Source organism: Bradyrhizobium sp. 197 (assembly GCF_023073375.1).
Classification (GTDB): domain Bacteria; phylum Pseudomonadota; class Alphaproteobacteria; order Rhizobiales; family Xanthobacteraceae; genus Bradyrhizobium.
Map to the genome: position 1 here is coordinate 57,316 of NZ_JADPJJ010000119.1, position 55,052 is coordinate 112,367.

At 58.8% G+C, this 55,052-nt stretch carries 34 protein-coding genes and 11 pseudogenes (1 of these 45 running past the window's edge); 15 read left to right on the forward strand and 30 right to left on the reverse strand.

Going from position 1 to position 55,052, the window contains the following annotated elements; translation table 11 throughout:
• The 5 genes and pseudogenes from cybH to IVB27_RS27375 all read right to left on the reverse strand — a co-directional run.
• Positions 1–239 carry the 5' portion of a Ni/Fe-hydrogenase, b-type cytochrome subunit gene (cybH, locus tag IVB27_RS27355; protein WP_247350405.1) on the reverse strand. It extends 505 nt beyond the left edge of the window, so only the first 239 of its 744 coding nucleotides appear in the window; the start codon lies at positions 237–239; its stop codon lies off the left edge, out of view.
• A 16-nt stretch (positions 240–255) separates the two neighbouring features.
• Positions 256–2,046: a nickel-dependent hydrogenase large subunit gene (locus IVB27_RS27360; protein WP_247350403.1), complete on the reverse strand. Its 1,791-nt coding sequence runs from the start codon at positions 2,044–2,046 to the stop codon at positions 256–258.
• 30 nt (positions 2,047–2,076) lie between these two features.
• The gene (locus IVB27_RS27365) at positions 2,077–3,168 is read right to left on the reverse strand and encodes a hydrogenase small subunit (protein ID WP_247350400.1); all 1,092 of its coding nucleotides are present in this window, start codon (positions 3,166–3,168) and stop codon (positions 2,077–2,079) included.
• A 354-nt stretch (positions 3,169–3,522) separates the two neighbouring features.
• A pseudogene (locus IVB27_RS27370) lies at positions 3,523–4,018 on the reverse strand (nickel-dependent hydrogenase large subunit); the annotation flags it as partial.
• Positions 4,015–4,187, reverse strand: a pseudogene (locus IVB27_RS27375) (NADH-quinone oxidoreductase subunit B family protein); the annotation flags it as partial. The pseudogenes IVB27_RS27375 and IVB27_RS27370, both read right to left, overlap by 4 nt.
• 2,165 nt (positions 4,188–6,352) lie before the next feature.
• Between IVB27_RS27375 and IVB27_RS27380 the strand changes: the two are divergent.
• A complete protein-coding gene (locus tag IVB27_RS27380; RefSeq protein ID WP_247446158.1) occupies positions 6,353–7,414 on the forward strand; it encodes a pyridoxal-phosphate dependent enzyme in 1,062 nt (353 codons plus the stop codon).
• A gap of 69 nt (positions 7,415–7,483) precedes the next feature.
• Here IVB27_RS27380 and IVB27_RS27385 read toward each other — a convergent pair whose 3' ends face one another.
• From IVB27_RS27385 to IVB27_RS27415, 7 genes are all read right to left on the reverse strand, one after another.
• A complete protein-coding gene (locus IVB27_RS27385; protein WP_247446160.1) occupies positions 7,484–7,999 on the reverse strand; it encodes a hypothetical protein in 516 nt (171 codons plus the stop codon).
• Between the two features lie 776 nt (positions 8,000–8,775).
• On the reverse strand, positions 8,776–10,113 hold the full coding sequence (locus IVB27_RS27390; protein ID WP_247350392.1) for a glutamine synthetase family protein: 1,338 nt from the start codon (positions 10,111–10,113) through the stop codon (positions 8,776–8,778).
• Positions 10,113–11,399 carry an ATP-grasp domain-containing protein gene (locus IVB27_RS27395; RefSeq protein WP_247446161.1) on the reverse strand — a complete coding sequence of 429 codons (1,287 nt, stop codon included), beginning with the start codon at positions 11,397–11,399 and terminating at the stop codon, positions 10,113–10,115. The genes IVB27_RS27390 and IVB27_RS27395 overlap by 1 nt, the downstream gene beginning before the upstream one ends.
• Entirely contained in the window at positions 11,396–12,358 is a 963-nt protein-coding gene (locus IVB27_RS27400) for an EamA family transporter (protein WP_247446162.1), read from the reverse strand. Before IVB27_RS27400 ends, IVB27_RS27395 begins: the two co-directional genes overlap by 4 nt.
• Entirely contained in the window at positions 12,355–13,146 is a 792-nt protein-coding gene (locus IVB27_RS27405) for a gamma-glutamyl-gamma-aminobutyrate hydrolase family protein (RefSeq protein ID WP_247350385.1), read from the reverse strand. The genes IVB27_RS27400 and IVB27_RS27405 overlap by 4 nt, the downstream gene beginning before the upstream one ends.
• Before the next feature lie 38 nt (positions 13,147–13,184).
• Positions 13,185–14,243 carry a dhydrorhizobitoxine desaturase gene (gene rtxC, locus IVB27_RS27410; RefSeq protein WP_247406600.1) on the reverse strand — a complete coding sequence of 353 codons (1,059 nt, stop codon included), beginning with the start codon at positions 14,241–14,243 and terminating at the stop codon, positions 13,185–13,187.
• 32 nt (positions 14,244–14,275) lie between these two features.
• Positions 14,276–16,687: a 2-aminoethylphosphonate--pyruvate transaminase gene (locus IVB27_RS27415; RefSeq protein ID WP_247446163.1), complete on the reverse strand. Its 2,412-nt coding sequence runs from the start codon at positions 16,685–16,687 to the stop codon at positions 14,276–14,278.
• A gap of 1,965 nt (positions 16,688–18,652) precedes the next feature.
• Between IVB27_RS27415 and IVB27_RS27420 the strand changes: the two genes are divergently transcribed.
• Positions 18,653–18,967, forward strand: coding sequence for a co-chaperone GroES (locus tag IVB27_RS27420; protein WP_247446164.1), 315 nt, complete (start codon positions 18,653–18,655; stop codon positions 18,965–18,967).
• A gap of 85 nt (positions 18,968–19,052) precedes the next feature.
• Positions 19,053–20,702, forward strand: a complete 1,650-nt coding sequence (groL, locus tag IVB27_RS27425; RefSeq protein ID WP_247446165.1) for a chaperonin GroEL — start codon at positions 19,053–19,055, stop codon at positions 20,700–20,702.
• Between the two features lie 317 nt (positions 20,703–21,019).
• Here groL and IVB27_RS27430 read toward each other — a convergent pair.
• The 8 genes and pseudogenes from IVB27_RS27430 to IVB27_RS27465 all read right to left on the reverse strand — a co-directional run.
• Positions 21,020–21,445 (reverse strand): annotated as a pseudogene (locus tag IVB27_RS27430) (hypothetical protein); the annotation flags it as partial.
• A 226-nt stretch (positions 21,446–21,671) separates the two neighbouring features.
• Positions 21,672–22,415 carry an IS21-like element helper ATPase IstB gene (gene istB, locus IVB27_RS27435; protein WP_247446167.1) on the reverse strand — a complete coding sequence of 248 codons (744 nt, stop codon included), beginning with the start codon at positions 22,413–22,415 and terminating at the stop codon, positions 21,672–21,674.
• 13 nt (positions 22,416–22,428) lie between these two features.
• Positions 22,429–23,966: pseudogene (gene istA, locus IVB27_RS27440) on the reverse strand (IS21 family transposase).
• Positions 23,967–24,153: 187 nt separating this feature from the next.
• Positions 24,154–25,152 (reverse strand): annotated as a pseudogene (locus IVB27_RS27445) (IS5 family transposase); the annotation flags it as partial.
• A gap of 261 nt (positions 25,153–25,413) precedes the next feature.
• Positions 25,414–25,791, reverse strand: a complete 378-nt coding sequence (locus IVB27_RS27450; RefSeq protein ID WP_247406612.1) for a hypothetical protein — start codon at positions 25,789–25,791, stop codon at positions 25,414–25,416.
• A 523-nt stretch (positions 25,792–26,314) separates the two neighbouring features.
• Positions 26,315–27,235, reverse strand: coding sequence for a prolyl oligopeptidase family serine peptidase (locus tag IVB27_RS27455; protein WP_247446170.1), 921 nt, complete (start codon positions 27,233–27,235; stop codon positions 26,315–26,317).
• Entirely contained in the window at positions 27,141–27,674 is a 534-nt protein-coding gene (locus IVB27_RS27460) for a hypothetical protein (RefSeq protein ID WP_247350367.1), read from the reverse strand. The genes IVB27_RS27455 and IVB27_RS27460 overlap by 95 nt, the downstream gene beginning before the upstream one ends.
• 713 nt (positions 27,675–28,387) lie before the next feature.
• Positions 28,388–28,993: a hypothetical protein gene (locus IVB27_RS27465; RefSeq protein ID WP_247446171.1), complete on the reverse strand. Its 606-nt coding sequence runs from the start codon at positions 28,991–28,993 to the stop codon at positions 28,388–28,390.
• 246 nt (positions 28,994–29,239) lie between these two features.
• Between IVB27_RS27465 and IVB27_RS27470 the strand changes: the two genes are divergently transcribed.
• The 5 genes from IVB27_RS27470 to IVB27_RS27490 all read left to right on the forward strand — a co-directional run bounded on the left by IVB27_RS27470 (position 29,240) and on the right by IVB27_RS27490 (position 38,497).
• Entirely contained in the window at positions 29,240–30,700 is a 1,461-nt protein-coding gene (locus tag IVB27_RS27470; protein WP_247350363.1) for an acetyl-CoA carboxylase biotin carboxylase subunit, read from the forward strand.
• Position 30,701: 1 nt separating this feature from the next.
• Positions 30,702–31,208, forward strand: coding sequence for a biotin/lipoyl-containing protein (locus tag IVB27_RS43370; RefSeq protein ID WP_247350361.1), 507 nt, complete (start codon positions 30,702–30,704; stop codon positions 31,206–31,208).
• A gap of 1 nt (position 31,209) precedes the next feature.
• Complete coding sequence (locus tag IVB27_RS27480; RefSeq protein WP_247446173.1) at positions 31,210–32,817, forward strand: acyl-CoA carboxylase subunit beta; 1,608 nt, start codon at positions 31,210–31,212, stop codon at positions 32,815–32,817.
• Positions 32,818–34,153: 1,336 nt separating this feature from the next.
• Complete coding sequence (gene trpD, locus IVB27_RS27485) at positions 34,154–35,167, forward strand: anthranilate phosphoribosyltransferase (RefSeq protein ID WP_247406624.1); 1,014 nt, start codon at positions 34,154–34,156, stop codon at positions 35,165–35,167.
• A 1,797-nt stretch (positions 35,168–36,964) separates the two neighbouring features.
• Positions 36,965–38,497: a class I adenylate-forming enzyme family protein gene (locus tag IVB27_RS27490; RefSeq protein WP_247406626.1), complete on the forward strand. Its 1,533-nt coding sequence runs from the start codon at positions 36,965–36,967 to the stop codon at positions 38,495–38,497.
• Positions 38,498–39,429: 932 nt separating this feature from the next.
• Here the strand turns inward: IVB27_RS27490 and IVB27_RS27495 are convergent.
• From IVB27_RS27495 to IVB27_RS27535, 9 genes and pseudogenes are all read right to left on the reverse strand, one after another.
• The gene (locus IVB27_RS27495; RefSeq protein ID WP_247406628.1) at positions 39,430–39,906 is read right to left on the reverse strand and encodes an Lrp/AsnC family transcriptional regulator; all 477 of its coding nucleotides are present in this window, start codon (positions 39,904–39,906) and stop codon (positions 39,430–39,432) included.
• Positions 39,907–40,513: 607 nt separating this feature from the next.
• Positions 40,514–40,804, reverse strand: coding sequence for a hypothetical protein (locus tag IVB27_RS27500; RefSeq protein WP_247446174.1), 291 nt, complete (start codon positions 40,802–40,804; stop codon positions 40,514–40,516).
• A gap of 1,665 nt (positions 40,805–42,469) precedes the next feature.
• Positions 42,470–42,676 (reverse strand): hypothetical protein, encoded by a 207-nt coding sequence (locus IVB27_RS27505; protein WP_247446175.1) that lies wholly within the window; start codon positions 42,674–42,676, stop codon positions 42,470–42,472.
• 557 nt (positions 42,677–43,233) lie between these two features.
• Positions 43,234–43,503: a DUF6129 family protein gene (locus tag IVB27_RS27510; RefSeq protein WP_247406633.1), complete on the reverse strand. Its 270-nt coding sequence runs from the start codon at positions 43,501–43,503 to the stop codon at positions 43,234–43,236.
• 31 nt (positions 43,504–43,534) lie between these two features.
• A complete protein-coding gene (locus IVB27_RS27515; RefSeq protein ID WP_247406635.1) occupies positions 43,535–43,876 on the reverse strand; it encodes a DUF3024 domain-containing protein in 342 nt (113 codons plus the stop codon).
• A gap of 15 nt (positions 43,877–43,891) precedes the next feature.
• A complete protein-coding gene (locus IVB27_RS27520) occupies positions 43,892–44,131 on the reverse strand; it encodes a nitrogen fixation protein NifZ (protein WP_247446176.1) in 240 nt (79 codons plus the stop codon).
• Positions 44,128–44,442 carry a nitrogen fixation protein NifZ gene (locus IVB27_RS27525; protein ID WP_247406637.1) on the reverse strand — a complete coding sequence of 105 codons (315 nt, stop codon included), beginning with the start codon at positions 44,440–44,442 and terminating at the stop codon, positions 44,128–44,130. The genes IVB27_RS27520 and IVB27_RS27525 overlap by 4 nt, the downstream gene beginning before the upstream one ends.
• 928 nt (positions 44,443–45,370) lie before the next feature.
• Positions 45,371–45,613 carry a 4Fe-4S dicluster domain-containing protein gene (locus tag IVB27_RS27530; RefSeq protein WP_247282157.1) on the reverse strand — a complete coding sequence of 81 codons (243 nt, stop codon included), beginning with the start codon at positions 45,611–45,613 and terminating at the stop codon, positions 45,371–45,373.
• Positions 45,614–45,687: 74 nt separating this feature from the next.
• Positions 45,688–46,131 (reverse strand): annotated as a pseudogene (locus IVB27_RS27535) (nitrogenase cofactor biosynthesis protein NifB); the annotation flags it as partial.
• Between the two features lie 1,656 nt (positions 46,132–47,787).
• Here IVB27_RS27535 and groEL point away from each other — a divergent pair.
• From groEL to IVB27_RS43785, 3 pseudogenes are all read left to right on the forward strand, one after another.
• Positions 47,788–48,023, forward strand: a pseudogene (gene groEL, locus IVB27_RS43775) (chaperonin GroEL); the annotation flags it as partial.
• A gap of 1,275 nt (positions 48,024–49,298) precedes the next feature.
• Positions 49,299–50,230: pseudogene (locus IVB27_RS43780) on the forward strand (aldehyde dehydrogenase family protein); the annotation flags it as partial.
• 8 nt (positions 50,231–50,238) lie between these two features.
• Positions 50,239–50,998 (forward strand): annotated as a pseudogene (locus tag IVB27_RS43785) (MFS transporter); the annotation flags it as partial.
• Between the two features lie 224 nt (positions 50,999–51,222).
• Here the strand turns inward: IVB27_RS43785 and ald are convergent.
• The gene (gene ald / locus IVB27_RS27565; RefSeq protein WP_247338333.1) at positions 51,223–52,335 is read right to left on the reverse strand and encodes an alanine dehydrogenase; all 1,113 of its coding nucleotides are present in this window, start codon (positions 52,333–52,335) and stop codon (positions 51,223–51,225) included.
• Positions 52,336–52,933: 598 nt separating this feature from the next.
• Here ald and IVB27_RS27570 point away from each other — a divergent pair.
• The 4 genes and pseudogenes from IVB27_RS27570 to IVB27_RS43385 all read left to right on the forward strand — a co-directional run bounded on the left by IVB27_RS27570 (position 52,934) and on the right by IVB27_RS43385 (position 54,614).
• On the forward strand, positions 52,934–53,401 hold the full coding sequence (locus tag IVB27_RS27570) for a helix-turn-helix transcriptional regulator (RefSeq protein ID WP_247406640.1): 468 nt from the start codon (positions 52,934–52,936) through the stop codon (positions 53,399–53,401).
• 76 nt (positions 53,402–53,477) lie between these two features.
• Positions 53,478–54,103, forward strand: a pseudogene (locus IVB27_RS27575) (acyl-homoserine-lactone synthase).
• Between the two features lie 184 nt (positions 54,104–54,287).
• Positions 54,288–54,344: pseudogene (locus IVB27_RS43380) on the forward strand (hypothetical protein); the annotation flags it as partial.
• Positions 54,345–54,614 (forward strand): LysR family transcriptional regulator, encoded by a 270-nt coding sequence (locus tag IVB27_RS43385; RefSeq protein ID WP_345946929.1) that lies wholly within the window; start codon positions 54,345–54,347, stop codon positions 54,612–54,614. It begins immediately after the preceding pseudogene.
• Positions 54,615–55,052 lie beyond the last annotated feature (438 nt).

The window sequence follows — 55,052 nt, forward strand, 5'->3', positions numbered from 1 at the left end:
TAGCCCATCACGAAGTTCGCCGAGGCCTCACCCTCGACCGAGGGCAATGGCGTTCCTATCAGATAACCAGTCACCATCAGCATGATGATCGTGAACGCGTTCACCCAGTGGCAGATCCGCACCGGCGCTTCGTAGACATAGACGGCGGGACGGCCGACCGCATGTTCGCCGGCCGCCTCGGCCGCTATCGCGGAGAGGTCCGGCTCGGCTTCCGCCGGACGTGCAGCTACATCCATCATGGCGTTTCCCCCTGCTTCACCTGATCTTGACGCTGGCCATTTCCTGGCCGTCCGGACTCATGACATGCGTGGAGCAGGCCAGGCACGGATCGAAGGAATGGATCGTCCGCAGGATCTCTAAGGGCTGCTCGGGATTGACCATCGGGGTGTTCATCAGCGAGGCCTCGAATGCACCGATGTTCCCTTGCGGATCGCGCGGTGAGCCGTTCCAGGTGGTCGGCACCACGCACTGGTAGTTGTCGATCTTGGCTTCCTTGATCCTTATCCAGTGCCCCAGCGCGCCGCGCGGCGCCTCGGTGAAGCCAAAACCCTTGGCCTCCTTCGGCCAGCTCTCCGGCTTCCACTTGTCGACGTTCGCGGTCGAGCTGTCGCCGGCCTTGATGTTGGCGACGAGCTTGTCCTGGAAGTAGCGCATTTGTCGTCCGGCCCAGACCGACTCCAGCGCGCGCGCCGCCGTGCGACCGAGCGTCGAGAATAGCGCCGACAGCGGAAGGTCCATATCCTTCAGGAACTTGTCGACAGGATCCTTGAACTCGGCCTTGTTCTGCGCATAGCCCACCACCCAACGCGCCAGCGGGCCGACCTCCATGGCGTGACCCCGCCAGCGCGGCGCCTTGATCCATGAATATTTTCCGCCCTCATCGAGCTGCTCGATCGCGGTCTTGGTGCCTTTCGCATTGGGTCCCAGCACGTAGTTCGGCTCGGTCAGGCCGTCCCAGGGATGCAGTCCCTTGGTTTCGTCGGGATATTTGTACCAGGAGTGAACCACGAACTCCTGGATCTCATCGGGGTTGGCATGATCTACGGGAAGCACCTCCGAAAGATTGCCGTTTATGATGGCGCCCCGCGGCAGCTTCAGGCTTTTGGAGGAGTAGTCGTTGGCGTGTTCCGGCACGTCGCCATAAGAGAGTACGCTCTTGCCGGAAAGACCGCCGCCGTAGAGCCAGTCCTTGTAGAACGAACCGATCGCCGCCACGTCGGCCAGGTAGACCTGCTCGTTGAACTCGATCAGGCGATCGATGATCGACGAGATCAGGTTCAGGCGCTCGATGTTGATGGCACCGACCGCGCCCGTGCCGTCGACGTTGATCGGACAGGGCGCGCCGCCCACGAGCCAGTTCGGATGCGGATTCTTGCCGCCGAAGATGGTGTGGATCTTGACGATCTCCTTCTGGAAATCGAGCGCCTCCAGATAGTGCGCAACCGCCATCAAATTGGCCTCAGGCGGCAGCTTGTACGCCTTGCTGCCCCAATAGCCGTTCTTGAAGGGCCCCAACTGCCCCGACTCGAAGAACTTCTTGAGACGGGTTTGCAGGTCCTTGAAGTAACCCGGCGACGACAGCGGCCAGCTCGAGATCGACTGCGCGAGGGTCGAGGTTGCCCGCGGGTCGGCCGAAAGCGCGGAGACCAAATCGACCCAATCCAGCGCGTGCAGGTGATAGAAGTGAACGACGTGGTCGTGCACCTGCAAGGCAAGCTGCATCAGATTGCGGATCGAATTGGCGTTCTCCGGAATGGTGATCCCGAGCGCGTTCTCGACCGCGCGCACCGAGGTCAGCGCGTGCGTGCCGGTGCAGACGCCGCAGATCCGTTCCGTGAACGCCCAGGCGTCGCGGGGATCGCGGTTCTTCAGGATCACCTCGATCCCGCGCCACATCGTGCCGGTGGAGACTGCGTTTCGGATGACGTTGTCGGCGTCGACATTGACCTCGACCCGCATGTGACCTTCGATACGGGTCACCGGATCGACCACGATGCGCTTGCCGGAATTGTCGAGATTGAAGCCGTTGGGAGTCTGGATACCCATGATCTTCTTACCCTTGGATCTCTTTGGCGCTTAGCTGGTGCGGTGCGCGTCTTTGCGCTTGCCAGCCAACCGCTTCACCGCGGTCACCGCTGCATGCGCGGCGACTGCCGCACCGACGGCTCCGGCCGCCACCATGCCGATCTGGTCGGCGTTCTTCTCGATGCCGAACTGCTTGATGTTAGTGAGACGGTCGTAGAACGAACCCTTGTCCCAGAATCCGTCTTCCGAGCAGCCGATGCAGCCATGGCCCGACTGAATCGGGAAGGAGACGCCGCCATTCCAGCGCACAGTCGAGCAGGCGTTGTAGGTCGTCGGGCCCTTGCAGCCCATCTTGTAGAGACAATAGCCCTTGCGCGCCGCCTCGTCGTCCCACTCCTCGACGAACTGGCCGGCGTCGAAATGCGACCGCCGGTAGCACTTGTCGTGGATGCGCTGCGAGTAAAACATCTTCGGCCGGCCCTGACGGTCGAGCTCGGGCAATTTGCCGAAAGTGGTGATGAAGGTGACAGTGCCAGTCATCACTTCGGCGATCGGGGGGCATCCCGGCACTTTGATAATCGGCTTGTTGGGGATGACCTTGTCGATGGGCGTCGCCTGCGTCGGGTTGGGCTTGGCCGCCTGCACGCACCCCCACGAGGCGCAAGCGCCCCAGGCGATGATTGCCATCGCATCCTCCGCCATCATCTTCAGCTTCTCGACGAACGGCTTGCCGCCGTCGATGCAGAACATGCCGCCTTCGTTCAGCGGCGGATTGCCTTCCACTGCGAGAATATATTGCCCTTTGTGCTTGGCGCGGGTCTCTTCGAGGATCGCCTCCGCCTGGTGGCCTGCGGCCGCCATGATGGTGTCGTCATAGTCGAGCGAGATCATCGAGAGCACGGCATCCTTCACCAGCGGGTGCGCGGAACGAATGAAGCTCTCGGAACAGCAGGTGCATTCGAGGCCGTGCATCCAGATCACCGGCACGCGCGGCTTGGTCTCGAGCGCGTTCGCGATGCGGCTCGCCGCCAGCGGACCGAGGCCGAGACTCGTCGCGGTCAGGCTGCAAAATTTGTGAAAGCTCCGACGGGTGATACCTTGTCGCCTGATCACACTGTAAAACGTTTCCGTCGCCGCGCCCATGAATCCTCTCGCCTCGGCTTTGACTTGTCTATGACGCCAAGGACAGCAAGAAGCAGGCCAAGCACTGGAAGAGGTAAGGAAAGTAGAGTAGAGTGATACCAAATTGTCGCAGATTTGAAATGCTCGAATTGCGGTGCGCGCGCGTGCCGCGACCGAGAAAAGCGGAAACAATTCGATTTCAGGCGACAACGAACTTTCCGCCCCCGCGCGAGAGACCACTCAATGCGCGGTGCACACGATCCAGGGATCGAACGAGCGCGCGACGTGCTGGATGGCAACCGAGCGTGCGCCGGCGTGGCCGAGATCGGTGCCGATCAGCGCCTGCTCCAGCGGGCCGCCGTCATCGGCCGGCTAGAAGGCCAGACTATGCAGCCACTTCCCGGCGAAGATACCCATGGGTTCGGGCAGCTGCGCCCGCGCCGGCAAGACATCGCGTGCCGCAGTGCCGCGCGTCGCTGCGAAACGGTCCCGTGTCTCGTCATGCATGCGCGGCACAGGGCTCGCGAGCGAAATGCGGCATGAAGAAGATGTAGAAGTGTGTGAGATGATCGGCGGCATTCTCCGCCGCATGCGCGAGATTGGTGGCGAGAATCCCGTTCGGCGCGACCTCGGCCGCCATCGCATCGCGAGGAGCGGCAGCCGCGGCGACCGACTGCGAGACCGAGCAGATGCCGCGGATCCGCGGCGCCAGCGCCAGCGCCTCGGGGGCGGACGCCCCTCGATGATGTGCTCGAAGTCGCGATACAGCGGCGCCGTCACCTCCGCGCGCATGCCCCGCCCACTCTCCACATCGAGGCCAACTTCGAGATCGCCCTCGATGCGTTGAGCGACCGATCGTGTTGCGCGTCATGGCATGCGCTTGGCCGTCGGGTGGCCGGGCGGCACGACCACGTGGTCCGCGGTCGACTCAGCCACACCCCTCGCGGCGTCGCCCACTTCGATAGGGCCGCGAGCGCCACGAACCAGGTCTTGGGCATGTCGGTCGGAAGTCCGACGGCAATGCCGGTAAGCTTTGCGGATGTCTCTCTCCACAGTGAAACGCGAAGCGACTTGCTCCTGCGCGAGCTCCCTCGGTACATCTGGCGCGTATGCGCGATGTTGGAAAGACAACCAATCTTACGGATGTGAAAGGTGGCAGTCGGACGGGGGAGCCCGCAACGCGCGAATTGATAAATTTGAACTTGAAGGTCGGGCTTTCTGGCCTCACAGTAGCACGGTTGGCGATAGGCTTTTTGCTGACGTGATGGAGATTCGTTCACGATGTCATGGCGTCCGCGTGACTCAATAGCGGCCACCCACGCCGAAGCCAAACTTATCGCATATAAAATAAGACAGAACTTCCTTCGCTCTGTAAACCGCCACTGCCTCGGCTTCGGAATGTCGTTTTCGCGACACACGAGCGTGCATTGAAACACGGCCGCGTCGGAATCGAACACAACACACATTTTCCGAATACAGAGTGCACATGCAGGGAGGACCAGACCTTGATGATGGAAACGATCGCCTCGATTACGCAGGCGAAGGAGCCTAAGTACTGTTCGCTCGAAACGTCGGCTGGTTCTGCGACGTGATATCCGCGAACAGGAGCAGCATCCCGCAGATGGGCGCTCGCGTCGGGCTGCGTCGCGAGGGCCATCGCCGCAATCCTTCAGTCGAGCTTCGCTGGGATCGCTCCAACCGCGGGCGTATTGTCATCAGCACTAAAGCTGTGATGCCGTGCGACATCCGCGTCGAAGGACTAGCCTTGCATCTCACGTCTCGTCAGGTCGTAGAAACTTACGAGAGACGGCGCTTCACCGCGGATGCCAGACCCACGGTGCGCCTAAATGCCAGGACTGGAGGTAGTGAACTGCAACCAAAGCAAGAGCGAAGACAAAGTGGCGGGCTGGAAAGCCCTCGTTCTCGGCTCCAGACGATGATCCATATTGTGATTGGAACAGATCGCAAGCGCGCAGGCGCTGAGATTTATCAAGCGGGAGAATTACAAGACGTTGCAGACGTTTGACGGAGCGGCATTCGAGCGGGAGCGGGACGCGCTGGCCTCGATTTACGATTGATCAGACATTATATCTTATATTAGCCGGCGTGGCGGCTATCTCTACAATCTCTGGAAGTGCACCAGCAATCCGCGGGGCCTCTGGCGACGAACCACTCTGGAAGAATTCGAGCGCCGCGTTGTGGGAAATTCTGCTCGACATCGGCCAGCTCGGTATCAGCGAGGGCGAAGACTGGCTTCTGAATGCGACGGCCTCGCTGCCCGGGGCTCATGGACGCACGAAACTGAGCCTGCCGGCGCGCCAGCGATGCTGTCACCTTGCGTGAGTTCAACATCGACGCGAAAGCGTTCGCTCGCGATAGCTTCGTGTTGCCGGAAGCCAAGCGACGCTGAATGGGTTGATCTCGATACGGTGGTGCTGTCGAGCTCTTTTGGGCGGGACATGGCGACGACATCTGGCTATGCGCGCACGGTGCGGCTGTGGTGGCGCGGCACGGGGGCAGATCAAGCTCCGGTGATCTTTGACATTGCAGCCGATCTCATGGCAGAGCCCATCGCAATGTCGACCATACCGTTGCGCGAGCGCGGATGTGGTTCGTCGATCAGGTCAGCGCGCGTGCGGAGAGCTTTGCTCTACCGAGCTACACCACCACCGGCGACACGACGTTGCGCCATATCGGGGACGCGTGATTTGGTCACGCGAGATCGGGATGTACCCCGCGTTGTCGCGATTGCTTGTATTGCGGTTGTGGCTCACCAAGCGTCCCACGTTGTTGAGGTTAACGCATTTGTCTTCAGCGCATATAGCTCACAGGTTCAGGCAGACGTGACGAGCACCTCATGCAGCTGTGAGTGTGATGGATCCAACAGGCTCGGATTGTGAAGTCCGAGGCAAGGTCCCGACAGGACAGTACAGCAAGATCGCGATACTTGCGGAAAGAGGGCACGTGCTGCTCACAAACTTCTTACGGCTCCCAGAGACTTCCTGCCGATAAAACTCTCAGATCATTGCGCAGATGCGCAATTTAAGGCGTAGGCGGACTCGAGCGCGAAAGGGGCCTCCGCGAAAAGCGCGCGATCGAAGTCGTCGAGGGTGGTGCTCGCAAATACAGCTGATATGATCGACGGAAACAGTTGCTGTGCAACGGTCCAGCAGCAGCCGTCACCTGTAGCGGGCAAGATCAATCCATGAACAGCACCTCCTCTTCACCAGTCAATTCGATCGCAGCCGAGCTTGGCCGCCTCGATCCCGCATACGCGCCGACACCCCTCCTGAACCTTCCGGCGCTTGCGGAGCGGCTCGGAGTGGCGCAGGTGCTAGCGAAAGACGAGGGCCGCCGCATGCTCGGCAGTTTCAAGTCGCTTGGTGGCACCTATGCAGGGCTGCGCGCGCTCGCCCGGGCCTCGCGCATGCAGTTAGCCGACCTTCTCGCGGCCCGACCTAAGGGGCAGCCGACCCTGGTCTGCGCCAGTGACGGCAATCACGGGCTCGCGGTAGCTGCCGCCGCGCGCTTTGCCGGGGCGCCTGCCCGCGTGTTCCTGCACGAGGGCGTGCCGAACGCGCGCGCGCGCCGCATCGAGAATCAGGGTGCCGAGATCGTATGGGTGCCGGGCACCTACGACAATGCAGTTGATGCGGCCGCAGCCGCGGCCTGCCAAGGCGCCGGCATTCTTGTCGCCGACACGACCGACGATCCGAACGACCCCATCGTTTGCGACGTCATGGCGGGATACGGCGTCACGGCGGCGGAAATCCGCGATGAGGTGGATTTCGCCGGCCTTCGGCGTCCGACACACGTCTTTATACAAGCTGGGGTCGGCGGACTCGCCGCTGCCATCGCCGAGGGCCTCTCGGGCTGGCTGGCATCTCCGGGCTGCATCGTGACGGTCGCGCCGGAAACCGCCGCGTGTCTTGCGCCCGCGCTCGCTGCCGGTCGCCCGATTCGGGTGATGGGCGATCTCCGAACATCCGCGGAGATGCTCTCCTGCGGCCAGGCGAGTGCGGCCGCCGTTGCGGTGCTCAGGCGTCACGGCGCTCGAGCCATCACCGTGCCCGAGGCGGAATTAGTGGATGCTGTCCGCGTACTCTCCGCCCATGATGGCCTTGCCACCACGCCGTCCGGTGCAGCGGGCCTGGCGGGTGCCATGGCTGCCCTCGCAGACCCGAGCCATAGAAGGGATCTCGGACTCGACCGGTTGAGCCGCATTCTCGTCCTCCTCACCGAACGCGCCTGGGAGGACCGAACGTGAGCACCGCAATCTTCGCTCCTAGTTCGAATTGCATCCTCATGTCTGGCACGCTCGACGCTCATCATTGGATCATCGGCGGTCCGTCTCCGGCTCGGGGACCAGCGGCGCGCCCCCGACGGAAACGGGCCCTTCTGCTTTAGGCGGGCGAGTGGCTCTTGTAGTCGGCTTTGAAGCGGCCTGGGCTGCTGGCGGACGAATATCCGCAGAAAGAGGCGCAGCAATGTTCTGCAGAGACTCAACTCTTGAGGCCAGGGCTGCGATTTGATCTAACATCCGTTTCAAATCGGCTTGCTGCGCATCGATGTTGCGGTTGAGCGCTGAAAGCTCCTCGCTCACCTCCTGTTGCCCCGACCGAATCTCCGAAAGGGCCGCCTTGTCTTCAGGTGACAACGCCGGCATTGGGACGACTTCACGTGCCACTAACGCCTCGATCATTCGGTCGATATGGGGCCAGTAAAATGGAACCCCAACGCATAGCCCGATGAAGATGGCGACAAATCCAAAAACCCACGGAAGGCGTCTTGATGACTTCTGCAGGACGGGCGGCAACTCCGAACCGTTCGCTTGATCAATCACATCCATCATTCTTTCTCTCGATCTATATTGGCTCTCGTTGCCGCGGTAGTAGCGATGACGGTCAAGAGCGTCCATGCGAAACTAATTGGCCATGCGCACAAAGATATCGGGAAAGATCATGCCGCTTCAGCGTCCAACACGACTCTGCTCGTGCAACGGATCGATGTTTTTCAGCCCCAACAGGCACTCGGCGCATTAACGCTGCACGCGCAACGAAAAAACGCACGAAACGATCGCGTCCATAGCTCTAAGTACACTCGCGATCGCGCGGGCTCCTCCGCACTGGCGGCAATCTGCCGGGAGCCCGGTGTGGGCAGCACGCGGCGGGCACCAAGATGGCTTTGTGCCGCGGCTGACCGCGTCGATGCCGCCAGTCAACGTACGCTAGTCTTATGATCGCGGTCGAGTAGCTCGGCATTTGGCTTTGCCCTCACAGACCCAGGCAGCCGGCTTTCCCGGCTCTTCCCGGGAGTAACCCGCGCCATTCATTGGATAGATAAAAATGACCTGGGCAGGCAATACCGCGCTCGGCCAAATCGGTTCTGTTTTGTGATCAGCCGCTTTTTCACCCTTGTGGATCCCTGGCGCGACGCGCGCCTCTTTCAAAGCACGCGACCCGGGCATCCGGCCAAAGTGGGTCAAGCGCCATCATAGTGATGGCGACGCTCGAATGCTTCGAACCCTCGCTAGCTTGCGTTTGATTCAACCACAATGCCAGCCTCACTCGCGTCTCACGTGATAGCCCCAACATCAACCGCGGTTCGGACGAACGACCGGCATACCTGCTAAATCGCTTCGAAGTACCGCTGGCGTTCACAGTCGGAGACTCGATGTTGAACGGCTTCCCACTCCCATCGCCGGGAACGGGAGAACGCTTCAACAAACCTTTCGCCAAAAACGTCCATCGCCTTTGGAGATTGTTCAAACCGGGATGTGGCCTCAGATAAGTCTTGGGGAAGCCGTTCGAACGGAGGATGTTTTTCCTCGCTTGCATCACCCACAGTTGGAGCTGCCAACCCAGCATTCTCTTCAATCCCCAGAATACCGGAGCCGATAGCACATGCGAGAGCGAGATAGGGGTTCACATCTGCGCCACTCAATCTGTACTCGAGGCGGTGTGCAGACTTGTCTCCCGGAATGACCCGCACCGCACACGAACGATTGTCAACTCCCCAGCTAGGACAGGTTGGAGCCCAGTAGCCTGGCCGCAGCCTCTTATAGCTGTTCACGTTGGGCGCAGCGAGTACACAAAAGTCGTTCATATATTTCAGCTGTCCGGCGAGGAATTGGCTCATAGTTCTTGAGATGTTGCGGCTTGCCTCGCTTTCGTAAAATGCATTTTGACCATTTGACGACATTGAAATGTGAATATGTCCCGACTGTCCCGGCCAATTCTCGGAAACCTTCGCCATAAACGTTGCCATCATACCCCGCTTCTGAGCCCAGGATTTCAACATCGACTTGAATACGACTGCTCGATCCGAAGCCTCCAGGGCATCACAATGACGAAGCGATGCCTCAATCGCCCCAGGGCCGGTTTCAAAGTGGAGCCCGCTGAGCGGCAATCTAGCATTCTCACAAAGCGCCAGAATTTCTTCGAATAGCTCATTACTGGCAAGTGTGCGCGCTACTGAATAGCCAAAAGGGCCTCTCGTCAGGGGGACCCATTGATTATAAGGCTTTTTCTCAATTGTCTCGGCGCTCTCATTAAACAGCATAAACTCGAACTCAAATCCAGCAGCGCAACTGTATCCGTGGTCAGCAGCTCTTCGTAAGACCTTCCGCAAAACACCACGCGGGCAGATGCTCTCATGGCCACCTGCAAACTCTGCGAGGTAAAGATACCGATCATGACGATTAGACACCGGACGCGCTGTGCCTGACAGAACACGCAGGTTGGCGTCTCCGAAGATCGATGGCGCCTCGTGCCCGAAATTCGCAGGTATCACTCGGTCCGAACAATCCCAGCCGAGCACGGCTTCGGAGAACTTGATTGTCCGGCCTTCGTCCGAGATATCGTCAGCAAATACGTGCTTGCCGCGAAGAATGCCGTCAAAGTCGCATACTCCAATCAATGCCTTACGCGCCTCGTCCGCGCCAGCCACCTGTATTTCGCTTGCCATCACTCCTGACCCTGCGCCGTCAATCCGAATACCTCGTCCATACGCATTGCTCGCAGCTTTCGATAATCCTCATAAAGCTCAGTCAAGTTGTTGCTCACGAGATACACAATACCCGGCGTCGAAGCTAAGTCGGTCGTCGGGACCAGATTTTGACCTATCGGAACAAACGCTATCGAATCTGCGAAGCTGGGCAGCTTGCGGATTGCGTCCAGTCCGGGATAACCGCCAACAACACCGTCGATATCGGAGATGAGTGAGACGCACAATGCGTGCGCAAGGCGCGTGTAAGGCCCGCGTCGTCTCATATGAGCAGTAAAACCGATAGGATCTGCGTAGCGCCACGCCGTCAGTGTTATATGATTGTGACCCAAAGCCATGGTCCGGGCTTTTGCCGACATTGTCCCCTGAAGCCTCGCTCCAAGATCCACCAGAACCGGCCCCTTATGATCGATGATAATTTCGGCATGAGCAGGTCCGTTGACCATCTCAAGCGCCCTTAGCGCCGGCACCAAGTAATCGGACAGCTCTTGAACAACTTCTTCGTCACCTCCCAGCAACTGCTCGAGCGCGCAGACCGATGCCGCGCCCTTGATGGCAACGGTGTCATAAGTCCACACCTCCGTAACGAAGATTTCTCCGTCGATCGAGACAGCGTTTACGGTGTATTGTTTGCCGTTTATCTTCTCCTGACCAAGAACAAAACGATTTATCGCTCCGAGGCAATTGGCCTTGCCGACAATAACATGCACAGCTCTGCGAACATCAGCCTCGGTCGCGCAAAAGAACACGTCCTCCGTACCTGCGCTGTTCAAGGGCTTGATCACGATTTCGTCGTAGCGCTGTTGACGCATCCAACTTATGACGTCCTCCGCATCCTCGGAAACAACTTGTCTGATCGATCGCACTCCTGCAGAGCTCAAAGCGTCAGCCAAGCGCGATTTGTCACGTCTTGCAGCGGACAACGCGGTTCCATTTGAAGGTAGTCCGAGCCGCTCGGACAAGGAATCGGCCACTTCAACTCCTGACTCACAACCCGCTATGATGAATTCCAACTCCCTACCTCGGAGAGCCTTAAAATGAAATTCAACGACCTCCTCCTCAGGCATTCGCTCGTCTGGCTGGATGATTTCATCATAGATGTCGACGTTAAAGTGCGATTGGAAGATTGGTGGGATTCGTGCATTCGACATCGCATGCACGGTCCTAATTCCGTAGCGCTTGAACTCTTCCGGCAGATATCGGCCTGTCGAGTATGCGTCGACAATTACACAATTCCGTTCCTTCATGCCGATCTCCGATACTGCAAGTAGAGGTTAGCCACGGCGACAGCCGTAATGAGAACGTTTCCAACAAACGTATATAAAGAAGGCACGATACGAGTATCGAAATACTGGAAAAGAAACGTAATGACAGGTGCCGTGGACAAGACCATGTTTGCCGTAAATGGCTCTACGCGGCGAATGCCCTCCTGCACAAGGAGCAAGGGAACAATGATCGTCGAGAGTGCAATCACTATGATCGCAAGCCAATGCTGTGAGATCTCTCGTAAGATGGAGGAAGGATCGCTGAGTGCTAGCAGCAAGAGGATTGCTCCATAGAAGCGATGGGCCAGCACTTGTCGACCAGATAATCCACGGTCGAACAGCAGTTTCACAAGGATACTGGTAAGCGAAAGGGACAGCCCAGCTGCGATCGCCAGGAAGATACCAAAGGATGAGCGAGATCCCCATTCGATCCCAGCGTTGCCGCTTGCCGCGATCCAGACCATGTAAACACCAATGGCCGCAATCAGAACGCTCACGGCGATATCTGACTTCGGAGGACGCCCCTGTCTCCTGATCAGTGCGTTCAACCATGCTGTCGCTGTAGGTCCCAATGCGACCATGAACGTGACGACTATAGCTGGCTCGGCGTACCTCAGTCCAATAAACAAACCGACCCAGCTTATCGCGGTAACGCAATTGAGCGACACAAAAGCTAGCATCGACGACTTCGTGACCTTCGCTCCAATGCCTTCGCGGCGAGCCAAAATGTTGAACGTCATACTTACGATACCAAAGGAGAACAGGAGAGTGACCCACACGTTCGCTTGCTGAAAATATGACGCCGCAAAGACTTCACCTGCCGCGCTAACGACAACGTAGAGGGCAATAAAGAGCACTCCTGCGGCGAATTGTCTGCTCGGCCTGTCGAGAGGCTCTTCTTCTTTCAATCCCAAAGGGCCCCATTTCGATCGAAACTTCACGCTACGCCCCTATCACTTCTTAGGCGATACGTGACACACGCCTCTCCAAATGCATTGAAAAGCTGCTTGCTCAGGGAATCAGTTTCGACGTGCCATTCGGGGTGCCACTGCACGCCGATCTGCAGCGTCGGTGCGCCTATTACGGAAGCCGCTTCGATCAGACCGTCGGACGCCCAGGCCTCCGGTTTCAGCGCAGCCCCAAGCCGTTCTATGCCTTGATTGTGCAAGGAGTTAACGTGCGCTTCGATCGCGCCCGCGATAGCAAGGAGAACGCCGTCAGGACATAATTTCACGCTGTGCGCTATATCGTACTGGCGATCCCTCGGCAGCCCCGCCTTCTCAGCGTGCATCTGTCCGCTTTCCAGCCTCCATTCGGACAACGACGGGTGAAGCGTGCCGCCAAAATAGAGGTTAAGCTCCTGAAGCCCACGGCAGATGCCAAGTATCGGCATCCCAAGGGCAACCGCCTTCTCGATTGCGCCCGCGGACAGCCTGTCACGAGGACGGTCCCTCACGCCAGCTTCAACGTCCGCCTGGCCTGTCAGTTTCGGTCTGCGCGAAGCGGACCAACTGAAGATGGCAGGATCGATATTCGATTCATCACCTGTCAAAATCAGACCGTCGAGCCTGCCCATGATCGACAGATCACTGTCGCCTTCCGCATCGTCAGCATCGATCGTTGGCAATATCACGCAAGCCACGCCCGCATAGCGAACGAGGGCTTGAACATATTTCCGCCGCAACCAGTCGCGGTGTACGCCATCGGCCAAAAGGCGGTTTGAGGTCACGCCCACCACGGCCCGGACCGACTCTGTTAGCCGCGATATCAAGCCAACTGCTCCTTCGCCACGGGACTGGCCAGAGACTGCTCATACAAGCATCGATTTCGCTCCTTCAACTGGGCAATTACGCTGGGTTGACCTTGAGGGCCCTTGACGAAGAGCCCTCCCCAGGTTGCGGCAACACTTGCGTAATGAGGATCCTGCATTCGAATTTTCTGAGCTTTGCGCAGGAGCCAGAAAGGAATGCCGGGCGATAGATGGTGCTCAAGGTGGTATTCATCCAGATTCTGACCGACAATTGCTCGCTCGATAAAATTCCCCTTTCTATTCCGGGTCAGGTAGACATTCGTTGTCTCGGTCTCGCACATAGGTGAGTGCTCGGCGAGCTCGATAAACCAGCCGAGAGCTTGAAACGTGGTGAGATAGGGCACGATCCAAAACAGGACTACGACGTGGAGCAGTCCAAGAAGGTATGACCCACCGAATATGAGCGTCCAAAAGAGATAGAAGCCATACTTGTCGATGAGGATTCCCGACCGGCTCTGGTCCTCGACATCCGTGATCGAAAACCGATTGGTCCAAAGGTACTTCAGATACGCGACTGTCGCGCCACCCAGTATCGGCTTCCAGATGATGTTGAAGGCGTACTGCTTAGGCGGCACAACATCGTAAACGCCGCTGGCCAAGAAGAACTTCAAGTCGGGATCCTTCTCCGGATCGCCGAGATTCGGGTGATGCAGGTAGACGTGTGAAATCCGATATGCCCAGTGGCGCTGGAACAAAGGATAGGACGCGAACAAAATGCCCAGCATATAATTCCAGGTCGTGTTGCTCGCGAGGGTGCGGTGAGCCGCATCGTGAGCGATTGTCGTCAATCCACGCTGGTAGGCGCCAATTAACAGAACTGCGAGGGGATATAACCACCATGACACATGAACCGTCGCCAGCACGCAAGCTGCGATCACAGCGTAGTCTTTCGCGATGTAAGCAGCTCCCGTCACGTTGTCAGGCCTCAGCGCGGAGAGCTGCTGGTTGATCTCGCGGCCAAATTGAACCGCCTCAAAACGTGACGACCTCAATTTCCAAGTATCTGCGTGTTTCATGAGAACCCCTTGCTCGATCGGCTTTCAGGTTGTCAGATTGCGGAAAGCGCTTTTTCCAAGTCCTTGATGATGTCGCTAACATCTTCAATGCCGACGCAAAGCCGGATGGAGCCACCAAATATGCCGGCTGCTTCGCGCTTTTCCCGTGGGACGGTGGTGTGGGTCGTAGAGACAGGATGGGTTACCAGCGTGCGGGCGTCCCCCACATTCGACACGTGATACATCAGCTCGACGTTCTGGATGAACTTGCGTCCGGCTTGCTCGTTCTCCACCTCAAACATGATCATCCCCCCGTGCCCATACCCGGTATTAAGTGTCTGATCGATGATTTCTCGGTCAGCTCCCTCAAAGAGGCTCGGGTAGAAGACACGGCACACTTTCGGATGTTCCTTCAGAACGTTGGCTACAATCCTGGCGTTTTCACAGTGCTGCCTCATGCGAAGAGGCAGCGTTTCAAGTCCCTGAATGAGTTGAAAGCTCGCAAAGGGGGCGATGGCCGCGCCAGTATCGCGCAACCACGTCATACGGGCCTTGAGAAGATATTCGCTCTTTCCGAGGTCCTCGAGCTCCGCCAAGGCGTTACGCCAGATGATCCCGCCGTGCGCATCATCCGGACTATTGAACAGTGGGAAGCGAGATCTTCCCTGGTAGTCGAACCCACAGTTGTCGACGATCAGTCCGCCGAGCGTCGTCCCATGACCGCAAATGTATTTCGTGGCAGAGTACGTCGTAATCGCGGCGCCGAGAGCTGACGGCTGGCAAACCAGGGGGGTTGTCGTATTGTCCACAACCAAGGGGACGCCGTGCCTCCTGCCGATCTCCGCCAGCTGCTGGACAGGAAGCGGAATCAGACAGGGATTGGAGATGACCTCCCCGAACAGACATATCGTGCGATCATCAATGGCGCGTTCGAAGGTCTCGGGGTTTCGAGGGTCTGCCGTCCTTACGTTGATACCAAGACGCTTCAACGTGTTGTGGAGCAGATTCCAGGTATTGCCGTATAGATACGGAGAAGCGACGACGTTATCTCCCACCTCACCGCTTGATAAGTTTACGATCGCAAGAAACGTCGCCGCTTGACCTGATGCAACGGCCAGCGAGTCGCTTCCCATGTCGACGGCGGCGTACCTTTTTTCCAGCGCCCGGGTCGTCGGATTGATGATGCGAGTGTATGTGAAACCATCAGCCTTCACGTTATAGACGTCAGCAATATGGCTCAAATTACCGTCGAGCTCATAGGCCGTATTCTGGTAGATCGGCACTGCCACAGCTTTCGTCACCGGATCACGACGGTATCCTGCGTGCAGAACAGCAGTTTCGATCGAATATGAATGCCGCGCGATGCTCGCCATTGGGCGCGATATCTCTGTAGGGCTCTCGCGTGTTTCCTGGGCTGACACTGGTCCCACGGTCAGAGTCTCACCGGAGCGGAAGTATGTGCGAAAGGCACAGCCCAACTGCTCAATCCAATTGGATTGAATCTCGCCAATACAGCCGATCCGAAAACTGCGGGTAGGAAGATGCAGTTTAGAGTAGACGTAGAGGTTATGGGCTGCCAGGTGCCGATATAGGCAGTCAAACGCTACCTGGTCGGAGATGTCAGCTGGCGCGGTGAACGCCACGCAAACCGGCGACTGGAGGTTCGCTGGAAGCAGTGGGGACGCCACTCCTTCCAGCTCTTTTATGACGCTGCCTCTTATCTTCTCATACCTGCGGCGCCTGGCATCAATGCCTTCGATGCTCAGGACCTCCAATGCCTTTGTGACTGCCTGCACGATATGCGTTGGTGGGGTCGATCGCCATTCACCAGTGCGCTCAAGCGAGCGCCATTGATCTCTCACGTCGAGCACAAACGATCTTGGCTCTTGAACTGCATTCTCAAGAAGCTCGCGAGAGGCAATAACGAAAGCCAGCCCTGGCGGACCTTCGACGCACTTGTTGCTCGACGTAACCAAGACGTCTGGCCCGCCTCGGCCTAGGTCGATGTCGACGCCGCCGAAAGAACTCATTGCGTCGACGATAGTCTTTACACCACGCTGCCTTGCTCCTTCTATGATCGCTTCGAGCGGATTCACAATCCCGGTCGTAGTCTCGCAGTGGACCAAGCATACGTGCGTGATACCTGGATCTCGGTTCAAACGCTCGATGACTTCCTCGGGGTCCAACGGTTCGGTGGCTCCCTTGATAAGATTCACCGCTTGGACGCCCCACAGCCGCAGAATTTTGAGAATGCGCTCGCCATAAATGCCGTTTATGCAAACAAGCGGCCGGTCGGTCTGGGCGACAAATGAAGAGAGAGCAGCTTCCATTCCAAAGGAGCCGCCACCCTGGATAGGAACGACCGAATAGCATTCCGCATTGCCCGACACATTGAGCATCAGCTGCCTCATGCGAGCGGTCACTTTCTTGAACTCGCAATCGCGCGATGCGAGGTCGAGTTGCATCTCGGCCTTCACTGCCGACGATAACGACATTGGCCCAGGCGTCAGCAAAGCACGTTGTGTTGTCACACTACCTCCGGTTAGTTGTCTCGTCACACGATCCCCTTATGTAGTGCCCATCGCAGTTCGACAGAGTCACACGATGTGTTTCGCGTGAAGACGACCGAAACCCGAATGAACGAGACCCTTGAGCCTAGTCGCGGATTCCGGAACGATCTGCGTAAAGCCCGCAGATGTCCGGTACCGCACCACGTAGCCGTTCGCAGTTGCCACGAAGCATCAGCTTCCTTCTGGCATTGAGATGCAGGCTTGAGGGCCACCATCTTGCGTCGCTCACAGGCAAGTCAGCCGCTCTACTTACGTGCGAGCGGCGTCTTACGATCCGACGGTGAGCCAAGCGCATCTGTCAGACGCGCGTTGCTATGACCCAGAGACAGGGGAGCTTCACGACAGTCGTCGATGACCGGGCTCGCCTTCCGTGAGCCTAGGATTGGGACATTCGCACTCTATGTTACTCGTTGGGACGGCTTCGGGTGCTGAAGTCTGTCACCGCCCATTTCGACAGGTTACATCTTGACGTAAGGTGCGATTCAAGCCCCTCCGATAGCTTATCGTGCGAAACTTTTCGGACGATGCGGCTGTGTCGCATGTAATCCGAGGCGCCACAGTATGTGCACGATGTCCAAGATGAATCCCATCAAGCTCCAAACTTAAAGACGCGCTCGACGCACAAGGCAGGCAAATGACCGCTGGGGCTTCTTGAAGGAGAGCGCTTGTCGTGACCGCAGGTATAAGAGCCGCCCGACTGCGTCGTTAGGGCCCGCAATATCATATCCACTTCACGCCGACTAAATCCGCAGACCAGACGGCTCTGCCACAAGGCCTGGCGGACCTGGGGCGAACTTAGATCACCTGACTAGTTTCGGAGTCCGTATCCCTCCGGCGGCGCCGGCGGCGGCCGTGTTGTGTAGTTTGAGAGGCGGCCGAGTATTTGATCTTAAGTCTAGCTTTGAGGTCACGTAGCGATAGGGCGCCGAACGTCGGTGGCGACGGAGCTGCGACGAGCAGGTTCGCCATTTGCAGGCTGACGAGACGGTCTGCGGCCTCGCGCGCCGGTACGCGGTGGCTTACAGCCTGCTGTTCACCAGGCCGACAAGCGCACCAGGGGCGACCGGGCGGAGATTTTGTGCCAGCTCTTGTTCCTGTCGAGATCACACCTACGCTGGCTCCGGTATTGATCAGCACGCCGCCACCGGCGTCTTCACAGCTCGCCCATCGCTTCAGGATTTAGTTGAACGCGTCGGCCAGGCCATGGTCGCGGGACAGTTCGGCGAGCTGTTCGCGCATATAGAGCTGTCGCGATGCGGGCAGAGGTCCTTTCGCGCAAACCGGGACATCGGCGCGCTCGCTGTCTGGAGCACGGGCGATCCGTCCAGCAGCCTTCGCCGCGCAAAGGTGATCTGAAACTGGACCAGGTGCCGAACGATCTGAGCACATTTCTGCGCTAGCTCTCGCAGCCGGCGTTGCCTCGCCTCGAGTTGCTGAGTATCGGATCATCGATCAAGCGGAGCGATACCCCCCAATTCGCGACCTCTGCGTCAGGTTCTAAACGCATCCCAATCTTAGAACGAAGTCAGCCGACGATCCGCACTTGAACCGGCACCAGATCGGCGGGCCTTTACCAGCTCGAATTTAGGGCAGAGGAATTGAACTGTTAGGCTACATCGGGCTGAGAGACAGAGCCGTACGACTCAATCAGAAGAAGGTCGGGTGCTCGGCGGCAAGCGGACAAAGTGATCTGGGGCAGCCCCCACAGAGATCCCGCGCGCCCACCGGATTTTTCCTGCTACAAACACTTGTTCCCCAAAAAATCGGTCCTATTTCAGCTGCGCCTGCATTGGCACTCGCCGGCCACGATTGCTAGCAATCGGGAAATCTTCAACTGAAGTAAATGCTTAGGAGATCTGCATGGAATTCCGTCCGCTTCGCGACCGCGTCGTGGTCAAGCGCATTGACGCAGAAGAAAAGACCGCTGGCGGCATCATCATTCCGGACACTGCCAAGGAAAAGCCTTCGCAAGGTGAAGTCATCGCCGTCGGCCCCGGCGGCCGCGACGAGAGCGGCAAGCTGATCCCGATCGACGTCCTGGTCGGCGACCGCGTCCTGTTCGGCAAGTGGTCAGGCACCGAGGTCAAGATCGACGGCCAGGAGCTGTTGATCATGAAAGAGAGCGACATCCTGGGCGTTCTCACCGACGTGTCCGCCAAGAAGAAGGCCGCCTAAACCATCGCTCGCACCGCTCATCCTGAGGAGCGCCTGCTGGGCGTCGCCAAGGGTGAGACCAAGTAAAACATTCAGGAAAACTCACATGTCAGCTAAAGAAGTCAAATTCGGCGTCGATGCACGCGACAAGATGCTGCGCGGCGTCGACATCCTCGCCAACGCGGTGAAGGTCACGCTCGGCCCGAAGGGCCGCAACGTTGTGCTCGACAAGTCGTTCGGCGCACCCCGCATCACCAAGGACGGCGTCACCGTCGCCAAGGAGATCGAGCTCGAGGACAAGTTCGAGAACATGGGCGCGCAGATGGTGCGCGAAGTCGCCTCCAAGTCCGCCGATGCGGCCGGCGACGGCACCACCACCGCAACCGTTCTCGCGGCTGCGATCGTTCGTGAGGGCGCCAAATCGGTTGCCGCCGGCATGAACCCGATGGATCTGAAGCGCGGTATCGACCTCGCGGTCGAAGCCGTCGTTGCGGACCTCGTCAAGAACTCGAAGAAGGTCACCTCGAACGACGAGATCGCCCAGGTCGGCACCATCTCGGCCAACGGTGACGCGGAGATCGGCAAGTTCCTCGCCGACGCCATGAAGAAGGTCGGCAACGAGGGTGTCATCACCGTCGAGGAAGCCAAGTCGCTCGAGACCGAGCTCGACGTCGTCGAGGGCATGCAGTTCGACCGCGGCTACATCTCGCCCTACTTCGTCACCAACGCCGACAAGATGCGCGTTGAGATGGACGACGCCTACATCCTCATCAACGAGAAGAAGCTCTCCTCGCTGAACGAGCTGCTGCCGCTGCTCGAGGCCGTGGTGCAGACCGGCAAGCCGCTGGTCATCGTCGCCGAGGACGTCGAAGGTGAAGCGCTTGCGACGCTGGTCGTGAACCGTCTCCGTGGCGGCCTGAAGGTTGCGGCCGTCAAGGCTCCGGGCTTCGGTGATCGCCGCAAGGCCATGCTGCAGGACATCGCGATCCTGACCGGCGGCCAGGCGATCTCGGAAGATCTCGGCATCAAGCTCGAGAACGTTACGCTCAACATGCTCGGTCGCGCCAAGAAGGTGATGATCGACAAGGAGAACACCACGATCGTCAACGGCGCCGGCAAGAAGGCCGACATCGAGGCGCGCGTGTCCCAGATAAAGGCGCAGATCGAGGAGACCACCTCGGACTACGACCGTGAGAAGCTCCAGGAGCGTCTTGCCAAGCTCGCAGGCGGCGTCGCGGTGATCCGCGTCGGCGGCGCGACCGAGGTCGAGGTGAAGGAGCGCAAGGATCGCGTTGATGACGCGATGCATGCGACCCGCGCCGCGGTCGAGGAAGGCATCGTCCCGGGCGGCGGCGTCGCCCTGCTCCGTGCCTCCGAGCAGCTCAAGGGTCTGCGCACCAAGAACGACGACCAGAAGACCGGCGTCGAGATCGTCCGCAAGGCGCTCTCCGCGCCCGCTCGCCAGATCGCGATCAACGCCGGTGAAGACGGCTCGGTCATCGTCGGCAAGATCCTGGAGAAGGAGCAATACGCCTACGGCTTCGACTCGCAGACCGGCGAGTACGGCAACCTGATCTCCAAGGGCATCATCGACCCGACCAAGGTGGTCCGCACCGCGATTCAGAACGCTGCCTCCGTGGCGGCCCTGCTGATCACCACGGAAGCCATGGTCGCCGAGCTGCCCAAGAAGGGCGGCTCCGGTCCGGCGATGCCGCCGGGCGGCGGCATGGGCGGCATGGGCGGCATGGACTTCTGATCCAACTCTCTCAAAAATGCGATCCCCGGCAGAAAAATGCCGGGGTCATTTCTTGCTCGCGTCTTTTTCAGTTCGTTGTTCTGATCTCGCGCTATGCGCTGCGGAAATGACGATCAGCAGTTGCTAGACGTTCCGCTTGGGGTTTTGCGAGTCTGCTGGTAGGCATGTCACCGGCAGGACGAGCGGGTGATCGTCGTTCTGCACAGTCTTTCCCTGCGGCCTCAACGTCGGCGGCCGGTCAAGGCGAACACCTGAGAACGCCGGTCGCGGTAGCCACCCATTGGCGCTACTGACTTAAATAGCATCGGTTCCGGCGCCTATCCATCGCTGTAAACGGATGCGCGAGCTAGGTGGCCGTCCGTTAAGAAGCCGAATTGAGCGGGGCCCGACAGGGCGCGCGTGCGCCAGAGCTGAATCAGGAACAGGCACAAGAGTTCTCTGAGCCAGGCGAGGATGCGGCGGAAGTTGTGGCCGACGGCTGAGAGGATGACGTTGGCCGCATCGCCGGCGCGGCCTTTGAGGTAGCAGCGGCCGAGGTGGCCATCGGTCTTCAGGTGTCCGATGGCGGAGCGGCGGCGCGGCTCGCGCTTGATGACACCGAAGACGCCGCGCTTCTGGCCAGAGATGAAGATTCGGCGGGGACTTTGTGCGTCGTGGCAGCGGTATCCCTTGTCGACATAGGCCCGCTCGATCGCACAGCCGGTGTGCGCATTCCAGGGATGGTGATCAGGCGTTCCAGACGATGGTGATCACGGATTCCAGATGATGGCGATCACTGGAGACGAACACGACTGACGAGTTTATGTGTGCTGGAAACGGCCTCCTCGTCAAGGCTGGCGGGCTGGTTCGAAGATTGTTCCGGCGGTCCATGGGAGGGCCCCGTGCGCGGCGCGGAGTGCCCCCACGAGCGACGCAGCGACGCGCGCGGGAGGGACCTGTGGGCCGGCGGGACGATCGTGCGCGAGGTGCTCACGGCCTTTTCTTTTCGCCGGCTTGGCGCCGCAGACTGTCGCCCTTGAGTTCGATGCGGTGGGCATTGTGAATGATGCGATCCAAAATCGCATCGCCGAGGGTGGGATCGGCAATGACATCGTGCCATTGCGACACGGGCACCTGACTCGTGATCAACAGCGATCCCTTGTCGTAGCGATCGTCGACGATCTCGAGCAGATCACGGCGCTGCTCGGCGGTGAGCGGTTCGGGTCCCCAGTCATCAAGAATGAGGAGATTGACGCGCTCGAGGGCTGCGATCAGGCGCGCCAGACGGCCTTCGCCGCGCGCCTGCGCGAGATCTGCGAACAGGCGGGGTGCCCGCTTGTAGAGGACGGAAAAGCCATCGCGGCAGGCCTTGTTGCCGAGTGCACAGGCAAGCCAGGACTTGCCGGTGCCGGTTGGGCCGACGATGACCAGGTGGTTGGCATCGCGGATCCATTGGCAGGTGCCGAGGTTCTGGAAGAGCGAACGGTCAAGGCCGCGAGCGGTGCGATAGTCGACGTTCTCGATGGCGGCGGCTTGACGGAGCTTGGCGCTGGTCAAGCGACGCGTGATGCGACGGTTGTCGCGGGCGATGGCCTCGCGATCGACGAGGAGGCCGAGCCAATCGGCATGCGGCATTCCGGCAGCCTCGGGATTATTCTGCAGTTCAGTGAGGCCATCGGCCATGGCGGTGAGGCCGAGGGCGCGCAAGCGATCGACGGTAGGGTGAATGAGCATGCTGATCTCCTGATCAATTGTAGTAACTGCGGCCGCGGATGTTGGCGTGGAAGAGGATGGGTGTCTCGTCGGCGGGCGGAGCGGTCCTGTCGGTGCCGTTCTTGAGGATGGCGGCGACCGATTTGTACGAACGGGCGTTGAGCAGCAGGGCACGGGCGCAGGCGGCGTCGACGCGCTCCTGGCCATAGCGCTTGACTAGCCCGAGAATGCCGATGGCGGAGCGGAAGCCCTGTTCCGGGTGCGGTCGCGACCGCAGGATGACGTCGACCAGGGTGTCGACGTCGGGGCCTACCTTGGCGACTTCGGAACGAATACGCTCATGGGTCCAGTCGCGATAACGACGATGCGAGCTCGGCATATGCTCGGCAATCGTCGTCGGGCGATGCTGCAAGGTGCTGCGTAGATGCGACGCCACCCGCTTGCCGCGCAGGAAAATCTCGACGGTCTTTTGGGTGACGCGGGTCTCGACCTCTTGACGCACGAGGTTGTGAGGGACGCTGTAATAATGCTTGGCGATCTCGATGTGATAATCGAGGTTGACCCGGCAGCGCTTCCACTCGGCATACTGGTACGGTTCATCCGGCAAGGGAGTGAGCGCCGGACGATCGAGTTCTTCGAACAGGTCGCGCCGACTTCGTCCCCAACTCCGGAGAGGTCGGTCGTTCAGCTCGACCAGGAGTGCGTGGATCGCCTCGTTGAGGGCGGCGAGGGAGAAGAATCGGCGGTTGCGCAGACGCGCGAGAATCCATCGTCCGACGATTTGGACCCCGACTTCGACCTTGGCTTTGTCGCGTGGACAATACGGTCGCGCCGGGACGATGACGGTGCGGTAATGGCGGGCGAGATCTGCATACGTCCGGTTGACCATCGGTTCGTGAAAGCAAGCCCGGGTGATGCCGGCCTTGAGATTGTCGCTCACCGTCTGCCGCGCCACGCCGCCGAAATAGGCAAAGGCCCGAGCGTGCGAGGCGATCCAGTCCGGCAAGCTCTGGCTGAAGCTGGCTTCGGCATAGGTGTAGTTCGAGGCGCCGAGCACGGCGACGAAGATCTGCATGCTGCGCACCTCGCCGCTGAGCCCGTCAACCACCTCCATGGTATGGCCGGAATAGTCGACGAACAGCTTCTCGCCGGCGACATGGACCTGGCGCAGGGTCGGCTTGAGGCGGCCGGTCCACTCCTTGTAGCGTTCGCAGAACCACGCATAGCTGAAGCTGTCGGAGTTTGCGTCGCAATACTCCTCCCACAACAGCATCAGCGTGACGTTCGGGCGCCGCAGCTCGCGATGCAGAGCGCCCAGTCTGGATGCGGACGCTCGTCGCTGGGCTGATCAGAAGGCGGCGGAAACAGGCGGTTGTCGAGCTGGACGTCGTCGTCCAGCTCCGGCGGCAGCGGCCAGGTCAGACCGGCGCGGCGGGGTCGGTTGAGGTACTTGCTGACCGTGCCCTGGGCCAAGCCCAGGCTGCGGGCAACGGCGCGTTGCGACACGCCGACGCTGTAGTGCAGGCGTAGAACTTCACGGATGTGGCGCATGGACAGTCTCTCGGTCGGCATCTCGATCCTCTGCGGTTAGGCAAAAGACCAAGCTACCCGGGTTGCAGACTGTCAGCCGCGCGCGCCTCCTGCCCCGATCGCGATCGCTGGAAATAGCGATCACGATCCGCTGGAAACGGTGATCACGATGCTCTGGAATGGGTGATCACGATGGCCTGGAATCCGTGATCACGATCGGCTGGAACACGCAGCCGGTGAGCGTCTCGGTGCGGTCGATGACAGCCCGCAAGGTGTGACCGTCGTACGGGTTATCGGGCAGCGCCCTGGCGTGCAGCATGAACAGGCCACCGGGAGCACGGCGGTTGTTGGTGACGATAGAGGCTTTGACACCGAACTCGTAAGGGCGGCTGCTTTGCCCTTGCCGATGCACTCCACCTCCGGGGCGTGGAAGGGATAGAGCTACCAGCCGCGCTGGCGCTGCTGCTGCGAGCGGATCTGCAAGGCCCGGCCAAGCGGGAGGGCGAAGGCGTTCTCGAGCACGGTCTGACCTTCGAGCTTGCGGCGGATATCGCGGATGATCCGGCCCAGCCGGCTGCGCAGAATGCGCAACTGCCGCTGATGCCGCTTGAATTGCTTGGCATGGGCGTAGCGCCCCGCCATCATTGCCGCGGTCTTGGCAATGCGAAGATAGGACTGCCGCAGCCTGACCGCGTGCTTCCTCGCCAGTCGGTTGAGCCCCTTGATGGCCGCGTGCAGCAGCTTGGCATCGGTCGGGAAGGTGATGGCCTTCGGCTGCACGGTGGTATCGACCGTGACCCGCTTGAGGTCCTGGCTGCGTAACGCACCGGCCTCGTGCGCCACCCGCAAGCTCTCGGCCAGCAACGGCTCCAGCTGTCGCCCAGCCGCTTGCGCCAATAGCTCAGGTCCGAGCGCTCGTGCGGGAACGCGTGCTGAAAGAACTCTTCGCTGGTGAAGTACTGGAAATACGGGTCGTGGACCCAACGCTCGCACCCCCCCCTCATCGGCAGCCCGTAAGTGTGCTTGAGCAGGAGTAGCCCGATCATGAAGCGGGTCGCGATTCCCGGCCGGCCGTTCTCGCTATAGAGCGGCGCGATCTCGCCGTCGATCCACTCCCAATCGACCTTGCCGGCAAGCTGAACCAGCTCGTGCTTCATATTAATGAGTGGTCCAGCCTGGCCCGGAACAGATCGCCCGATCCCGTCGTCCTGTGCTTCTTCGGTCGCATCGCCACCTCCGATGCGACGACGGAATCATGACTGGCCATTCGACGGAATCCTGAAAATGAAATTGCAAGGTCCCGATGCCCCAAGCATCAAAACCCTGCAATCGCAAAGCAGTCCACAAAGACAAATGCGATTCTGGCTCAATCCCTTAGCCGCTCTTCACGGACGAGTAGGTGGTGGTCCCCGGCAAGAGCGATCCTCATCTCTCCTAATTTGGGCCGATCTGTTGCACCGTTCACAATCAGAAGAAGAACATCGCCAACTCAATCGAGACGGAAAATCTTTCGCCCAACCGCTACAATTTCCCGGTCGGTCGGAGGATTACTTGTCTCGACGTGCAGAGTGAGATCCGGCCTGTTCACTCTCAGGAAGTTCATCAGCTCGGTCTTCTCGGTTCCCGGTCCGATGATCAGCAGATCAGTGCAGCTACTCAGGGCCCGACCTACCCTGACGACAAACGTCGGATCATCATTCACGTCGGCAGAGCCAGTATGCGCTTTGCAATCAAGACGCTGGGGCGCCAAATGCGCGCGTACGGCCGTCGCGCTGACGCCCGTTAAACCTATGGAGAATATCTTAGCAATGAGGTGGTCGATCCACACGACCGCGTGCGAATGAATCTGAGTTGTCATGTTGCTCATGAATGGATTCCATTGCATTTCGTAATTCACCTCTCCGTCGGAGCGCAAGCCCGCAGGCAACTTTCCTGCGGCTGACGATGCCAATCATGGCTCAAGTGATCAGCGTAAACCGACTCGCTACGTTGATGTAACCGAGAACAGATCGCGTTAATTGAGCGCTGTGCAGCTGGAAAGTGTCCACAACTTCATGCCGCGCGCCGCCTTCTTGACGATCGAAGGCTTGTGCATTCTCCGCTGCATGTCGCCCACTGCTCCGAGATGGATTTAACGCACCATTACGAATGCTCGAGCGCAACGAAGGAGAGCTCTTGTGGCTGTGAGAGTTCTAGATATTCAGGTTTGCGAAGCCGAAGCCACCCCGCCGGACGTGGGGATGGCTGGAGTGAAGCCATAGAGCACAACGACATCCCGCAGTGGTGGGTCATGACATACACGGATGCGGCCTGGTCACTGATCTCTCCGACCAAACGCGCTGATGCTGACAGGCCGCCATTTGCACTGGCGACCTTAGCGAACTCACTCGTCAACCGCACTCAATCCACAAGCCGCCTGGATGCATAGGTGTATTCGAGTGCAGCCGGCACGCGTATCCCGTGAGATTGGCGGCCGCGCTATGTCCGCCGTCGATATTCTCATAGCAGTAATAGGGCTGGCCGAGCGCAGCAAGCCTAGCGGCGGCCGTGGGCCGCATGCACGCGGTCGCCCTTGGTGGAAGTGAGAATGAAGGTGTCTGGGTAGGTCTTGCCCGGGACAAGCTTCTGATAGGGTGAGTAGGCCTCGATCCACCCGCGCTGCTCGGGATGGCGGGATCGCCATATTCGCCGATGTAGGAGGAGCCTGCGCCCAACTTGGTGAACCGAAACATGTCGAACAGCGCCACCTGCACGATCGCTGCGTTGAAGCGGTCTCGGCGCTGAGTAGTCGCGGTGCCCACCAGCAGATCTCCCTGGCTGCCGCCGACCACGCCCAATCGACGCGGAGAGGTGACCTTCCGGCGGATTAGGTCCTCCGCAAAGGCGATGAAATCATCCCATGTCCGCTGCTTCGTTGCCGCTTGGGCCGCCTCGTGCCATCGCGGCCCAAACTCGCCGCCGCTCCGCAGGTTCGCGACGACATATGCATTGCCCTGCTCGGGCCAGGGCCGCCCCATCGCTCCCGCAAAGGAGGGCAGGAGCGAGGCGTGGAATCCGCCATAACCATTGAGAAGAGTTGGGATCTCCGCTCCGAACCTCGCGTTCTTGGGACGCACCAGAAAGTAGGGAATCCGGGTCCCGTCGAGCGAAGTGGCCTCGAACTGCTCCGCGACATGCCTGAACGGGTTGAACTTCGGAGGTGTCGTCCTCAGTATTTCAAGCCCTTCGCTCGCCGCGTCGAAGTACCAAAGGGGCGTCGGCTCCAAATAGTTGGCCCGCCAAGTGCCCTGGTCGTACCTTGCTCTGAACATTGTCAGGGCTCGCCATCAACAAGTTCTTGGTGACCGGGAACCCGCTGAGCGCTCGCCGAGGCTCGGGCTGGAAGACGAGCGATGGCATCCCGCGCAGCGGATCTTTGTTCCATTTGCCCAAGCCATACGAGATCATCGAGCCGGCCGCAAAGCGGGTGCTGCCGGACAGTATCCAGTCTTCATCGAGCGTCACGAGCAGGCGGCCGCTGACGATGCCGCTGATGTTTGCTTTCTTTGGCAGGTTTAGCTTGATCGGTGCGTTGGGCCCAAAGAGCACATACTCCTGCTCGACGAAGCTTATGGCGCGCATGGCGCCGGCCGCATGAACTTTGCCTTTATTATCCTGCAGCACGAAGGGCGCCGCCACGGCATCGGTCGGCTCCCCACGGAAGACCTCGCGCGCTCGAACGAGCGGCTGAGCGCGCTTGAGCTCCTTCAAGACGAAAGGGTAGCCAACCTGCGTCAGGGTCCCTTCTCCCCAATCTCGTGCGATGAGCACCGCGTTGCGGTCGACCCAGCTGACGGCCTGCTTTCCCTCCGAAAGAGCGAAACCGGTCGTGACGAAGGCGTTGGTGTCCAGGTCGAACTCTCGTCAAAAACCTCAGGGCAACGTCTCTTGGTTGTTCATTAAGAGCGGCCACCATGGTGGTTCGCTACTCACCGACCTCCGATCGATGCGGCGTGCCAGGGAGAGGTTGGTCTTACCGGCCGGCAACAGCGGTCGTGATCTCCCGAGTCTCTGGTGGTCCGACGCTGACAGGGCGCCAAGGTCGACAAGCGTTCATAATCAAAGGTCTCGAGCATGGCGCGATTTGCCTTTCGACACGCGCTTGATCTCGGCATCGGTGCGTTGGCGCACGGAAGGATTTCGTTCGCGGCGGCTACAGCCGAAGGCCGAGTGTTCGGCACCTGAAATTATCCGGCGGACCGGCAATCTTGCACAGTCTTACTACGAGTTTGTGACGTCAGATTACCTTCGAAGCACTTGAGAACGGCGTCAATAAGGTCAAATCAGCGGCTCGATTTTAAATTTAGCAATCTACGGGTGGGGGCTTGCCCCGTGAAGGCGCTGCGCCGGCGCGCTGCGTAAGCCAGGAGCTTGGACAAATTTGTGCGATCATTTCGTTGAAAGGCCTTGATTCGCACGTAACGTCACATTGTACGATCTTGAAATGAGATCGCGACCTCTGACAAACGAACGTAAGCTACTCCTAGGGTGTGTGGCGATGACATAACGATCTTGTCGTATTTCGAATTTGCGGCGAACGCTCGCCGTAAATGAGCCGGCGGCAACTCTCCCTTGCCGACGGTCGGGCGATGTGTAGCAGCGTCGCTCCTCCCAGACTGACTTCGCCCGGCTTCCAAAATGAGGCCGGGCCTTTTTTTCGTCGGGAAGACCTTAGCACCTTGTCGACGCGCAAGTTTGCCTGGTTTCCCGACGAGCTGATCGAGCAAGTTGCGAGGCGATTCCGGCAAGACAACACGCGTTAAGACGACATCGGCATGCTTATTGTAAATCGTCAACAAATCGCAGCCTTCGGTTCTAGCATACAAAGCAACGCTTCCGCAGCCACCAACGACTTGAACGGTTCCGGCCTGTTTTTCCTGTAGACAGGCCATACTGTGCCTTTGCGCAGGAACACCACTACCACAACGTAACGACTTAAAGAGGATATCGTGATGCGCACACAACGAACGCATTTGTTTTTGCGTCCCAAAGCCAACTGCTGTGCAGTAGTTCTTATTGTGCAACGGCATCTCTGTCCTCGAGTCGGCGGGTTGCGCAAGATCAGCTGCCGACCGACGCGAAGCATCTTGCATGGAAGACGTATTTCGCCTGCGTAGCACCCACACCCCCGGATCGCACCGCCATCACTGCGTGTCTCAGAGCCAAGCAGGCGAGCTTGAGTCATCAATGTCGCGACCTCCATTGGCGATACCGCCAAAGAAACCACGGGACTCGAAGTCTCGTTTGAGTTGTTTGTTTGGATGCGAATGTACACAATGCCTTTCGATACAGTCCTTATCGCCAACAGAGGCGAGATCGCCGCCCGCATCATCAAGACGTTGCGAAAGCTGGGCCTTCGTTCTGCAGTTGTCTACCACGAGGTCGATGCGCGAAGCCCGGCAGTCTCCATGGCCGACACAGCGATTCTTATCAGCGGTCACACGCCGATCGCGGCCTATCTGGACATCGCACAAATCATCGCCGCCGCTCACAAGGCGGGCGCCGGCGCTGTTCATCCAGGTTATGGATTTCTTTCCGAACAGGCTCAATTCGCCACGGCCGTGATAAAGGCCGGCATTGCGTTCATCGGCCCCGCCCCCGAAACTATTGAACTGATGGGCGATAAGATTCGGGCCCGCAACTTCGTCCAGTCGAACGGCTTTCCAGTGGCGCCAGCTGCAATTGAGGAGGACGATCCAGCGACGTTCGTCTCCAGGGCGCGTGCAATTGGAACCCCTTTGCTGGTAAAACCGTCAGGGGGCGCGGGCGGCAAGGGCATGCGGATTGTACGCGACGTCGATGCTCTGGAAGGCGAGATTGAGCAGGCTCGCTCTGAGGGGCAACGGTATTTTGGGGATCACCGGCTTTACGTCGAAAGTTACATTGAGAACCCGCGGCATATCGAAGTGCAGGTACTCGGCGACTCTTTTGGGAACATTGTACATCTGTTTGAGCGGGAGTGCTCGGTGCAACGCCGCTTCCAGAAGATCATCGAGGAAGCGCCCTCGCCAGCCCTGTCGCCAGAACTACGGAAACGCGTCTGCGAGACCGCGGTGGGTATCGCACGCGCCGCGAATTATCAAAACGCAGGAACCGTCGAATTCATTTTCGATGCAGGAGAATTCTACTTTCTCGAGATGAATACGCGCCTACAGGTCGAACATCCCGTGACTGAGATGATCACCGGCATCGATCTTGTCGCCGAACAGGTCTATGCCACCGCGGGCCGAGAACTTGGTTTTGCTCAGTCAGATATCGTTTCGAACGGCCACGCGATCGAACTAAGGCTGTACGCTGAAGCCCCCGAACGAGGCTATGTTCCGACGTCCGGCAAAGTACTTCTTCTCGAGTATCCGAGCGGGGTACGGATTGACAGCGGCATCACGCGGGGTCAGCCAATCACCACTGCGTTTGATCCCATGCTCGCAAAGATCATCGCGCATTCGCCGACGCGCACATTGGCCACCGCCACAGCCAATCACGCGATTCAGGGGGTCATTCTTCTCGGCTGCGAGACAAACGCTAGCTTCCTCGCCCGCATCCTTTCCGACGAGTCGTTTGTCCGCGGACAGTTTCATACAGGATATCTGGAGGAAAACCCGCACATTGCCGCTGGTAACTCTGCTACCGGCCTACCGGCATTCCTCGCATCAGCTGCTCTCCTGACCCGACAAGTCCGCGAATCGGCCGATGCCGTGCCCGCGCTTCACGCTTCGCTGGGCGATTGGAGAAATTGACGTGTATCACTCCGTCGAGGTTGATGGCGTCGACCATCAGTTATGGCTTTCACCCTGCCAATCCGGCTCCTATCATCTTCATTTGCGCGACCAAGTCATTTCCCCGGTCGCGTTCGCTCAATACGGCGAGAATTCAGGTGTCCTGACTGTTGCCGGCGAGACCGAACGGGTCCGCTTCGTCATCGAAGGCGATCTGATTCACGTCCACATCCGTGGCATAATGCGCGTTTTGCGCTACCGCGACCCGTTGCGAACGCTCGCTTGCGTGAACCAAGAGGAAAGTTCGCTCATGACCCGCGCACCGATGCCGGGAGTAGTCGTTACGATCGCGGTTTCGCCTGGTCAACCGGTATCCGCAGGCGCGGCGCTGATGATGATTGAGAGCATGAAGCTGGAGACGATTATTCGCTCGTCACAGGATGGCGTAGTCGATGGAATCCATTTCAAAGAAGGGGAGAGCTTCGAGCGGGATGCTGTGCTGATTACGCTATCGAAAGAAGGGCGCTGAAATGCTACGAATCGCTTCTGGGGCGAATGTCAATTCGCAAGACTTTCGTCAAAACGAGCTCCACAACAGGCGGCTTTCTGACGAGTTGAAGGAGCGGCAACGTGCTGTCCGCTTTCAGCGGCCCGAGCGGGAGCTCGAGCGCCTTCGACGTCAAAATAAGCTGTTTGTACGAGATCGGATCGACGCCTTGCTCGATCCAAAAACTCCGTTCCTCGAGCTTTCAACGCTGGCCGCTAACAAGGCCTATAACGGCGAAGTCCCCGGCGCGGCACAGGTCGTCGGCATCGGGATCGTCGCGGGTCGCGAGGTGATGGTTCATGCAGATGACGCAAGCGTGAAGGGCGGCGCATGGTATCCGTTGTCTGTCAAGAAGATAGTGCGGGCCTTGGACATCGCAATCGAGAATCGTCTGTCAGTGATTCATTTGTGCGACGGCGCCGGAGGATTCCTACCTTTTCAGGCAGAGTTCTTCGCCGATCGCTACTTCGCGGGTCGGATCCTCCGTAACCAATCCATTCTCTCGAAGATGGGAGTACCGCAGGTCGCGATCGCAATGGGTCATTGCACAGCGGGAGCGGCCTACGTCCCGGCGCTTAGCGAATTCAGCATTATGGTCGAGGATACGGGAGCTATATTTCTCGGTGGCCCTCCAGTCGTGAAAGCTGCTACCGGTGAAGACGTATCGGCACAGGAGCTTGGGGGCGCCCACATGCATACGAGCGTGTCGGGCACGAGCGATTATTCCGCGAGCTCCGAGATGCACGCTATTGCGATCGCACGTGATATCGTTGCCCGATTCCATCGGGCCGCGAAGACTCCGATTGATCAAGCCGCCCCGGAGCCCCCTGCCTACGACGCATCGGAACTATACGGCATTATTCCCAAGGACCCTCGAGTGCAGTTCGACATGCGGGAGATCATCGCCCGCTTGGTCGATGGCAGCCGATTTCACGAATACCAGCCGCGTTTTGGCACGTCTCTGCTGTGCGGTTTCGCGCGGCTTCATGGATATCAAATAGGGATTCTTGCAAATAATGGCGTGCTGCTCAGCGAAAGTGCGCTAAAGGGCGCTCACTTCATCCAACTATGCGACAAGAACCGGACGCCCCTGCTCTTCCTGCAGAATACAACGGGCTTCATGGTCGGCCGCGAATACGAGCGCCGTGGCATAACCAAGGATGGCGCCAAGCTGATCATGGCCGTCTCGGGAGCGTCGGTCCCAAAATTCACGGTCGTTTGCAACAGCTCGCACGGAGCAGGTACCTACGCTATGGCGGGACGTGCTTTCGATCCTCGGTTCGTCTTCACCTGGCCGCAGTCTCAGATCTCTGCGATGGGCGCCGAGCAAGCGGCAGGTGTGCTGACCCATGTTAAGGCCAGACAACTGGCCCGTGATGGTGGGCGACTCGCAGAGCAGGAGCTAGCAGCCATTCGAGGTCCCCTTCTCGACGAGTATCGGGAACGATCGAGCGCCTACTATGCAACCTCTGAAATCTGGGACGACGGAATTCTTGATCCAGTCGATACCCGAAGTGCACTCGCGATCGCCCTGAGCGCTTCGCTGAATGCTCCCATCGAAGCGCCCCATTATGGCGTATTCCGAATGTAGCCGGCAGGAGTCGAACGTCCGTGTCAGTGGATTCTACTCTCTAACCGGAGTCCAAATCGACGGATCGTCCTGTCCCCGGCATGAGCCAGATTGGTGTCGCCCCACATTCCGCGCAGAACTCGAATTCGCGACCTTCGTCAAATAGATCAACCCGGGTGGGGCGTTGAATTCGGTGACCACGTTGTCGATCAGGACGACCGCGTTGCGTCGACGCAGGTGGAGCTGGTCGCATAAGCCTGATTGGCCGCGCATCGAACCTCGCGTGGGGACTACGCAAAGTGCGTAACACTCGAGATGATCTGCTCGTTACACTGCTAGCATTGCGTGGTGTAAATGCGAGGTTCCTGCGTGTCGACGCCATCGACATCTGGAGTTCGCGATCGATGCAAGCGCGGTCTGCCCTGCTGACTCTGATCCACCAACGGACGCGTCAGTCACACTAGATCTAAGGTGCGCCCTACTGATGGATTGTTGGTCCATTCATCGCCAACGATAACAATCCTTAGGAGGAGACAAGCCATCATACCGATCGCGGTCAACGATTCCGCGACGGGCTGGTTGCAGAAGAAGTCATCCCGCCATGCTCGACGATGGAACCACCCACCGTCTTGCCGTCCGATCGTCTGATCTGATCTCGAGCAAAGAACACTTGCTCCTTTGCAGGTGAACGCCATGGATAGCTTGATTCTTACGCAGCGTCAGGTTGTAGGATTGCAGAGCGGACTGACGTTCAAGCTGACACCGCGCATGCCTCGACGACGCATACGCGGTCCGAGCCGGACCGGTTGCCGAGCTGCATGACCCCACCAATGCCCGTTTCGAATGACGCCTCGCTGTTGAACGCAGAAAACGAAAAAGGGTGAGAATGATGTCATGGGCTCGCAAGTATCGATAACGAGTGACTTAGGATCAGTGCAAACATCCACTAAGCAGACGCTTCCGGTAACGAGCGCCGATGATGCCGGCCGAGACGCGCGCAAGTTGCGCAACGCGCTCTAAGGTCAAGTACCTCAAAGAGGAGGAGCACCATTTGTGATCGAGACGGCGCGACATAATGCCATATCAGGAGCAGCATGCAGTGTATTTGGTCAGGATCTCGAGCTATGCGCCAGCGCCAGCGGGGAGCATCAACGGCGAGTAGTCGTGTGTGGCATCGACGTCATCCTGCAACCGTCGAGTTCGGCTCGATCCACAAAACCGCGACGTTTTGTCCGATGATATATCAGCAAAGAACAGCGTGGGTATCGACAACATGGAAGATGGGATCATCTAGCGGATTGAGGTCGCGCTCGCACGCGGGACTGGCCAATTGGAACGACTAAGCACGTGGAGAGCAATGAACGCCCTCAAATCGATCATTAGCAAAGTTGCTACAGGTGCCACGCTGACCCGCGAGGAGACCGCAACAGCCTTTGAAATCATGATGTCGGGCCAGGCGACATCCTCCCAGATCGGAGGATTGTTAATGGGGATGCGGGTACGTGGCGAAACCGTGGAAGAAGTCACCGGCGCAGCCTCGGCCATGCGGAGCAAAATGCTCCGGGTCAGTGCGCCCCCCGATCCCGTCGACATCGTTGGTACGGGCGGTGACGCTTCGGGCTCAGTCAACGTGTCCACATGCGCCTCATTCATCGTCGCCGGGGCCGGCGTTCCGGTGGCCAAGCATGGCAACCGCGCCGTGTCCTCACTACCAGGCGCTGCTGACGTCTTGGCCCGGCTCGGCGTGAAGGTCGACCTCCCGCCTGTAGGCGTTGCTCGTTGTGTGCACGAAGCTGGCATCGGCTTCATGCTTGCGCCCATCCGTCATCCGGCTATGCACCACGTTGCCCGGATCCGAGCGGCACTTGGGACCCGCACGATCTTCAATCTAATCGGCCCGCTCGCAAATCCGGCCGGAGTCAAGCGGCAGATTGTCGGAGTGTTTTCGCGTCGATGGGTGCAGCCCTTGGCGCAAGTGTTAAAGAACCTTGGTGCTGAGTCGGTGTGGGTGGTGCATGGCTCAGATGGACTCGATGAGATCACCCTCACCGGGCCGACGTTTGTTGCCGCGCTAGAGAGAGATGCGATCCGTACCTTCGAAGTCACCCCGGAAGAAGCGGGCCTCGCCCGCTGCCACAACGAGGCGCTGAGGGGCGGCAACGCCGATGCCAATGCAATCGCGCTGCAAAGCGTGCTCGACGGCATGTCAAGTCCGTACCGCGATGTTGCTCTTCTCAACGCCGCCGCGGCAATGATCGTGGCCGGCCACGCAACGAGCTTGAAGCACGGCGTCGCCCTTGGGCAAGAATCCCTTAATAGCGGTGCGGCAGCCGCGCGATTGACACACCTGATCGCGATCTCCAATGCTTGAGAACACCAGCATCGAAGCCCTACGAGCGCGAAGGTTGCACGCGCAACGCGCGAGTTCCCTCTGCCACACGTCGAGGCGCTTACCGCGGTTGCCGGGTCACAGACGCAGCAGCCCCGCTTTCGGATCTACGGGAGCGGGATGCGCGAAAGGCCTCAGATCGCGAAAACCAGTGTGAAGCAGCCTGCCGAGACAATCAGAAGGCCACGGCCGAAGCTTAGGTTCTCAATTTTGTGTGCACGCAATGCGTCAAAGGATGAGCAATGACGTTCCCCACGAACGGTAGAAGCGCTCGCATTTAGGGCAAAGGTAGAACACATCGTTCGGAAATTTCGGGAGGTCATCGATACAGACAGCTCCATCCCCCGAAATCTGCGGGGTACGCTGCACACAACACTCGATAAGCATCTTCTCGCTGCAAGAAAAGCAGATTGTCGACGATTCCGGAAACCACTGGGTGCTCTCATGCCGCTACGCGCGGAGAGCTGCCGACGCTCCCAAACCTTGGAGGTGGCGTCATCTTGCGGGCCCGGGGGTGCCGATGGTTCACCCGCACCTATGCCGATGGCGACGACGAGTTCGTGAGCCACGGCTTACGCTTTTTGGCCCAATCCTGCGCGAAGGCCTTGATGCCCGGAGTGCCTCAGGAAGAAGGCTGAAGTGCGCAAGTACTATCTGGATGATATCGCCACAACGAAAACACGGGAAACCGAACGCCGGAGCTGCGCTCTTCGATCATGCCAACCCCTTGCCACCGGGCTCGGCTTCGATTTAGTCGACGTCTTCACCGGCGGCGTTTCCGACGCGATTTGCCGCGTCGCACCGCGAATATCTGCCATCGCCATTTGCCGCCGTACGGCGGCGCGCTCGCGCATTCGTGCGGCTCGTTCTTCAAGGCAGGCGCCGCAGCCGGGGTGCATCTCGTGAATTGCGTTGGCGGGACCAAACGCACGCTATGGCGTGAGGGTCGAGTGCGGAAGACGTGGTACTGTGTATTTCTCGGTCGCGGCGATTAATTAAGCTTGGCATCGCGAGCTCTTCCAGCTTGAATCGCACGTAACGTGAAATTGTACCATCTCAAGGTACACCAGTCTCGGGCTGGTCGAGATAGGATTGCGAATGTTCGAGCATGTCAGAATTGCACCGCACCGCCTTACTTCGATCATCGCGACAGTGCGGCTTGCGGGTGGTTTTAATGGGCATGACAATCTTGGGCCGGCACCATACGCCTTCTCTGATCCACATCGCTGGAGAGCTGGTCAATTCAGAGGACGTCAACGTCACCCTACCGCGCTGTGCGGCTCCCCCCAATTGAAGATTGGAAAGCGAGTTCCTCCGCGGGCCGGGACACCCGTGGAGATCAGTTGAACCAAGGCGTTTTTGGTTCTGTTCGCTCAGCCCGCTTGGATCTCGCACGGCGCCATCATCTCGGCTGCAGGACGGTCGATCCGACCTCGGATGGTTCCAATCGGCCCATATCTGTGGTGAGCCTGTAAGTCGGAAACCTGCAGAAGATAACGTCATGGTGCGCTTATCACTGCGCGCAGATGCACGCCAGCGCTGTTGGACGAACCGGAGCCCGTGACGAAGCGCCTCCGCCTTTACGCTTTAAGAGATTCGAGCCCGGGCTGATGACGTCGTCAAGACCGTATGCTTCCGACTGAGATCGCTTGACTGCTCGCGTGCCTGAAGCCATCCGATGCGTCTGATCGCGATCGAGAGCTTCCGAACGGCTCAGGAGGTCAAGGGTTTAAGCAGTTTTCCAAGTACGTAGCGAACCTGAGCGAAAAGGGGACAAAGGTGGATCTTTGCACACTGATTGAGCGAAACGCGTCGTTTACTCCCGACAAACCCGCGATCCACTTCGACGGGGGCACCCTAAGCTACGCCGCCTTCAGTCAAAGGATCGAGCAAATCGCTCGTGCTCTAAAACATCAGCTCGGCATCGAGAGAGGCGACCGCGTCGCGATCCTTGGGCTCAACCGGCCCGACTACCTGGCCCTGCTGTATGCCTGCGCGCGACTCGGCGCAATGCTCGTCCCATTAAATTGGCGGCTTACGGTCGCGGAACAGTTGTTCATCCTCTCCGACGCCCGTCCCAAAGTGCTAGTTCTAGAACAGGCCTTTGATGCACTGCTACCAGCTCTGGCGGGGCAGTTGCCTGATACCTTTGTTGCCGGGTTGAACTTTTCGCCTCTCGGCGGAAGTAAGTGGGACTGCCTGGTAGACCAGGGTCGAGGCGACGATCGCAATCAGCACACGGACCTATCTTGCCCGCTTCTGATTGTCTATACTTCGGGTACCACAGGGCGGCCGAAAGGCGCTGTGCTGCGTCAACAAGCGTTGCTGTGGAATGGAATTATGAGTCAGCACATGCATAATCTCAGCTCGACCGATCATGTCCTGACAGTCTTGCCGCTGTTTCACGTTGGCGGCCTGAATATCCAGACCACGCCGGCGTTGCATCACGGCGCGACCGTCACCATTCACACGCGATTTACGCCCGAGGCGACGCTTGCTGCGATCGAACGCGACAGACCTACGCTGGCAGCGTTGGTGCCTACCACGATGCAATCCCTAGCCGATCATCCTCAGTGGCGGACGACGGACCTCTCCTCACTGAAGGCAATTTGCACCGGTTCAACGATGGTCCCGCAGCACCTTATCGAACGCTTTGTCGCGCGTGGGGTGCCAGTGCTGCAGGTTTACGGTTCGACCGAGACCTGCCCTATTGCTGTGTATACGAGGCTCGGCGGCGATCTTGCGCGTAAGGGGTCGAGCGGCTTGCCCGGCCTATGTTGCGAAGCGGCTATCCTCGATGATACCGGCAACGAGTTGCAGGCAGGCAGCCCGGGCGAGATCGCCGTACGGGGCCCGAATGTCTTCAGCGGGTATTGGGGCCCTCAACAAGCAACGCGCGAGCCTTTGCGCAACGGTTGGTATCTCACCGGTGACATCGGCCGCCGCGACGCGGATGGATACTTTTGGGTTCATGATCGCAAAAGGAACCTGATCATATCGGGTGGAGAAAATATCTACCCGGCGGAAGTAGAGCGCGCGCTTATGGAGCATCCCGATGTCGCAGACTGCGCCGTTGTCAGTCGACCCGATCCGCGCTGGGATGAGGTGCCGATCGCTTATGTGATCAGGCGGCCGGGGGTTCGGCTTGACGCGGAAGCACTAACGGCGCATGCAGCCTCGCAGCTCGCCCGCTTTAAGGTGCCGCGCGAAATTATTTTCACGGCAGAATTGCCACGAACTGCGCTGGGCAAGATCCAGCATTTCGCGCTGAAGGGGCTTACACGATCAAGCCAGCACAACGACGGCGACTGAAGATTTCGATCGGGTGTGGCATTTCCTTTACCCCGCAGGCGTGGCCGCTGAGGGCCGCGAAACCCCACGGGTCACCGCGTCTATGCGAACACGGCAGCTGCGAGTTGATCATGTCGGCGCCCTTCCATGGAATAACGTTGCCCCGAGGTCGCTGATGCCGCGGATCCTCATTATGAATGCCGGTACCGCGCAAATGTCGGGCTCTGATCTGGCGACATCCAAGTTTCGCTTGCCTCCAATTCGGCCGAGACGTCGTCCATGTCTTCACAGGTGCCACACTCTTCCAGGAAGTTAATGGAGGTGCTGAGCCGGAGCGACGTCGCCAGTTGGGTAGCCATCCTCACTCAGCCGATATTCCGATCGTCTATCCCATCTCGGTTTTTGGCTCCTCGCCGCCGACGCCGCGTCAGTTAGAGCTTTGCCCTTGTTACTGCCGGCGTATTCTGGGACGTGATCGAACTACCCATGCCGTCTTTGGGAGCGCGATTTGTATCAATCTTCCTATCAACCGATGAGTAGTGCGCCATTCGAGCCCGTCCGGGTTCATAAGGAGAGATCGCTCTTGCGAGCCTGCGTGGACGCTCGCCCTCGACGAGTGCTTGCAGCAATCCCCGTATCAGCGCCATGTTGAATAAAGCTTCTGATATGCCCGGAAAAATGAGCGACCTGTCGATCGCGCAAAGCGTCTTGAACCGGACCTGACTTGTTCGGAAGCCCGAAACCGCACAACAAGCGCCGGCCTCATAGTGTTAGCCTCGGACACTGCTGTTGAGGAGCATGCGCCGAGCCAGATGGAATTGCTGGAACGCGACCTCATTTTAATCGGACCGCATCGACCCGGGCCGAGAGTGCGAGATGGTCGTTACCGCTCTCACAGCGCGGAAAGCGATTATGCTCCATCCAAGATGAGGGCGTTGAGGGTCACGGCGGGGTCACCAGCATGCCAACGATCCCATTGGTAAAAAGAAACCGGCTTTGACTCGGTCCAGAACAACTACAGTTTCAAGGCGCTTTATATCTGGATTTTCATTTATCAAGCGTCGGGTGAAATGCTCGTACTCTTCCATATTATTTGCAGTCAACAACAGGATGAAATCAGCTTGGCCCGTGACGTAAAACCCGCTCATCACCTCCGTCATAGTGCGGATCCCCCGCTTAAAACGATCAATGATGTCGGCGCGATCGCGCTCAAAGAAAATGAGGACCAGCATAGTCACGTTTCGGCCGATCGCCCTTGGCGAAATGATTGAGACGTCTGATTCTATCACGCCCTCTTTTCGCAGGCGCTTTAGTCGGCGCTGAACTCCTGATGCAGATAGGCCAACTTTCGCGCCGAGTTCTTCACTGCTTAGGCGATTGTTGCGTTGAACGAGATCAAGAATACGAGCATCGATTTTGTCGATTTCCACGGCTCCATTGCGGACTCTCGAGCGCGACCGCCTCCTCCAAGCATGCGAAGTAGTCCCATTGAGTGTCCCGGCCATCTCTAAACCTCCTCCCTAGCACCTTACGAATGTACGTCTTCAGCCGACAATGCGCGCACTGATGAGTTGAAGGCTCAAACCTTATTGGGGACAGCCAACCACCGGTTCCGGTCTTGTGCGCGCCCGGTCGGCTTGCGTCGCCTCCCCTGATTCCAATAAGCCGCTAAAGCTCTTTTCCTCACGGCGCCGTTTGTGGAGGTTAATTTGTCGGTAGCGCACCTCTCTTGACGCCTGGCAGCTGATTGAACGTAGTTCTTCGGCAGCGGACATGTGGGCGCGTTAGCGTCACCAATGGAGAGCGCCATTGGATTGACGTCGCGGGCGAGCTAGTGAGGGTGAATTTCCTTCAGCTATGTCACGCCGCGCCCGTGGCGGCGCGCAGGCCACACTGGCAGTTCTCGAAATCAATTCACGACAGGCAGGGCGGCTTCCCGCCTGCGTCCCCTAGTGTGATGATCGATCACTGGACGCAATAGATCAGGAAGCAGCGCGCCCGGTATCGTCCCGCTCGCACGAGCATCGAGATCTGGCATCATTGTAATGGCTTCCTCTCCGTCGAAGGGGCGAGGATTGTCCCTCCTCCGGCGTCAGTCAACGTCCGCGGCTTCGCCGCGGCAAACGGCACCTCGATATTGAAATAACTAGAGCGCGGCATCTCCCGGGCAAGGCGCACCAGAAACGACATTGTTAACGTCACGCCACTGAGCAGCGCATTCAGGATCAGGATCGAAATCTTGGCCGCATCTGCGATACGGCCGAAACGATCGAGCATCGAGGGCGCGTCCGCGTTGAGGCTCACGCCGTGGTAGGCCGGCATCAGCATCAGAAGGCTTGCGCCACGCGCGGCCGCATAGCGGGCGCGCTCGATTGCAATTGCGTCCTGAAATGTTTGCATGTGATCATGACCGCCTTGCGACTACCCACATGAGCCAGGCACAAATCAACCAACATATCGCATTCCTGCTCCGATAACAGGAACTGCTCGGAACGATGAGCCAGAATGCAGATCCATCGACGCGCTCGTCGATCATGCATCGCGGCGCTGCCCCTCAATGGCAAGAACTCCGGTTTCCGTGAAAGCCGATGCGACTGGGAAGAGGCGGCTACAGGCGTATTTCCTTGCATTTGGCATGAGCAGGCTTCCAACAAGCAGATGTTCTTGACGGGCAGATGTCTTTGGGCTCGCTCAGGTCATCAAGAACATTGGATGCCTCGAACTGACAATAGGATCCGAGAATGGTCCTCCCAGTGTTCGCCGTCTGATGAAGGGCATGAGCAATCCCACGAGATCATTCCGGCTCTGCGGCAGCCTTTGCCGATGAGATCGGAGCGATCGAACTTTATCCTAGTGGTCATCCGTGGATACCCGGCGTTTTTCGCTCAGCATGGAGATGACTGGAACTGTCCTGCTTCGACCTTATGAGACGCGACCCTGACCCGACCGTGATTATTCCACATGAGGTCGCATTGGTCGCTGGCCTCGAAATCAGCATCTGGGTAATTTTGGGAAAATATCCCCTGTAAGACACAACCCCGTCTAATTCAGCTGCCAACTCAGACTTGTCGTTTCTCGCGTATCGCGACGTGAACGGAATGATTCACCTAACATATGCTGGGCGGTGTCTTCCGCTTATAGAGCTTTCGAGAAGCAGACGGCGCTAAAGGCTCCGCAGGAAGGAAAACGCTAGCGAGCTTTTGTCTCAATCCCATAGGCTCCTCCCGCGGCCAAAGCATGCTTGTGAGTGAAGCTTTTTCTTGTGCAACTGAGAGAAGGACACGACGCCCTGTTATAGAGATCTTCAAATTGCCGGTCGTCTCAAGGATTCGAGTGCGCTGGCGCCCCCCAGTGTCAGTCCCGTATACATCCTTGTCCACTGGACTCCAGCTGGACACTTTCAGAATGATGCTGAGGCATCGGCGATGGTCAGGCGCATCAGGGACAAGACGGTTAAAACCGCAGTGCGTGGCTGGACAAGCCGGTGCGCGAAACGCCCCTCTTGGTTTCAATCGGACGAGGCCTGTCGATCGGTTATCGGAGGAACGAGACCGCCGGCACGTGGGTGTTTCGCAAAGCCGATGCATCGCGAATGTTCGCCCCCCGACACTCGGACCCAACTGTCGACTACAGCGTGGAGTGCAACCGATCTAAGCGCGTGTCCATTACGGGACCCCGATGCAAAACCCACTGTCGACCTCCAAGGTCGCACCGTTCCGTTGTATCTGAATCATGACCGATCCGGGGAGAACAACACGCAGTAACCGATGCTAAGCCGAACACCGTCGTGCCAGCAACGATTGGCACTATCGAAATAGTCATTGCCGAAAGAATCACAAGAATTGTAACCGGCAGGCCCTCGCCGATGTCTTCGATCTGCGACAGACTGCACGCCCTGGCGCCACCCGCTCGATCGCATCGGCGGGACAGCCTGCGAACACCCCAATATCGTGGCTAGCCACGATATCGATGATCTCTTCGCTCATGCCGGCGTCACAGTTTCTGCTTGAAGGTATCAACTGCGGCCCGGGTCACCCGAAAAACGCCACGACCACGGGACAGTGAGCGATAGGCAGAGCCGGCTCGGGTCTTGAGAACATCAAACCATTGGTCGGGCGTGAGCCTCGCCGGGCGCTCGCTGATCTGGATCACCCTGCCATTCGGGGCGAAGCGGACGTGAATGATGATCTGCGGATTCATATCGTTCCCGCTTTTTGCCAGGTTTAGAGACCGGGGGGTTGCTCGATTGTGGCGTGTTCAGTTTCGGCCCCCTTGGGGTGGACCTCGCGCAGCGACTTAAACTTCGCACCTGCATTGGTGCCGGGGGCCCGTTCGGGTTGGCGGCGATAATCGCCCGTGTGTTAGGCCTCATGCGTTCTTCGGCATTCGTCTTGAGGCACGTTTCGGACCAACATTCGGTGTCGGCAAACTCCCCCGTGCGTCCGCCAGATTGACGGCATGCAGGGTCTGAGAAACGAATAGGAAGAGGCGATTACCTCTTCCCGCTCGATACCGAGCGCCTTCAGGCCAGGCAGGAGCCCAATCGTGCGTTTGGAACCGCAACGCTATGCTTGCGGCCAACATAGATCGCGAAAGCTCGTTCGAGCATCTCAGTCGTCGACCGACTGGAAATTCGCTGCGAACACAATAGCGCCTCGACGGCCGAGAGTCGGCAGCAATGATATCAGGACGCGAGAGTGGAATTGCATTCACCGCCTCCGCGTCATCGAGGCGATTCTGTGCGGGTCCAGTGCCGATCACCACTCAACATGCCTTCTAGCCAGCACCAATCCAGTCGCTCGCGCCTGGTCGGCCGTAATCTGCATGCAGTGGTCAGATCCATCGATTAGATGCAGGTCAAACTGCGGAAGACGCCGGAATGGCTGCTGCGTCACATCCGACGCATCACATCGAACCAGGGTGAGCTGCGGAAAGCGGCGCCTTAGGTCAGCAACGGCGCTAGTGTCTGTGTTAGCTGTCTCAAGCAGGCGTTCGATTTCGATCAATTGTTCTGTGGCGAGCGCCATTGTGACTCCTTATGATTGTTGCCAATGAGCATCACTGCCAGAACAGCCGCTCGGGATCCGTGTTCAATTCGTCGATCGCCGACGCAAGCCGGTGGAAAATGCTGTAGAATTTCCAGCTTCCTCGCGCATGATTCTTGAAGAACAGTTTCCAGATCCCGCTCACGGCATCGTAATGAAACAGCGCGACATCGATCTGGCCGCCATCGTTCTCAATATTGCGCGAGCAGCAGGGACTCTCAATGAGATAGCCAGCCTTTACCGGCGTCACACTCGGCGAGTGCTTGCGGGAGATCAAAGCACGTTCGATCCGCTTGCGATCTAGCTCGTTCGGATGCGGGATCAGCCCGACCGGTACCTCTCTCGACACTCTCATTGCGAGAACATCCCCTCAAAGGACTGTGATCTCTTCTTCAAGACAACCAACGACCAGCCGCTCACCAAAATCTACAAGATAAATCGGCACGCTTGCTTCGGTATGCATCGCGACCCGGACGATCTCGCCGATGGCACCGGCGCCGACCAGGATCCCATCAGGCGGCGCGGTGGCAACTGACTCGTCATTGATGAGATTGGCTGCCGTTTTCACGCGCTGGCCCGATCGATATTTTGGAACGCGCGGCTCTGTCATGACACAGCCACTTCCGGCAATGGCAGATCATCTACGCCCTCGTCGACCGATCCGACCTCTTTGCGCCTCACGTCGACGCGGTAGCCACTTTCAAGAAGTTCGACACCGCAGATATAGAATTTCTGCAGGAACGTACCGATGGAAACGACGTAACCCAGGTCGCCCTTCTTGGCCAGAATGTCGCCGATCTCCTTGCCGCAAAGGGTGCCGTCATTGCGGATGGTACTGCTGGCCCTCACCTTTTCGCCAAAGCTGAACGCGGGCCGCCCGCTTAGCTGGACCACATCACTGTCGGAAACGATCATGTTCATGCACCGCCCCCTCGCGAACCTACAGGGCGCACGGAGACGCGAGCAGAGGTGCTCTTCTGCAGCATATTGTCCTTGTCTGCGATGAGACACGCCGACTCGTCATCCGCGATGCGACTCGCCACTTCGTAGCGGGCATGCCGTTCAGCTTCGCGGTTCAGAGCGGTTACCAAATGAGGTGAAGGTCGCTGCGCGTACTCGAGGTGCACGGAGGTATCCGGGTCGTTCACCGTGGCAAGCGGCCCCATACGTCGTGCCACCATGCGGCGAAACTCAATAGCCTCATGATTCATCAGCCAACCAAGCCGGCGCGGCGCGATGCGCTGCGTCCCGACCCAACAGACGCGATAAAATGCAGAGCTTTGCCACCTCCGACGTCTTAGCCCAGCGAGTCTGTAGAAGTGTAAGCGGTAAAGCTCGATCGGAACAGAGGCCAACGTCTCTGCTTCGAGCAGATGTTTTCGGCCACTCCCTCCAGATGATAGAAGAGCCCGGCCTGCCGTTGCTGATCCTCCGCTTCGGGTAGCAGACCTTCGTCGAGCCGCGTGTGTGCGACCAATGCTCCCTTGCTGCCTGATAGTGGAATGACTGGGTCCAGGTTCATGCGCAGCTTTGCTCCTCTGACAGGTGGCCCCTTCGACAGTGCAACGCGATGCACCTGGCTCGGCGAAGAACAGGCTCGTCTGCACAGCGGCGTGGGTCAAATCGATGACAGCGCTGCTTAGTGGGCACTCGACATCGAGGCGCAACTTTGGACCGTTGCGCTCCGTTACTTTCTTACGTGGCCCGTGGCGCCGCCTACGCACCGATGTTGGCGATCGATCCCGAGTAATCCATGGCCATAACAGGAAATTGCAAGTCGACGCCTGCGGCGCCGTCAATGCACACGGCGATACTCGCGACTTTGGAGTGACGGAGCTCGGCATGAAGTTCACGAGCACCCCCCTTTGAGGCAGGCGCGTGGTAAACGCGACACTGATGTATCCATGACGTTGGTGTTTTCAACTGGACAGACAGCGACACACTGCGGCTCGTCAAAGTAGACGATGCGTTCGGTGCATTTCTGGGATTCAATTGCGAAGCTTCCAGCCTTCTCCGACGTTGCAACATTCGGGTATAAGGGTTCACAATCCGAGGAACGCGTCCACTGCGAGGCGACGATCTTGAATGGCATAGATACGACCTCTTACGCGACCGAGATCAGCGGTTCTTGCGGGATCGCGGCGTCGCCGCGCTTGGCCTTTGAGCCCGAATGCTGCGCCGTACTCGGGCACGGAGATCTATGGCATGATAAGTCGTTTTCGGATTGGCCAAGGCATCGCCGGGGCCGACGATACCGAGCACAGTCAGCTGCGGAATTCTGGTGGCTACCGCGAGCAGCTTTCCCGCCGCCTGCTCAGGAGTGAGCTTGTCACGACCAACACCGGGACGCGATTCTTTGGCGCAGTCGTACTTACGATTGCAGTAGTTGCATTGAAAATTGCACGCCGGCGCGACCGCGACATGGATGCGAGCGTCATGATGATGAGCTTCTTCGCTATAGCAGGGATGCGTCCTAACTTTGTCCCAGATTTCGGCCGGCAGATCGCCTGGGACAGCCTGTGACCCATAGCTCCCTTTGCCATTCTTCGAAGAGCTCCGGGAACCCTTATAATCGGCGCATCCCGCCGCTATCCTCAGCATCTTTGACATGTTTTCCGCGTCCGGCAACAGCGTCCATATTCAATTCTCTACCAAGTGTGCCCATGGCGATCAGCCTGAGCGGCCACAGAACGAGAGTTAGCAACTCGCGTGCCATCTCGGATGGCGATGGCATTCCCGCCGTATGAACGAGTTAGCTAGACTTGGTCCGCACAGTTGTGCACGCGTCAGCGACAGTTCACACGTCGGAAATGCGACAGGCGTCGCAATTGTGACGGAGATGGCCGTTGGGTTCTCATTGAGCTCGCGTGAGATCTCCCAACACGCACCGGTCGCTTGCGATGCGACCTCTTCCTACTAGCGGACGGCGGCGAGAAGACCACTTTGCGCCGCTACTTGGCGCTCAACATCTCTATCGCGTGCGGGCCATATCGCGACCAGTGTCAGGTGTTGCTCGACCAGAAAGCAGAGTTCGTTGCGTGAGAGTGCTTGCGGATCGACGATCGCGTGATGGACGTCAGCCGAGCGTTTGGTGATCTGCCGGGCATAAATAGCAAAAGCAGATCAGTGAAGAGACAGCCGAAGAAGAGGGAGGAAGCTGCATCCGTTCCGCCTTTCCTTGATGAGGTCGGGAACTGGTGTCTGGATGCCGATTTCAGTCAGAACCTCAACATAATCCAGCGTCAGTAATTAGAAAGCTCTTGACCGGCAGCACGCTGCCGTGCGTGTTGCGCAGCACAGTAGGCCAATGGGGCCGCCGAGGCATGATCAACCTCTTGGCCTGCCGGATCGTAAATTGGATACCAGCAATCGACGTGGATGCCGGAGCGCGCGATACCTTCACCTCACGCCATCCGTCGCGTGTACCGGAGAGCCGTCCGCATCGCGCCGTCGTACCAAGAGTCGACTATCACAGGCCGTGGTAAGGATGCTAGATGATGATGCAGTGGGGTCGGCTCCACCCGCGCACGAACGCCTGGACCGTCAATGCCGTCACGGTGGAGCGATGTGTGTCGCTCTCGACATCCGAGACGTTGCCTTTGGCCTCGCGCGATAGTGCAACTTTGCTGGAGAAGGCAGAAGGCCTCCTGTGTCACTGGCATATCTGGTCCGATCAACTCGGCGAGGTCAGGTCCGAGATACGGAACAATGCTGAGCTCTCATCCTCACCCCAAGATCAGTAGGAATCGCCTTCGCGTCGACTGCGTTGACAAATTTCAATTCGCGGGAGCGCGTTCATCGGTCCCCCTCTCTTCCCGCGCGTTTTGGCATTCATTGTGATCGGGAGCGGCGTGTCGCTCGCCATCTCAGGCAGATCGAGCATCCAGTTAATGGCCATTCTGATCCCAACCGCCCCGGAGCGTTTCATACTCTGATTCCGCGATCGGCTCTTCGAGATCTTTCTTGCGAAAGGCCCGCATCAAGAGAGCGGCGACTCAAGAGTTTCATGAGGCCAATTTTCTCGACCGCGATGCATACTTGTGTGGTTTAGCATGCTCCCGCGAGTTGGCGCGCAGGTGAGCCACAATGTTTGACAATACGGAGACGACCTGGTCGACCTCTGGAGGGTTGTCTCACGCGGCAGGGACAAGCGCAGCGCGCCGTGCAGGACATGCGATGGCGCGATTGAGCAGGATCCGCAGGCTGATCCGAGCGAAGCGGCAATGCCCGCACGATTTAGATGGTGGAGAATTGCGTCTCTTTCGCCAAGCGATCTCGGAAGATCTCGGCGTTAAACTGAAGAACGTCACGCTCAACGTGCTCGGTCGCACCAAGAAGGGTGATGATCGGCAAGGAGAACACCACCATCGTCAATGGCGCCGGCAAGAAGGCTGACATTGGGGCGCGTGGCCCAGATCAAGGCTCAGACCGAGGAGACCACCTCGGACGAACAGCACGCAAAAGTGCAGTGGTCGTTGCGTCCAACACTTGGCGACTCCGCAAGGAGCAAAGAAGTAGCACGAGGAAGCACGCTGACACTTTAAAATGAACTACTAGCTGATTCCAAGACTATGAACTTCACCACAGTTGCCGTTGTTCTTTGATGCCCGAGACGTCGCGGCCGTGTCCTCCTCATAACGATAGTTGTGATGCTCTCGCTCCGCCACGCTGGTGCCGAGGAACCACCTCCGTGATGGAATCCAGCCCCGGAGGCGCTCTTTCTACGATTTTCATCGCGATGGGTTTGTCCTCGCCGCGCAACATCAATTCATGGTCGTGGCAACGCATCTTCAGCATCAATATCGGGCGCTGAGGCTGATTGAGCTCGCTCACCCGATGCTCAACTGCGCGGACGGCTATTCGTAACTTGCCTTGAACTCCTCAATCTCGCTGAAGCCAAGGCTTCGTCGGGCCGAGACCACTTTCTGGAAGCCCGCTGCGTAGAGATTGATGACAGACCGCAGGGAGGGTTGCAATTTGCCCAGATTCCAAGAAGGTCTGTGACAACGATGTAACATGATCTTTGAATTCGTTGCTGGCATTCGACTCACGTTGCGCCACGCTCCCGTAGAGCATGGCGACAGCGCAGATTGCGCCTGTGACAATGGCGCTTGAAATCCCCGGCGGTGCCAGCTGTTCGCGTAGCCCAACGCGCAATCCGCGACGCGGTGATGATCTCCACGAATTCCGATCGCAACTTTGCGCATTTTGCCCCTCAAATGACTTGTCCGGAGGCGCCCGATGCTGGTTCGCACTGTCGCGACGCGCAGCTATCCTGCTGGATCGCCGCGCTCAACATTTCTCCGCCGCTTGTCACGAGCGCTGACTAGTTTAGATTGATTTCCGTAAATCCTGAAACCATCAAAGGGACGGACGCGTACACGAGCGAATGTTCGATGCTCTCAATGAACAGTACGCAAGTTCGAATGTTCTCGCGAGAAGCGCTTGCAGATAGCAAGTGCTGCGAAGTTGGCGAAATCTGCGCACAAAAACTGCAAGATATCGCTACGAACGCCTCCAATCCTCTCAGGTAAATGAGTATCCGATATCCGCTTGCACGATCTAACGACCTTTCGTGCAAGATTGGAGTTCGCGGTGAGTTCATTTACTTGCCGAGCTCCTATTCAGTGCCCTTCGGGGCGTTTCCTCCCTGACTCGGCCGCGCGGTATCTCGCGCGGCCTTTTTTCGCGGTCGACGAAGACCTGATTGCTCGAATTTGAAGACCTCCAGGAGCAAGGCGACGACCCCGACCACCGGCGCACAATCCACGCAAGGCTTGTCCTCCTTCGCTAGCGTCTGAAGGACCTGTCACTTCGGCGGGAGACCAGCTACATTGATGGCGCCTGAGTTGGCTCACATCGCCTTGCGGTAACAACAATCTGGCGATCAGCATTTGGCTCGCCAAACTGCCGCAGCTCTCAGCCGCGGCTGCACGAGAGCCGTGGAGGCTGCTGAAAGAGCGCTCCCTGCATGGGCTAAACTCACAGCCAAGCAACGTTCCAACACCCTGCGCAAATGGTACGAATTGATCGTCGCAAATCGCGAGAATCTCGCGCTAATCCTGACCTCCAAGCAGGGCAAACCGCTCTCTGAGGCGCTAGGCGAACTCGATATCGGGGCGCCTACGTCGAGTTGTACGCCGAAGAGGCGCGCCGCGTCTATGGCGAAACGATTCTCTCGCCGCGCCCGGATGCAAGGCTGCTTGCGATCACGCCACCGATTGGCGTCTGCGGCGCCACACGCCGTGGAACTTCCCCAACTCGATGATCACCCGCAAGGTCGGGCCGGCGCTCGCCGCAGGTGCACCGTGGTGCTGAAGCCAGGCAATCAGACGCCGCTCTCGGCGGTTGCGCTCGCAGCCCTGGCTGAGAAGGCAGGCGTGCCCAAGAGTGTCTTCAACGTCATCGCCGGAGATTCGGGAGGATCGGCGAGGTTTTGTGCGAGCACGCGGCCGTGCGCTTTGTCGGCCTCACCGGCTCGACGGAGGTCGGCAAGATCCTCTACGGTCGGGCCTGCATCGGCCTGAAGAAGCTCGGCCTCGAGCTGGCGCCTTTCGTGGAGTTCGACGATCCCATATCCGCCATCGAGGGCGCCATCGTCTCCAAATACCGCAACATGGACCAGACCTGCGTCTGCGCCAATCGCCTCTACGCACAGGCAAGCATCTATGAGGAATTCGTGCAGAAGCTCTCGACCAAGGTCGCGGCATAGAGATCGGCGAAGATGCGGTTCGTGCCTGCACACTGTCCATGAGCGGCGCGATCGCGGCGATGGTGCTCAGTCATAATTCGGCCTTGACAGCCGCAGCTCTGTTTTTGCGGGCGCCGTATGGACGTGATGCCGTTCAACATTGACGTGCAGCTTTCGGCCCCGCGCTGGGTTGCGGGCCGATCCGTTGCAGCTTGGCAGGCTGCGTTCTCTGGAGGCCTCGCTCTTGGCAGTTGGGGCTGGGGTCGCCTCACCGATGCCGTCGGTGTGGACATCACGCTGCTCGCCTCTGCCGGATTGATGCTGCTCTTGCCGCTGCTAGGGCGCTGGCTGCGCATGCCGGCCATCACCGATCGCGGGGAGGACGCCGAAATGCTTGCGATCCTAAGGAGCGGCTTCTGCTGACATACCGGAGCGGCCCGCTGGTGGTTGAGCTCGAATATCGTGTGGCTTCGGAAAATGCGAGAGCCTTCCACAACGTTATGCAGAATGTGCAGCGCTATGGGCAACGCAACGGCGCCTATGGCTGGTCGATTGGGCGTGATATCGCCGACCCGAGCTGTGGACCGAGCGCTATCACTGCCCGACATGGCTCGATTATTTGCGCCAACGCAACCGCTGGACGCGCTCGGAGCGCGCATTAGATGCAAGGCCACGGCTTTCCATGTCGGGCCTGAGCCCGTGCGTCTCCGTCGTATGCTGGAGCGCCCGTTTGGATCGGTACGCTGGAAGGATGATGTGCCCGACCGCGCCCCGAGTGAGCTCTAGCTGCGGGTTGGACGTGCGCAAAGGCACTAGCAGTCGTCCCTTCCGTGCCCCGCATTGAAAAAGCCCCGGGCGTGTTGACGCGCTTGCGCTTCGCGAGCCCCTCGCCGTCGCCTTGCCTAGAGGACTTCCACTCCAAGCTGTGGCTGATACTCGGCACAAAAAAAGGGCCACTCTGATGAGTGGCCCAAGTCTGCGAGAGAATGTCCGCAGCAGAGCCTCTGGGATCAGGCCGCAGCCTGTTCGATCGGCGAGAAGGGAAGCCCAAGACTCTCGGCGACAGCCTTATAGGTTAGCCGGCCCCGATAGACATTTAGGCCGGCGCGCAGATGCGGATCTTCGAGCACAGCTGCAAATCCTTTACTTGCGAGAGCCAAACCAAAAGGTAGCGTAGCGTTGTTGAGTGCCTGGCTTGAGGTGAGCGGCACAGCTCCGGGCATGTTTGCAACGCAATAATGGATCACGCCATCCACCTCATAGGTTGGATCGGCATGTGTCGTCGCCCGCGATGTCTCGAAACATCCGCCCTGATCGATCGCCACGTCCACGATCACGGAGCCTTTGCGCATCGAGCTCAACATACCTCGGCTGACCAGTTTCGGCGCGCTCGCGCCAGGAACGAGAACGGCGCCAATGACAACATCTGCCGCAAATACCTCTTCTTCAACGGCCTCGATCGTCGAGAATCTGGTCCGTACTCGCCCTTCGAACTGCTCATCCAGTTCGCGAAGCCTGGGAATCGAACGGTCGAGGATTGTGACCTCAGCGCCTAAGCCTGCCGCCATCCTTGCAGCGTGAGTGCCGACAACGCCCCCGCCGATCACCACGATGCGAGCGGGTGGCACGCCCGGTACCCCGCCAATCAGCAGTCCCCGTCCGCCGGCGTACCTCTTCAGCGCGGCACCCGCGGCCTCGATCGCAAGTCGTCCCGCAACCTCGCTCATAGGGGCAAGCAGTGGAAGGCCGCCGTTCGCGTCAGTCACAGTTTCATAGGCAATTGCGGTGCAGCCAGACTTGATAAGGCCCTTCGCCTGCTCCGGATCCGGAGCCAAATGCAGATAAGTGAAGAGGATCTGGTTTTCTCTCAGCTGCGTCCATTCGGAGGGCTGCGGCTCCTTGACTTTCACGATCATTTCGCTTGACGCGAACACCTCGCGAGCAGAGGCCGCAATCGTTGCTCCAGCCTTTTGGTAAATCTCGTCTGTTGCGCCAATCCCGGCGCCGGCGTTCGTCTCGAGCAATACGCTGTGGCCAGCGGCCACGTATTCGCGGACGGCCCCAGGCGTCAGGCCGACGCGGTACTCGTGCGTCTTGATTTCCTTGGGAACACCGACCTTCATTTGCAATCTCCATGGTGAGCAGCTCGTTGTAATCGGAAGAGCGTCACAAACCTCGGGGCGAGAGGCCAAATAGCGCAGTAATCCGGCGATCTTACATGCCTGCTTGCAGGATTTCGAACGGACAACCGAATACTGCCGAGTTGCAGGATGCTACCACAGGGTGGCGAGACCTGATGCGGCCCCGGCAGCCAAACCAAACAGTCGTGATCAGGATTGATCTACGCCGGATTGGATCGACTTCTTCGTTGTTTTGCCTCATTCGCAACGATGCTCGATTTGCTAAAATGAGTAGCGCTTGCGATGGAGGCCCGTTAGTTCATCAAAGGATGGATCGGGTTTTTCAAAGGTCTGCTGAACGATTGATCGAAAGTACGCATCGAGACGCAGCTTAGCAGAGCATGGCTTGGGTCGCCGCTGCGCTCAAGCTATCGTGCTTCGCATATCTCGCTCTTCCCGCGAGCCAGGCAGTGCTTGCAACCTGATCTCGACATATCCCCCTCCTGGACCGTCATCCATCTGCAGCGCGGCTACGACTCCGTCGATCCGGTGGTACGTCGGGCAATGCGCCAGCCTAAGCCCTTCCGATCGGGGCCCGGATTTGAAGTGCGAAAATCGGCCGAAGCCTGAACGCGCTCTGTTCGAAGAAGCCGACAAATTTGGAATCCGCTGCGGGTTTACATTCGCTATCCTCGATGACAGGTGCGTAATCGCCGCGCTGAGCTTTGCAACTGACGAGCGTCGAGCTGGTTTCGCGCGCGCGCTTCTCGAGCACGCCCAGAGCCTGCGGTTAGTCGCAACCGTTTTCCATGAACATGCAAAACGGTTCTGGACGATTGATCGCATGGTCGGCGGCGTGGTGCTGTCTCCTCGCGAGTACCAGTGTCTCGAATGGTCCGCGCGCGGTAAATCGGCCGGGGAGATCGGGATCATTCTCGGTATCGCAGAGCAAACCGCGGGTTTTCACCTGGACAGCGCCCGTGCGAAGCTCCGTGTCAGCTCCCTGCGTCAAGCGATCGTGCTGTTGACCGAATCAAAATCTCGAAAATGGATCGCCAGCCCTCCATAAACGCCTCTGGAACTGCACAGGATGCGCTCGCCTAGGCCTCTCTGCTTAGTTGCCGAAATCAAGCAGGGAGGCGAGAATGATGCAGCTCATCATGCCGGAGTACTACGGGGAATTCGTCAACGATCGCGCCGAGATGCACCGGCTGCGCTACCGCGCTTTCAAGCAGCGTCTGGATTGGACCGTCGAAGTCAGCGGCGACATGGAAGTGGACGAATTTGACGTCCTTCGACCGGTGCGTCTACTGAACCGCTCGGGAGCCGGACAAATTCAAGGTTGCGTGCGGCTTTTGCCTTCCACCGGGGCAACCATGCTGAGGGACACTTTTCCGATCCTGCTGGACGGGCAGCCGGCACCACGAAGCGACTGGATCTGGAGAGCAGCCGATTCGCGCTCGATGTTCCCGCGGATGCGCCGGCGAGCGGTGGAGTTGCTGCTGCCACTTACGTGCTGTTTGCGGGCATGATTGAATTTGGCCTTTCCATCGAATTGATCGAAATCGTCACTGTGACCGACGCCCGCATGGGGCGGATTCTTCGCCGGGCCGGATGGCCCCTTCGCAGAGTGGGAAAAGCGCGCCCCCTTGGAAACACCACGGCTGTCGCGGGCTACCTGGAGGTTTCGTCCGATGCGTTGGACCGCATCCGCAAGGCGCAAATCTCGGGACCGGTGCTCTGGGCTCCGGTCATTCAAGTCGCTGCCTAGCTTCTGGGAAGCAAACGTAACGGCTGCAGATCGGTGCGGAGAGCCACTCTGCGCTCTCAAGACTTACCATGCACAAGCCAGGTCCCACACTTCCGTCACTCCAAGCCACCAGAGCGATCGAACTGAAACACCTGAGATCGGCGGTCGCTGCCGCCGATTGCGGTAGCTTTCGTGAGCCGCCGAGTTGCTCGGATCGCAACAATCGAGCCTTAGCCGCAGAATCAGCGAGTTTGAGCACGACTTGGGCGTTCCATTTTTCGAGCGCTTCAGCGGAGGTGTGCGCCCAACGCGGCCCGGCCGCGACGTTCTTCGGTTGGCCAGAACCATCCTGGAGGAATTCGGCGCGCTTATTGCAACGGCCCGATCCGTTCACAACAGCGAAACCGGCCGTCTGAGCGTCGGTTTCTGCACATCACTTTCGGACGGCAATCTGCAAGCCTCCCTACTTGAGTTCAAGCAGCGCTTCCCGCAGAGCACGATCACGGACACGTTTAGCAGCGGCACTTCGTAACGGAGCGCTCGATCTCCTGATCGTCACCGGGCGCTTGCCGTTGTTGGACAATAAAGCCATGGCTCTGTGGAGCGAGGGTGTTCTCGTGGCCTTCTCATGACCATCCCCTCAGTTCGCGCGAAACTGTCTACTGGAACGACCTGTGCGGCGAGACGGTGCTGCTCAGCCACTACGACCTCGGAAACGAGCTCGAAGATCTTCTGCGTTTCCAAGCTCCGAGCTGAGGTCCGCCCAAAAATCTGGCGCCACGACGTCAGTCGCGGCATCATCAAAAGCTTGATCAGCATGAACACAGGAATAAGCCTCGTGTTCGAGGCCGACATAGGCGCAAATTTTGCCGGCCTTGTTTACCGGGAGCTGCGCGATGGGGCGGGTGCGAGCCGGTTCGAGTTTTCTGCCTATTGGCGCGCCGACAATGAAAACCCCGCGCTACACGAA

Bases quoted from the DNA above. Each gene is read 5' to 3' on its own strand.
- IVB27_RS27360 (WP_247350403.1), bottom strand. From the start codon at position 2,046: ATGGGTATCCAGACTCCCAACGGCTTCAATCTCGACAATTCCGGCAAG.
- IVB27_RS27515 (WP_247406635.1), bottom strand. From the start codon at position 43,876: ATGAGAGTGTCGAGAGAGGTACCGGTCGGGCTGATCCCGCATCCGAAC.
- groL (WP_247446165.1), top strand. From the start codon at position 19,053: ATGTCAGCTAAAGAAGTCAAATTCGGCGTCGATGCACGCGACAAGATG.
- IVB27_RS27505 (WP_247446175.1), bottom strand. From the start codon at position 42,676: ATGAATCCGCAGATCATCATTCACGTCCGCTTCGCCCCGAATGGCAGG.
- IVB27_RS27500 (WP_247446174.1), bottom strand. From the start codon at position 40,804: ATGCTGATGCCGGCCTACCACGGCGTGAGCCTCAACGCGGACGCGCCC.
- IVB27_RS27395 (WP_247446161.1), bottom strand. From the start codon at position 11,399: ATGAAGGAACGGAATTGTGTAATTGTCGACGCATACTCGACAGGCCGA.
- rtxC (WP_247406600.1), bottom strand. From the start codon at position 14,243: ATGAAACACGCAGATACTTGGAAATTGAGGTCGTCACGTTTTGAGGCG.
- IVB27_RS27415 (WP_247446163.1), bottom strand. From the start codon at position 16,687: ATGCAACTCGACCTCGCATCGCGCGATTGCGAGTTCAAGAAAGTGACC.
- IVB27_RS27390 (WP_247350392.1), bottom strand. From the start codon at position 10,113: ATGGCAAGCGAAATACAGGTGGCTGGCGCGGACGAGGCGCGTAAGGCA.
- IVB27_RS27385 (WP_247446160.1), bottom strand. From the start codon at position 7,999: ATGATGGATGTGATTGATCAAGCGAACGGTTCGGAGTTGCCGCCCGTC.
- IVB27_RS27510 (WP_247406633.1), bottom strand. From the start codon at position 43,503: ATGGCGCTCGCCACAGAACAATTGATCGAAATCGAACGCCTGCTTGAG.
- IVB27_RS27465 (WP_247446171.1), bottom strand. From the start codon at position 28,993: ATGCCGTTGCACAATAAGAACTACTGCACAGCAGTTGGCTTTGGGACG.
- ald (WP_247338333.1), bottom strand. From the start codon at position 52,335: ATGAAGGTCGGTGTTCCCAAGGAAATCAAGACGCACGAGTACCGCGTC.
- istB (WP_247446167.1), bottom strand. From the start codon at position 22,415: ATGCTCATTCACCCTACCGTCGATCGCTTGCGCGCCCTCGGCCTCACC.
- IVB27_RS27525 (WP_247406637.1), bottom strand. From the start codon at position 44,442: ATGAACATGATCGTTTCCGACAGTGATGTGGTCCAGCTAAGCGGGCGG.
- IVB27_RS27420 (WP_247446164.1), top strand. From the start codon at position 18,653: ATGGAATTCCGTCCGCTTCGCGACCGCGTCGTGGTCAAGCGCATTGAC.
- IVB27_RS27380 (WP_247446158.1), top strand. From the start codon at position 6,353: ATGAACAGCACCTCCTCTTCACCAGTCAATTCGATCGCAGCCGAGCTT.
- trpD (WP_247406624.1), top strand. From the start codon at position 34,154: ATGAACGCCCTCAAATCGATCATTAGCAAAGTTGCTACAGGTGCCACG.
- IVB27_RS27455 (WP_247446170.1), bottom strand. From the start codon at position 27,235: ATGTTCAGAGCAAGGTACGACCAGGGCACTTGGCGGGCCAACTATTTG.
- IVB27_RS27520 (WP_247446176.1), bottom strand. From the start codon at position 44,131: ATGACAGAGCCGCGCGTTCCAAAATATCGATCGGGCCAGCGCGTGAAA.
- IVB27_RS27530 (WP_247282157.1), bottom strand. From the start codon at position 45,613: ATGCCATTCAAGATCGTCGCCTCGCAGTGGACGCGTTCCTCGGATTGT.
- IVB27_RS27365 (WP_247350400.1), bottom strand. From the start codon at position 3,168: ATGGGCGCGGCGACGGAAACGTTTTACAGTGTGATCAGGCGACAAGGT.
- IVB27_RS27470 (WP_247350363.1), top strand. From the start codon at position 29,240: ATGCCTTTCGATACAGTCCTTATCGCCAACAGAGGCGAGATCGCCGCC.
- IVB27_RS27450 (WP_247406612.1), bottom strand. From the start codon at position 25,791: ATGAGCAACATGACAACTCAGATTCATTCGCACGCGGTCGTGTGGATC.
- IVB27_RS27480 (WP_247446173.1), top strand. From the start codon at position 31,210: ATGCTACGAATCGCTTCTGGGGCGAATGTCAATTCGCAAGACTTTCGT.